The sequence below is a fragment of the Maribacter algarum (ex Zhang et al. 2020) genome, assembly GCF_005885635.1.
Lineage (GTDB): Bacteria > Bacteroidota > Bacteroidia > Flavobacteriales > Flavobacteriaceae > Maribacter_C > Maribacter_C algarum.
On record NZ_VATY01000002.1, the window covers coordinates 461371 to 519041 of the forward strand.

The 57671-nt window shown below is 37.2% G+C and carries 52 protein-coding genes (2 of these 52 only partly in view); 24 read left to right on the forward strand and 28 right to left on the reverse strand.

Annotated elements, in window-relative coordinates; translation table 11 throughout:
* The 4 genes from FEE95_RS10905 to FEE95_RS10920 all read left to right on the forward strand — a co-directional run.
* A protein-coding gene (locus FEE95_RS10905; RefSeq protein ID WP_138657976.1) for a SusC/RagA family TonB-linked outer membrane protein crosses the window boundary here: on the forward strand, positions 1–129 show its 3' end. The gene continues 1647 nt to the left of window position 1, outside the view; the window shows 129 of its 1776 coding nt (coding positions 1648–1776); its start codon lies beyond the left edge, outside the window; its stop codon occupies positions 127–129.
* A gap of 381 nt (positions 130–510) precedes the next feature.
* Positions 511–2253 (forward strand): TonB-dependent receptor plug domain-containing protein, encoded by a 1743-nt coding sequence (locus FEE95_RS10910; protein WP_138657977.1) that lies wholly within the window; start codon positions 511–513, stop codon positions 2251–2253.
* 5 nt (positions 2254–2258) lie between these two features.
* Complete coding sequence (locus FEE95_RS10915) at positions 2259–4001, forward strand: carboxypeptidase-like regulatory domain-containing protein (protein WP_138657978.1); 1743 nt, start codon at positions 2259–2261, stop codon at positions 3999–4001.
* Positions 4002–4116: 115 nt separating this feature from the next.
* A complete protein-coding gene (locus FEE95_RS10920; protein WP_138657979.1) occupies positions 4117–5883 on the forward strand; it encodes a carboxypeptidase-like regulatory domain-containing protein in 1767 nt (588 codons plus the stop codon).
* Between the two features lie 5 nt (positions 5884–5888).
* Here the strand turns inward: FEE95_RS10920 and FEE95_RS10925 are convergent, their stop codons facing one another.
* Complete coding sequence (locus tag FEE95_RS10925) at positions 5889–7517, reverse strand: acyl-CoA carboxylase subunit beta (protein WP_138657980.1); 1629 nt, start codon at positions 7515–7517, stop codon at positions 5889–5891.
* A gap of 74 nt (positions 7518–7591) precedes the next feature.
* Between FEE95_RS10925 and FEE95_RS10930 the strand changes: the two genes are divergently transcribed.
* From FEE95_RS10930 to ettA, 3 genes are all read left to right on the forward strand, one after another.
* Complete coding sequence (locus FEE95_RS10930; protein ID WP_138657981.1) at positions 7592–8572, forward strand: Gfo/Idh/MocA family protein; 981 nt, start codon at positions 7592–7594, stop codon at positions 8570–8572.
* An 85-nt stretch (positions 8573–8657) separates the two neighbouring features.
* Entirely contained in the window at positions 8658–8840 is a 183-nt protein-coding gene (locus FEE95_RS10935; protein ID WP_138657982.1) for a CAL67264 family membrane protein, read from the forward strand.
* Positions 8841–8894: 54 nt separating this feature from the next.
* Positions 8895–10586 (forward strand): energy-dependent translational throttle protein EttA, encoded by a 1692-nt coding sequence (gene ettA, locus FEE95_RS10940; RefSeq protein ID WP_138657983.1) that lies wholly within the window; start codon positions 8895–8897, stop codon positions 10584–10586.
* 83 nt (positions 10587–10669) lie between these two features.
* Here ettA and FEE95_RS10945 read toward each other — a convergent pair whose 3' ends face one another.
* Positions 10670–11467, reverse strand: a complete 798-nt coding sequence (locus FEE95_RS10945; protein ID WP_138658592.1) for an MBL fold metallo-hydrolase — start codon at positions 11465–11467, stop codon at positions 10670–10672.
* Positions 11468–11591: 124 nt separating this feature from the next.
* Positions 11592–12059 (reverse strand): GNAT family N-acetyltransferase, encoded by a 468-nt coding sequence (locus FEE95_RS10950; protein WP_138657984.1) that lies wholly within the window; start codon positions 12057–12059, stop codon positions 11592–11594.
* A 175-nt stretch (positions 12060–12234) separates the two neighbouring features.
* On the opposite strand from FEE95_RS10950, the gene FEE95_RS10955 reads away from it, so the two are divergent.
* Positions 12235–13122, forward strand: a complete 888-nt coding sequence (locus tag FEE95_RS10955) for a hypothetical protein (RefSeq protein ID WP_138657985.1) — start codon at positions 12235–12237, stop codon at positions 13120–13122.
* Between the two features lie 174 nt (positions 13123–13296).
* Here FEE95_RS10955 and fumC read toward each other — a convergent pair whose 3' ends face one another.
* The gene (gene fumC / locus FEE95_RS10960; protein ID WP_138657986.1) at positions 13297–14694 is read right to left on the reverse strand and encodes a class II fumarate hydratase; all 1398 of its coding nucleotides are present in this window, start codon (positions 14692–14694) and stop codon (positions 13297–13299) included.
* A gap of 145 nt (positions 14695–14839) precedes the next feature.
* Between fumC and FEE95_RS22130 the strand changes: the two genes are divergently transcribed.
* Positions 14840–15013 carry a hypothetical protein gene (locus FEE95_RS22130; RefSeq protein WP_171037030.1) on the forward strand — a complete coding sequence of 58 codons (174 nt, stop codon included), beginning with the start codon at positions 14840–14842 and terminating at the stop codon, positions 15011–15013.
* A gap of 76 nt (positions 15014–15089) precedes the next feature.
* On the opposite strand, the gene FEE95_RS10965 is transcribed toward FEE95_RS22130, so the two are convergent.
* The 4 genes from FEE95_RS10965 to prfB all read right to left on the reverse strand — a co-directional run bounded on the left by FEE95_RS10965 (position 15090) and on the right by prfB (position 19748).
* Positions 15090–17534, reverse strand: a complete 2445-nt coding sequence (locus tag FEE95_RS10965) for a TonB-dependent receptor (protein ID WP_138657987.1) — start codon at positions 17532–17534, stop codon at positions 15090–15092.
* Between the two features lies 1 nt (position 17535).
* Positions 17536–18063: a hypothetical protein gene (locus FEE95_RS10970; protein ID WP_138657988.1), complete on the reverse strand. Its 528-nt coding sequence runs from the start codon at positions 18061–18063 to the stop codon at positions 17536–17538.
* A 124-nt stretch (positions 18064–18187) separates the two neighbouring features.
* Positions 18188–18529 (reverse strand): arsenate reductase (glutaredoxin), encoded by a 342-nt coding sequence (arsC, locus tag FEE95_RS10975; protein WP_138657989.1) that lies wholly within the window; start codon positions 18527–18529, stop codon positions 18188–18190.
* 117 nt (positions 18530–18646) lie between these two features.
* Positions 18647–19748, reverse strand: a protein-coding gene (gene prfB / locus FEE95_RS10980; RefSeq protein WP_138657990.1) for a peptide chain release factor 2 whose coding sequence is annotated in 2 segments (ribosomal slippage) — positions 18647–19681 and positions 19683–19748 — 1101 coding nt in all. Because the reading frame shifts where the segments join, the coding sequence is not laid out codon by codon here.
* A 96-nt stretch (positions 19749–19844) separates the two neighbouring features.
* Here prfB and FEE95_RS10985 point away from each other — a divergent pair.
* Together FEE95_RS10985 and FEE95_RS10990 are read left to right on the forward strand one after the other, a co-directional pair.
* On the forward strand, positions 19845–22247 hold the full coding sequence (locus FEE95_RS10985) for a zinc-dependent metalloprotease (protein WP_138657991.1): 2403 nt from the start codon (positions 19845–19847) through the stop codon (positions 22245–22247).
* Positions 22248–22330: 83 nt separating this feature from the next.
* Entirely contained in the window at positions 22331–23353 is a 1023-nt protein-coding gene (locus tag FEE95_RS10990) for a threonine aldolase family protein (RefSeq protein WP_138657992.1), read from the forward strand.
* Here the strand turns inward: FEE95_RS10990 and FEE95_RS10995 are convergent, their stop codons facing one another.
* Complete coding sequence (locus tag FEE95_RS10995; protein ID WP_171037031.1) at positions 23354–23626, reverse strand: YegP family protein; 273 nt, start codon at positions 23624–23626, stop codon at positions 23354–23356.
* Between the two features lie 263 nt (positions 23627–23889).
* On the opposite strand from FEE95_RS10995, the gene FEE95_RS11000 reads away from it, so the two are divergent.
* Positions 23890–24990: an OmpA family protein gene (locus FEE95_RS11000; protein ID WP_138657994.1), complete on the forward strand. Its 1101-nt coding sequence runs from the start codon at positions 23890–23892 to the stop codon at positions 24988–24990.
* A gap of 82 nt (positions 24991–25072) precedes the next feature.
* Here FEE95_RS11000 and FEE95_RS11005 read toward each other — a convergent pair whose 3' ends face one another.
* Positions 25073–25525: a thioredoxin family protein gene (locus FEE95_RS11005; RefSeq protein ID WP_138657995.1), complete on the reverse strand. Its 453-nt coding sequence runs from the start codon at positions 25523–25525 to the stop codon at positions 25073–25075.
* Between the two features lie 116 nt (positions 25526–25641).
* A complete protein-coding gene (locus FEE95_RS11010; RefSeq protein WP_138657996.1) occupies positions 25642–25968 on the reverse strand; it encodes a YbaB/EbfC family nucleoid-associated protein in 327 nt (108 codons plus the stop codon).
* Between the two features lie 62 nt (positions 25969–26030).
* Here FEE95_RS11010 and FEE95_RS11015 point away from each other — a divergent pair, with 62 nt between their 5' ends.
* The 3 genes from FEE95_RS11015 (at position 26031) to FEE95_RS11025 (ending at position 30675) form a co-directional block, all read left to right on the forward strand.
* On the forward strand, positions 26031–28166 hold the full coding sequence (locus FEE95_RS11015; protein ID WP_138657997.1) for a S9 family peptidase: 2136 nt from the start codon (positions 26031–26033) through the stop codon (positions 28164–28166).
* 90 nt (positions 28167–28256) lie between these two features.
* On the forward strand, positions 28257–29297 hold the full coding sequence (locus tag FEE95_RS11020; protein ID WP_138657998.1) for a PLP-dependent cysteine synthase family protein: 1041 nt from the start codon (positions 28257–28259) through the stop codon (positions 29295–29297).
* Positions 29298–29415: 118 nt separating this feature from the next.
* Positions 29416–30675, forward strand: coding sequence for an aminotransferase class I/II-fold pyridoxal phosphate-dependent enzyme (locus FEE95_RS11025; RefSeq protein WP_138657999.1), 1260 nt, complete (start codon positions 29416–29418; stop codon positions 30673–30675).
* Positions 30676–30720: 45 nt separating this feature from the next.
* On the opposite strand, the gene FEE95_RS11030 is transcribed toward FEE95_RS11025, so the two are convergent.
* From FEE95_RS11030 to FEE95_RS11055, 6 genes are all read right to left on the reverse strand, one after another.
* Positions 30721–31842, reverse strand: coding sequence for a GTP cyclohydrolase (locus FEE95_RS11030; RefSeq protein WP_138658000.1), 1122 nt, complete (start codon positions 31840–31842; stop codon positions 30721–30723).
* Positions 31843–31918: 76 nt separating this feature from the next.
* Positions 31919–32317 carry a hypothetical protein gene (locus FEE95_RS11035; protein ID WP_138658001.1) on the reverse strand — a complete coding sequence of 133 codons (399 nt, stop codon included), beginning with the start codon at positions 32315–32317 and terminating at the stop codon, positions 31919–31921.
* Complete coding sequence (locus FEE95_RS11040; RefSeq protein ID WP_138658002.1) at positions 32310–33062, reverse strand: class I SAM-dependent methyltransferase; 753 nt, start codon at positions 33060–33062, stop codon at positions 32310–32312. Before FEE95_RS11040 ends, FEE95_RS11035 begins: the two co-directional genes overlap by 8 nt.
* Positions 33050–33790, reverse strand: a complete 741-nt coding sequence (locus FEE95_RS11045; protein ID WP_138658003.1) for a DUF2071 domain-containing protein — start codon at positions 33788–33790, stop codon at positions 33050–33052. The genes FEE95_RS11040 and FEE95_RS11045 overlap by 13 nt, the downstream gene beginning before the upstream one ends.
* Positions 33787–34170, reverse strand: a complete 384-nt coding sequence (locus FEE95_RS11050) for a DoxX-like family protein (protein WP_138658004.1) — start codon at positions 34168–34170, stop codon at positions 33787–33789. Before FEE95_RS11050 ends, FEE95_RS11045 begins: the two co-directional genes overlap by 4 nt.
* Positions 34171–34214: 44 nt before the next feature.
* Positions 34215–35315 carry a transporter gene (locus tag FEE95_RS11055; RefSeq protein ID WP_138658005.1) on the reverse strand — a complete coding sequence of 367 codons (1101 nt, stop codon included), beginning with the start codon at positions 35313–35315 and terminating at the stop codon, positions 34215–34217.
* 87 nt (positions 35316–35402) lie between these two features.
* On the opposite strand from FEE95_RS11055, the gene FEE95_RS11060 reads away from it, so the two are divergent.
* From FEE95_RS11060 to FEE95_RS11075, 4 genes are read left to right on the forward strand one after another with little or no spacing between them, the layout of a single operon-like run.
* Positions 35403–35666 (forward strand): DUF4834 family protein, encoded by a 264-nt coding sequence (locus FEE95_RS11060; RefSeq protein ID WP_138658006.1) that lies wholly within the window; start codon positions 35403–35405, stop codon positions 35664–35666.
* A 33-nt stretch (positions 35667–35699) separates the two neighbouring features.
* Positions 35700–38150 (forward strand): YfhO family protein, encoded by a 2451-nt coding sequence (locus tag FEE95_RS11065; RefSeq protein WP_138658007.1) that lies wholly within the window; start codon positions 35700–35702, stop codon positions 38148–38150.
* The gene (locus FEE95_RS11070) at positions 38150–39421 is read left to right on the forward strand and encodes a glycosyltransferase family 4 protein (RefSeq protein ID WP_138658008.1); all 1272 of its coding nucleotides are present in this window, start codon (positions 38150–38152) and stop codon (positions 39419–39421) included. The genes FEE95_RS11065 and FEE95_RS11070 overlap by 1 nt, the downstream gene beginning before the upstream one ends.
* On the forward strand, positions 39421–40878 hold the full coding sequence (locus tag FEE95_RS11075) for an oligosaccharide flippase family protein (RefSeq protein ID WP_138658009.1): 1458 nt from the start codon (positions 39421–39423) through the stop codon (positions 40876–40878). Before FEE95_RS11070 ends, FEE95_RS11075 begins: the two co-directional genes overlap by 1 nt.
* A gap of 76 nt (positions 40879–40954) precedes the next feature.
* On the opposite strand, the gene FEE95_RS11080 is transcribed toward FEE95_RS11075, so the two are convergent.
* The gene (locus FEE95_RS11080; protein WP_138658010.1) at positions 40955–42226 is read right to left on the reverse strand and encodes a hypothetical protein; all 1272 of its coding nucleotides are present in this window, start codon (positions 42224–42226) and stop codon (positions 40955–40957) included.
* Positions 42227–42507: 281 nt separating this feature from the next.
* Complete coding sequence (gene uvrA, locus FEE95_RS11085; RefSeq protein ID WP_138658011.1) at positions 42508–45288, reverse strand: excinuclease ABC subunit UvrA; 2781 nt, start codon at positions 45286–45288, stop codon at positions 42508–42510.
* A 356-nt stretch (positions 45289–45644) separates the two neighbouring features.
* Here uvrA and FEE95_RS11090 point away from each other — a divergent pair, with 356 nt between their 5' ends.
* A complete protein-coding gene (locus FEE95_RS11090; RefSeq protein ID WP_138658012.1) occupies positions 45645–46226 on the forward strand; it encodes a sigma-70 family RNA polymerase sigma factor in 582 nt (193 codons plus the stop codon).
* Positions 46227–46863: 637 nt separating this feature from the next.
* Complete coding sequence (locus tag FEE95_RS11095; protein ID WP_138658013.1) at positions 46864–47445, forward strand: RNA polymerase sigma factor; 582 nt, start codon at positions 46864–46866, stop codon at positions 47443–47445.
* A gap of 227 nt (positions 47446–47672) precedes the next feature.
* Here FEE95_RS11095 and FEE95_RS11100 read toward each other — a convergent pair whose 3' ends face one another.
* On the reverse strand, positions 47673–48338 hold the full coding sequence (locus tag FEE95_RS11100) for an endonuclease III domain-containing protein (protein WP_138658014.1): 666 nt from the start codon (positions 48336–48338) through the stop codon (positions 47673–47675).
* Positions 48339–48393: 55 nt separating this feature from the next.
* Here FEE95_RS11100 and bcp point away from each other — a divergent pair, with 55 nt between their 5' ends.
* A complete protein-coding gene (gene bcp, locus FEE95_RS11105) occupies positions 48394–48846 on the forward strand; it encodes a thioredoxin-dependent thiol peroxidase (RefSeq protein WP_138658015.1) in 453 nt (150 codons plus the stop codon).
* 78 nt (positions 48847–48924) lie between these two features.
* Here bcp and FEE95_RS11110 read toward each other — a convergent pair whose 3' ends face one another.
* Complete coding sequence (locus tag FEE95_RS11110; RefSeq protein ID WP_138658016.1) at positions 48925–50379, reverse strand: TonB-dependent receptor; 1455 nt, start codon at positions 50377–50379, stop codon at positions 48925–48927.
* 166 nt (positions 50380–50545) lie between these two features.
* Between FEE95_RS11110 and FEE95_RS11115 the strand changes: the two genes are divergently transcribed.
* Both FEE95_RS11115 and FEE95_RS11120 read left to right on the forward strand, forming a co-directional pair.
* Positions 50546–51322: an MBL fold metallo-hydrolase gene (locus FEE95_RS11115; RefSeq protein ID WP_138658017.1), complete on the forward strand. Its 777-nt coding sequence runs from the start codon at positions 50546–50548 to the stop codon at positions 51320–51322.
* A 70-nt stretch (positions 51323–51392) separates the two neighbouring features.
* Positions 51393–51887 carry a hydrolase gene (locus FEE95_RS11120; protein WP_138658018.1) on the forward strand — a complete coding sequence of 165 codons (495 nt, stop codon included), beginning with the start codon at positions 51393–51395 and terminating at the stop codon, positions 51885–51887.
* Here FEE95_RS11120 and FEE95_RS11125 read toward each other — a convergent pair.
* The 7 genes from FEE95_RS11125 to FEE95_RS11155 all read right to left on the reverse strand — a co-directional run.
* Positions 51884–52543, reverse strand: coding sequence for an alpha/beta hydrolase (locus tag FEE95_RS11125; RefSeq protein ID WP_138658019.1), 660 nt, complete (start codon positions 52541–52543; stop codon positions 51884–51886). The two genes, FEE95_RS11120 and FEE95_RS11125, sit on opposite strands and share 4 nt — an antisense overlap.
* Positions 52544–52549: 6 nt before the next feature.
* Positions 52550–52876 carry a hypothetical protein gene (locus FEE95_RS11130; protein WP_138658020.1) on the reverse strand — a complete coding sequence of 109 codons (327 nt, stop codon included), beginning with the start codon at positions 52874–52876 and terminating at the stop codon, positions 52550–52552.
* 81 nt (positions 52877–52957) lie between these two features.
* Complete coding sequence (locus FEE95_RS11135) at positions 52958–53272, reverse strand: magnetosome magnetite crystal formation protein family (RefSeq protein ID WP_138658021.1); 315 nt, start codon at positions 53270–53272, stop codon at positions 52958–52960.
* Positions 53273–53317: 45 nt separating this feature from the next.
* A complete protein-coding gene (locus FEE95_RS11140) occupies positions 53318–54571 on the reverse strand; it encodes a dihydroorotase (protein ID WP_138658593.1) in 1254 nt (417 codons plus the stop codon).
* A complete protein-coding gene (locus FEE95_RS11145; protein WP_238474560.1) occupies positions 54571–56532 on the reverse strand; it encodes a BatA domain-containing protein in 1962 nt (653 codons plus the stop codon). The genes FEE95_RS11140 and FEE95_RS11145 overlap by 1 nt, the downstream gene beginning before the upstream one ends.
* Before the next feature lie 76 nt (positions 56533–56608).
* Positions 56609–57616, reverse strand: a complete 1008-nt coding sequence (locus tag FEE95_RS11150) for a glycosyltransferase family 2 protein (protein ID WP_138658022.1) — start codon at positions 57614–57616, stop codon at positions 56609–56611.
* 41 nt (positions 57617–57657) lie between these two features.
* Positions 57658–57671, reverse strand: partial view of an SgcJ/EcaC family oxidoreductase gene (locus tag FEE95_RS11155; protein ID WP_138658023.1) — the final stretch only. The gene runs 469 nt beyond the window's last position; 14 of the gene's 483 nt are visible here — the last part of the coding sequence; its start codon lies beyond the right edge, outside the window; its stop codon occupies positions 57658–57660.

Consider the following 57671-nt stretch of genomic DNA (forward strand, 5'->3'; position numbering starts at 1 on the left):
GTTACAGCCTACTTCAATTATGGAGAGAAAAATGAAAGAAAGAAAGTAGAGGTGTTTCGTTTAGCACTTAAAGATGTAAATCAAAAACTATTTGAATTGAATGGCAGTAATTTAGCGGTGTACAAGTAAGTCAAAAAAGGTATTTATTACCTATTAAAGCGATAACAAAATGCCTGCAACTAAGAAAAATAGTTGCGGGCATTTTTATGGCCATAAGCTAACCTGGTCATGATACTTGAAACTGATGGATTATCACACTTGAGCACTTGTTTTTGTACGTATTTCCCTGTATTTTAAAAGGGAGCTATATTTTTTGTTTTGAGAGTTTGCTTCTTTCCGTGTTTAAGAAAATGGGGATATCCTAAGAAAATCAAATAAAAAACGATAATAATTCATCAAAAAACACAAAAAATAGAATAAATCGAATCAAATCAGTAAAATCGATAAATTTATGTTAATAATGGCATATTATTTGATGCTTTTTTTGAATTCACTTTAAACTATTCAACTATGAAAAATCTCGTCACATTCTTTTTGCTGATTTGTTCCTTAACAGTTGTTCAAGCACAATCAAAATACATCAAAGGGAAACTGACCCATTTTAATACTCCCTTAGCCAATGCAGAGATTCGTATTTTGGATTCCGAAACATTAGTCAAGACCAAAACAGATGGTTCCTATTCTATTTCTGCAGAAATAGGCGATGTAATAAGTTATAGTTATCCCAGTCTAGAAACTGTAGAAATCATAGTTGAGGATGTTACCACAATATTGAATGTTCAAATGACCCAAAAGATTGAGGAGCTAGATGAGGTTGTTGTCAAAGGGAGCAATAGAAAAAGCCAAGAAGAGTTAGCCTTGGAATATCCAACAAACCCCAATTTAATACGAACGGCTTGGGGAATCTTAAATAAAGAAACTTCTGGTGGCACAATTCGATTTTTACCCAAAGAGCAGATTACCGATGTTAGTTTATGTATTCTTGATTTATTACGGAATGAAATGCCAGGAGTACGTGTTTTTGGAGATTGTATACAAGGTGGTGGAGTGACAATTAGAGGAGTAATGAGCCTTACTCAATCGAATACGGCTATTTACGATGTGGATGGCCAAATATTCCAAGACACTCCGCTATGGATTTTACCTGCCGCTATTGAAAGAGTCGCTGTACTTAGTAGCCTTTCAAGTACCGCGCAATATGGTACTGCAGGTGGTGGAGGGGTAGTAGTGATTAATACGAAGGTAGGAACCGTTGGTATAGGCTCGAGCAAACTTAAAGATCAGGCTCGACTCAGAAATAACAAATATCAAAATGATGCTCTAAATGAAGCGTCTATCAATAAAAATCTACCAACTTATTTAGAAGAGTTGTACGCAAGTTCTAGCATAGAAATTGCGAAAGAAATATATTTAAAAAACAGAGCTCTATATAGAAATGCCCCGCATTATTTTTTAGACGCTTACAATTACTTTATGTCAAATAGAGAAACAGAATACGCGAATCAAATCATCGAAAATCAAATGTATCTTTTTGAGGACCATCCCGTATACTCAAAAGCTTTGGGCTATCATTTAGATGCACATGGTGAACATGAAAAAGCTAAAGATCTTTACGAACAAGTTTTCATTTTGAGGCCGAGTTATGCGCAGTCTTATCGTGATTTGGCAGAAAGTTATCGAGAGGTAGGAAATTATAAGAAATCAGCTAGTATGTATGCCAGACATAATTATCTTTTAAATGAAGGTTTTTTAAGTTCTGATAGTGTCGGAATACTTCCTGTGATTGAAAGGGAATCTGAAAATTTGTTAGCACTGGAAGGGGATAAGGTTATAGACGGTGGGAAAATAACAAGACGCCTTGCCAAGTATACAGAATTCGACGGAACTCGTTTGCTTTTTGAATGGAACGACAGTGAAGCCGAATTCGAGCTACAGTTTGTTAATCCGGAAAAGCACTTTCATACTTGGAAGCATACAATGTTAGCCAATTCAGAAAGGATTAAAGATGAAAAAGAGAAAGGCTACTCCTGTCAGGAGTTTTTGGTCGACGGCTCATTACCTGGTATATGGCGGGTTAACATGAATTATAAAGGGAACAAGAAGTTAGAACCATCCTATTTGAAGGTTACCAGGTATTATAATTATGGAAAACCTTCCCAACAAAAAAGGGTGAGTGTCTATCGTTTGGGACTCAAAAATGTAAATTATCAATTGTTTGATTTGGTTAACTCCAGCAGTACTTCTTCAAATTAGACCCCATGAGAAAATTTCTATGCACTTTGGCATGCCTTTTTGCGTTCTTAGGACTTTCTCAGGAAACCAAGAATACCATTAAAGGAACAATTACAGATGGGGTTAGTCCTTTACAAGGTGTCAGTATTGTTATAAAAGGCACTGAAATAGGAACCCTTTCAGACGAGAGGGGAATTTATATTATTGAAGCGCAGCCGATGGATTTCTTAGTCTTTTCTTTTGTCGGAATGAAAACCGTGGAAATACTAGTGCAAGATGTTACCACAAGGCTCAATATAGAAATGCAACCGGATGTCGAAGAATTAGACGAAGTCGTAGTTACTAAAAAGAAGAATAGATATTCCCAAAAGGACTTGGCTATTTCTTATGCAGTTGACTCTACAATTGTCAATACATCATTAGGGTACTTAAATCCTGATACTGCTTTTTTTGAGTTCTATACATTGGCAGGAGATGATCTAAAAGGTTCTCCAGACGTTTTTGAAGCGTTACGTCGAAAACTACATGGCATTCGTATTAAAACAGTAGAATTTGGTGATAAAGCCATTTTTTTGAATTCACGCACCAGTACGAGGGCTATTTTTGAAGTTGATGGAAGCTTAATGAATCAATTACCTCCTGGTATAAAAATTGAAGATATTACACGAGTAGGCGTTATGTATGGAGATCAAGCATTAATACGTTTCGGAAGAAAAGCAGCGGGTGGTGTTATTTTTATAAATACTAAAAATGGCTTACATGGAGCCCGTGAAGGAAACACAAAACGGCCTTATGATCGTGCTAAACTCCGTAATAACAAATACTATGATGATGCGATAACCCAAGCTGCCAATCAAAAAGGATACCCAGATTATTTACAAAAACTCTACAAAAGTGAAAATTCAGAAGCCGCTCTTAAACTGCATGAAAAGTTCAAAAACAGTTATAAGAATTCCCCATATTATTTTATTGACGTATATCAATATTTTATGACTAAAGCTTATCCAAGGGTAGCCGTAGAAATACGAAATGAAGCTATAAAAACAATTGATGATAACCCAGTATTGTTGAAAGCATGGGCATATCATATGGAGTCCAATAAAGAAGTGAAAGAAGCAAATGAGCTTTACGAAAGGATATTTGTCCTAAGGCCAAAATATTCGCAATCATATTTAGATATGGCAAGTAGCTACCGTGATATTGGGAATTATAAAAAATCTGCTGCTCTTTTTGCCAGATATAATTATTTGGTAGACCAAGGGTTTTTAAAATCTGATAGTTTAGGAATTTCCTCAATAATAGAGAGGGAGGCAGAAAACCTTCTTGCAATAGAGGGTGATAAAGTGATGGAAGGGGGAAAGACAACGAATCGTTCCGAAAAATACACCGAATTCGACGGAACGCGTCTACTTTTTGAATGGAATGATAATGAAGCTGAATTCGAACTTCAGTTCGTGAATCCCCAAAAACACTATTATACCTGGGAGCATACTATGGAAGTGAACCCGTCAAGAATTATTGACGAAAAGGAAAAAGGATATTCTTGTGAGGAATTTTTGATAGATGGTTCGCTGCCCGGCAAATGGCAGATAAATATCAATTATAAAGGAAACAAGAAGTTAGAACCTTCTTATTTAAAAGTTACGACCTACTACAATTACGGCGATACTTCTCAAAAAAAAGAAGTCAAAGTGTATCGATTGGCTCTAAGAAATGTGAACCAACAGCTGTTTGATTTAAATAATTCTGGGATTGTTTCGGCGAATTAGTTGAAGCAGGCTAACTTTCTTTTTTTGTTTTCTAGATCTTATAAACTTTGGGTCGTATAATTATGCGGTTGCTTAACAAGCATAAAATTCATAAATTAAGACAAAACCAACCATTATGAACAGGCTTATTATAATAGTAGTTTTAATTTTTCCCTTCCTTACTTTCTCGCAGCAAGAAATACAAATTTCCGGTTACGTTACTGATGGTGAGAGTCCGTTGGAAAAGGTGAATGTATATATTAAAAACTCGGCAGTTGGCACCTACACCGACAATAAAGGGTATTATGAACTAACAGTTTTTAACAATGATGTTCTTATTTATTCCTATCAAGGTAAAGTGAGTCAGATTCATAAAGTGAAAGATATTTCAAGGACCCATAATGTGGTATTGCTTCCAGAAATTAATGAATTAGATGGTGTTACTGTCCAGAAAAACAGCTATCGCGTGAGGTCCCAGAAGGCCTTGTTCGATGCTTACAATATCCAACAGGATATAGTAAAAAGTAAGTTTCTTTTAATGGATAAAAAGGTTTCTGGATATTCGATGGAGATAAGGGAGGGTGATGAAGTAAATAATGCTTCGGGAAATATATTGGCCGTATTGCAAAATTTGTTTGCTGGAGTAAGAATATCAAAAAGAGGCAGTCCCGAAGAAAGAACAAGTCCTGATGATCCTGATGGCGTAATCTATTTACGTGGTTCCGGATCCATTTTAAATCCTTCGCCAGCCGCTTATGAGGTCGATGGTGCAATTTATCAAGATCCTCCATTTTTTGTTGACCTTACTAATATCAAAAGAATTGCCAAGGTTCCAGGCCTTGCCGGTACTTCGATGTATGGTTCTGTCGCTCGAGGCGGCCTATTTATAATTAATACGAAATCAGCAAATTATTCTCCAAGCAAAGCCCAGTTGGCTTTTAGGGCGGAACAAAACTCTAAAAAGACCTATCAGGCCAAAACAATCAAACAAAGTCAAGAAGTTAAAAACTGGCCTCTTTATCTGAAGGAGTTGTATGGTTCGAAGAATTTTGAAAGTGCAGTTACTACCTATGCCAAATACAGGATGGTTTATCAAAATGAGTCGTACTTTGTTTTGGATGTAGTGAATTATTTTCTTGAAACGTACTTCGATAAAGGATTCCATAATCAAGTTATTGATGAATCAGGAATTCTAGATAAGAAAGATATTGAGTTATTACGTGGTTTGGGACTAATTCTTCAGCATTACGGTGATAATGAGGCCGCTACCAAAGTATATGTTGATGTTCTCAAACATTGGCCACATTCTCCGCAATCTTATTTGGATTTGTCGCAGATGTTCACGCAAACGGATAAAGCCCAAAAAGCCTTATCAATTATAGGGCGATATGAACGTCTTATTGAAAACAAAATACTTTCTCCTGAAATAGATGGTTCTCATGAAATCCTTGTAACCGAGTTTGCAAGTTTGGTTAAAAATTTAAGGGATGAGAAAATAGACCTTGAGTCAAATTCCAACGAAACAAAGGGAACCCGAATCACGTTTGAATGGAACGATGACCAAGCAGGTTTCCTTTTTCACTTTGTAGATCCCGCCAAGAATTTCTTTGTTTGGGATAACTCAATGGAAGAATCAGAGCTAAGACACACGAATTTTCCTCAAGTTGCTACATCAAAAGAGTATTATATTCCAGAAAATGCTCAAAATGGAGAATGGAAAATCAATGTAAATTATCTGGGGAATACTAGAATCAAACCGACCTATCTTCGAGCTACTATTCAATACGATTTTGGGTTGGCCACAGAAAGATTAGAAACTAAGCTTTACCGACTTTCAATTAAAGGTCAAGTACAAGAATTATTTACCTTACAAAAAAGTAATCTTCTCGTAGGTTCCTATTAGAAAGATTATACCTGCAAAACTCCAAGATTAAAAGGCTTTTCAATCGGTGCATGATTAGCGGCCTCAATCCCCATCGAAATCCACTTACGGGTGTCTGTCGGTTCGATGATAGCATCCGTCCACAAACGAGCGGCAGCATAATAAGGGGAAACCTGATTATCGTAACGGTCTTTGATTTTATTAAAAAGTTCTGCCTCCTTTTCTTTAGTAATGGTTTCACCTTTCTTTTTTAAAGAGGCTGTTTCGATTTGGAGTAATACCTTAGCGGCTGAATTTCCACTCATTACAGCAAGTTCAGCGCTTGGCCAAGCAACAATTAGTCTTGGGTCATATGCTTTTCCACACATGGCGTAATTTCCTGCACCATAACTGTTTCCGATAACTACGGTGAATTTTGGAACCACGGAATTACTAACCGCATTTACCATTTTTGCGCCGTCTTTGATGATTCCACCATGCTCGCTTTTGCTTCCCACCATAAATCCGGTTACATCTTGCAGAAAGACCAATGGAATTTTCTTTTGATTGCAATTGGCAATAAAACGAGTGGCTTTATCCGCAGAATCGGAATAGATAACCCCGCCAAATTGCATTTCTCCTTTGGCGTTCTTAACCACCTTACGTTGATTGGCAACAATGCCAACGGCCCATCCATCAATACGCGCGTAACCTGTTAAAATAGTTTTTCCGTAGTCTTCTTTGTATTGTTCGAATTCAGAATTATCAACCAAACGATTTATGACTTCGAGCATGTCATATTGGTCATGACGCATTTTGGGTAGAGTGCCATATAATTCTTTAGGGTCTAATTTGGGCTTCTGGGCTTTCTCACGATTATAACCAGTCTTGTCAAAATCGCCAATTTTTCCAACGATATTCTTAATCTTATCTAGGGCATCTTTATCATCCTTAGCCTTATAATCGGTAACACCGCTAATTTCGCAATGGGTGGATGCACCCCCAAGAGTTTCATTATCTATGGACTCCCCAATTGCCGCTTTTACCAAATAGCTTCCGGCTAAGAAAATACTTCCGGTTTTATCAACTATCAAAGCTTCATCACTCATGATGGGCAAGTAGGCCCCACCTGCGACGCAGCTTCCCATAACTGCTGAAATCTGGGTAATTCCCATACTACTCATTACGGCATTGTTTCTGAAAATACGTCCAAAGTGCTCCTTGTCTGGAAATATTTCATCCTGCATGGGTAAGTATACACCTGCACTATCCACCAAATAAATGATGGGAAGTCTATTTTCAATAGCGATTTCTTGAGCACGTAAATTTTTCTTTCCCGTAATAGGAAACCAAGCACCAGCCTTTACTGTCGCATCGTTTGCAACAACAATGCATTGCTTACCTTTAATATGACCTATTTTAATAACGACCCCACCTGATGGGCAACCTCCATGCTCTTCGTACATGCCTTCGCCTACCAAGGCCCCAATTTCAACTGCTTTAGAATCATCATCCAAAAGGTACGCTATACGCTCTCTCGCTGTCATTTTTCCTTTGGCATGTTGCTTTTCAATGCGACTCTTTCCACCACCTAACTTTACTTGGGCAAGGCGTTTTTTTAGTTCTGAGACTAGTAATTTATTATGGTCTTCGTTTTTATTGAACTTAAGGTCCATGTATGTTTTAGTTTCAATTATGGCATAAAGATAAGTACTTAAATTGACTACTTTTGAGGAAATAATCGTAGTGTATGAAGAGCTCAATAGGATGGGGCATACTAGGTCCAGGTAAAATTGCCCAAAAGTTTGTTGATGACCTGAAATTGGTGAAAGATGGTAAATTGATCGCTGTTGCTTCACGATCTTTGAAGCGTGCTGAATCTTTTGTTCAAAAGAATGATGCCGAGTATGCTTTCGGTAGTTATGAAGAACTTTTTAGCTGTGATACTGTTGATGTGATTTATATAGCAACGCCTCACACGGGTCACATGGAATGGACAATCAAAGCCATGCAAGCTGGAAAACATGTCTTGTGTGAAAAACCTTTAGGAATAAATCTAGCTGAGGTACAAGAAATGATTTCTACAGCCAGGGACAACAAGGTCTTTCTGATGGAGGCATTATGGAGTCGTTTCAATCCCGCAATTCAAAAGGTAAAACGGTTTATAGATAAGGGGAAACTTGGTCGAGTAAGCTATTTAAACGCTGATTTTGCTTTTTACGGATTGAATGCAGATGAAAAGGGGCGTATATTGAATCCGGATTTGGCAGGAGGTTCCATTCTAGACATCGGTATTTACCCGGTATTTTTGGCGTATTTAATTCTGGGGAAGCCGCTGCGAATTCATTCCACTTCGAATTTTCATAAAACGGGAGCCGAAATACAGACCTCAATGATTTTTGAATATGAAGAGGCACAAGCCATTTTGTATAGTGGATTGACTTCAGAATCATCAATGCGAGCAGAAATTCAGGGGACCAAGGGTTCTATTTATATCGATCCCAGATGGCATGAAACAGATGGATTTTCAATATATATTAAGAATTCTGAAAAAAGAGTCGATTTGCCCACTAAAGGCAAAGGATACTCGCATGAAATCGAGGAAGTTCATTATTGCTTAAAAAAGGGCAAATTGCAAAGTGACCTATGGAGTCATCAAAATAGCATCGACCTTATAAGCCTTCTAGATGAAGTGAGACGGCAGTCTGGTGTTGTTTTTCCATTTGAATAATAAAGTGTTAAATCATCGGGGTATTTCCTGTATTTTTCACGATATTTGACGCTACCACAAACCAAACCAACCAAAAATTTACACGATGGGAATGAACAAAAATACCGTGCTCGCTTGGGCGACTTTCATAATGATTTTAGTAGGTTGTGCGCTTATTGCACTTGGTGCCTTCAGATACGATGATGTCGCAGGATGGGGCTTTGCTTCGGTAGGAATCGGATTTTTTGCCATCGCATGGGTTTTTAATGCCCTTAAAGGAAGAGTTTAAGAAGCTCAATTTCAAACACAAATTTCAAATTCAAATTCAAAAATACATTTATAAATGTCTGACGATAAAAAGGTCATTTTTTCAATGTCTGGGGTGACCAAGACCTTTAAAACTGCTAATACACCGGTACTCAAAAATATATACCTAAGTTTTTTCTACGGAGCTAAAATTGGTATACTAGGACTTAACGGTTCTGGTAAGTCTACTTTGCTAAAGATTATTGCTGGAGTGGATAAAAACTACCAAGGTGATGTTGTTTTTTCCCCTGGTTATAATGTAGGATACTTGGAACAAGAGCCGCAATTGGATGAAGATAAGACCGTTCTGGAGATTGTAAAGGAAGGTGTGGCTGAAACTGTAGCCATACTTGACGAGTACAACAAAATCAATGATATGTTCGGCTTGCCGGAAGTTTATGAAGATGCGGATAAGATGCAGAAGTTGATGGATAAGCAAGCGACCCTGCAGGATCAGATTGATGCTTCCAATGCCTGGGAGTTAGATACCAAGCTAGAAATTGCGATGGATGCCTTAAGGACCCCGGATTCCGATAAGAAGATTGGTGTACTATCCGGAGGGGAAAGAAGGCGTGTTGCGCTATGCCGATTGTTGCTTCAAGAACCTGAAATTCTACTTTTAGATGAGCCTACCAACCATTTAGATGCTGAATCAGTACATTGGTTAGAACATCATTTGGCCCAATACAAGGGGACTGTTATCGCCGTAACACACGATAGGTATTTCTTGGATAATGTGGCGGGCTGGATTCTTGAATTGGATAGGGGAGAAGGAATTCCTTGGAAAGGCAACTATTCTAGTTGGTTAGATCAAAAATCAAAGCGTTTGGCTCAGGAAAGTAAATCCGCATCAAAACGTCAAAAAACCCTGGAGCGAGAGTTAGAATGGGTTCGTCAAGGTGCTAAGGGCAGACAGACAAAGCAAAAAGCACGTTTGAAAAACTACGATAAACTCATGAGTCAAGACCAAAAGCAACTTGATGAGAAGCTCGAAATCTATATTCCAAACGGACCACGATTAGGCACGAATGTAATTGAGGCCAAAGGAGTTAGTAAAGGCTATGATGATAAATTGCTTTATGAAGACTTGAACTTTACCTTGCCTCAAGCGGGAATTGTGGGTGTTATTGGTCCGAATGGTGCTGGTAAGACCACCATTTTCAGAATGATAATGGGTGAAGAGACCCCTGATAAGGGAGAATTCGTAGTTGGGGATACCGCAAAACTCGCTTATGTAGATCAGAAACATTCCAACATCGATCCTGAAAAAACGATTTGGCAGAACTTTTCTGATGAACAGGAGTTGGTTATGATGGGCGGACGCCAAGTAAATTCCAGAGCCTATTTAAGTCGTTTCAATTTTTCGGGGAGTGAGCAAAACAAAAAGGTAAGTATGCTTTCTGGTGGTGAACGTAACCGTCTTCATCTAGCCATGACGCTGAAAGAAGAAGGTAATGTTTTACTTTTAGATGAGCCTACTAATGATTTAGATGTCAATACTTTACGTGCATTAGAAGAAGGTCTTGAAAATTTCGCGGGATGTGCGGTGGTTATTTCGCACGACAGATGGTTTTTAGATAGAATCTGTACGCATATCTTGGCCTTTGAAGGAGATTCCCAAGTGTATTTCTTTGAAGGTTCATTCTCAGATTATGAAGAAAACAAGAAGAAACGTTTGGGTGGGGATTTGATTCCGAAACGTATTAAGTATAAGAAATTGATTCGATAATCGTTACTCCCTGTCAGTTCGAGCGGAATCGAGAACATGTAAGTTGAGAATACATCTCGACTCCGCTCGATGTGACGGAGACTTTAATAGGTATCATTAGGATACCAATCCAGCTGCACAACTTCTAAATCCGGATTTCCTGCATAGACCATTGCTTTAAATTTGGCTAAATCACTAACATCAGGTCTTCCTCTATAATGATATGGGTATACCTGCTTGGGTTTGAACTCTAAAACAGCACTTGCAGCACTTTCGGGAGTCATGGTATAGGGTAAGTTCATGCAGATAAAGGCTTTATCAATATGCTGCAAAGCCCTCATCTCGGGAATATCCTCTGTATCTCCCGAGAAATAAATACGTTCTCCTCCAATATTGAGTACATATCCGTTTCCTCTTCCTTTCGCATGAAATTTTAACGCTTCTTCTCGAAGATTATACATGGGTATGGCTTCAACGGTAATTCCATAGCGCTCTTTGGAATCTCCGTTGTCTAAAATATCAAGTTGAGGTGTAAAATCACTAGGAATTTTATCCGCTACGGCCTGCGATACCATAATTTTTGCTTTTGATGTGTTTAAAGCTTCCAAGGTTTCAACACTTAAATGATCTCCATGAACATCCGTGATGAGAATTAAATCGGGTTGTTTTTGGCCTTCAAAAGCTTCCGAGCCGCCAACGGGATCCATATATATGGTAATGTCATTCCATTCTAAAATGGCAGTCGCATGTTCTATTGGAATGATTTTTATTGTAGCTTCCTGTGTTTTCGCCCCTGCGGTAGAACCTTCTTTTTTGGCTATATCAATTGGCTTCGCGTACTGTTTTTCTTTGCATCCGGTAAGTAGGACACATCCTATTAGTAGTATGAGCGTTCTTTTCATCATTATATAAATCTATATTAAGTTTTTATCTACTTGAGATTTCTAAGGCCACTTATAAATCTTTTTAAAGAAAGATAATAATTCAAACGAACATCGTGCGGCAGACTCCGTGCATCCAAACTCTTCACCCTGCTAAATTCAGCTCCATCTTCACATCACTTCGGGCATAGGGCAAATCTTTTTCAAGTTCTACATCTTTAAATCCGTATTTGCGATAAATATGTAGTGCGGTGGGGAGTTTTGTACTGGAATACAGCGTGATAGCCTCCCATTTATTCTTTTTGGCAAAATCAATAGCAAAGGATAGCAGTTGTTGACCGATTCTTAGTCCCTGATAATTTGTATCCACCGCCATTTTTCCCAACTCAAAATGATTATTCTTATAAGGTATGAGAGAAAAGCATCCAACAATGGCATTTTCATATTCCGCCATAAAAATATAACCACCAACACCTAAGATAGAATTCTCACAATCACTTAGAAGGACTTCATCTTTAGGCTCTACATAGAAGTATTTTTCAAGCCAAGCGATGTTTAAATCCTTGAAATGACCAGCATATTTAGACTCAAAAGGAAATATTTTCAAAGACATACTTTTTTTTGAACTAATGTGTTTCATCGATAAAGTTAGGACTTTCAACGGATTGGGTTTCACTTCAATCTAATTTTTTTCATCCAAAAAATCTAAACTGAAAATCCAGCCGTATATAGACTGATACAAACAAATACTTATTCACAAATTAACGAGAGTAATTAATTTTTACATTATGACTGAAACAAAAAGTAACAACGGATTAAAGGTATTAGCTGGCTTGCTTGGCGTAGTACTATTAGGTGTTATCATCTATACAGTTAGTCTTTATCAAGAAAAGAAAAAGAACGAGGCTGTATTATCTTCAGAAAAAGAGTTGGTAGTTGAAGATTTAAATAGCTTAAAGTCTGAATATGACAAAGCGATCTTAGAGAGCAACGCTACAAACGAGGAGCTAGTTTCTGCTAGAGATAATATCGCAAAATATATCGATTCTGTTAAAACTATGAAAGCGGATATTTCTTCTTTATCTAGATACAGAAGACAGGTGAGCGTTTTAAAAGCTGAAAGAGCGCAGTTATTGAAGCAAGTTGATTCTTTAAAGACATCAAACACTTTAATAGCCATGCAACGTGATTCTACATACACTGAGTTAGAAAAGCAAACTGTCTTCAATGATTCTTTAGTAGTTCAGAATACGCAATTGGCTGATGTAGTTGAAAAAGGTTCAGCTTTGAATTTGAATACTTTTAACGTGGATGCTGTAAAGGAGCGAAAGAGCGGAAAATTAGTTTCTACTTCTAGAGCCAAGTCTACTGACAAATTTAAAATTTGTTTTACCATAGCGAAGAATTCGATTGCTGGAGCTGGTGACAGAGAGTTTTTCTTGGAAGTTCTTGATCCTCAAGGAAACGTATTAGGTGAGAGCTATTCTAAAACAAATGATGCAGGTGCCTCTGTAACATACAGTAAAGGAACCAACTTCTATTATGAAAATAAAGCTTTAGATGTATGTGATTATATCAGTAAGCCAGCTGGGGATTTCCAAAAAGGAAATTACATGGTGAACGTTTATGATGACGGACTAAAGTTATTGGGAACTTCTAAGTTCACATTGAAGTAATTATACACTATCCATTAATAAAAAGGGGTCAATCTTTAAAGATTGACCCTTTTTTTATGTTTTAGATTAAGGTTACCAGTTGTGATTTTCCAAACCCTAAAGGGATTTAAAACAGGTTGATTTGGGATTGAAAATAGAAAGAAGTCCACCCTTTCGGGTTGGGGTATGCTTTTTCTATTTCAAACTCCCAACCATGTTCTCAGGTTTTACCCATGCATCATATTCTTCAGCAGTAACATAGCCAAGGTTAACGGCTTCTGTTTTTAATGTGGTTCCGTTTTTATGCGCTGTATTTGCTATTTCTGCGGCTTTGTAATAGCCGATTTTAGTATTCAAAGCAGTAACTAACATTAAAGAATTGTTCAGTAGTTCTTTGATCACTTCACGATTTGGTTCGATTCCCGCTGCGCAGTTTACATCAAAACTTACGCAGGCATCCCCAATAAGTTCTGCGGATTGTAGAATGTTTGCCGCCATCATTGGCTTGAATACATTTAGTTCATAATGCCCCTGTGTACCACCAACACTTATAGCCACATCATTACCCATTACTTGTGCGCAAACCATAGTAAGCGCTTCACATTGGGTAGGGTTCACTTTTCCTGGCATAATAGAACTTCCAGGCTCATTTGCAGGAATTACAATTTCTCCAATCCCTGAGCGAGGCCCTGATGCCATCATGCGAATGTCATTCGCAATCTTGTTAAGAGATACTGCAAGTTGTTTTAATGAACCATGGGTTTCTACAACGGCATCATGCGCCGCCAAAGCTTCAAACTTGTTGTCTGCTGTTTTAAATGGTAAGCCTGTGAATTCAGCAATATATTTCGCCACAAGAACATCATATCCGGCCGGAGTGTTAAGTCCCGTGCCAACAGCTGTCCCACCAAGAGCTAGCTCACTAAGATGATCTAGAGTATTTCGTAAGGCTTTAAGTCCATGGTCTAGTTGAGATACGTAACCCGAGAATTCTTGACCCAAGGTTAGGGGAGTAGCATCCATTAAATGGGTGCGACCTATTTTGACGACATCTTTAAATATTTCGGATTTCTTAGCTAGTGTATCGCGTAATTGGGTCACTCCAGGAATGGTGGTTTCAACAATTTTCTTATAGGCGGCAATATGCATTCCTGTAGGGAATGTATCATTAGATGATTGGGATTTATTGACATCATCATTGGGTTGAATCGTCTTTTCGCCTTCTCCTATTACTTTACCGGCCATTTCATGTGCACGATTGGCAATTACTTCATTCACATTCATATTGCTTTGTGTGCCAGAACCAGTTTGCCAAATGACCAAAGGAAACTGATTATCGTGTTTTCCTTCTAAAATCTCATCACAAACGGCAGCTATCATATCACGTTTTTCCTCAGATAAAGCCCCTAATTCACAATTGGTATATGCCGCTGCCTTTTTTAAATAAGCAAATCCGTAAACCACATCTAGAGGCATTGAGCCAGCAGAACCTATTTTAAAGTTATTCCGCGAACGTTCGGTTTGTGCACCCCAATATTTATCAGATGGGACTTCAACCTTACCCATCGTGTCTTTTTCTATTCTAAAACTCATGTTTTGGTGATTTTTCAATTCTTACAAAGTTAGCGGTTTGCAATTTTATTTCCTGTTGGGAATAAAATAAATCGCTAATTTTTTCGATTTTGATTTGCAGTATGTATTCTTTTCAAAGTATCTTTGTATTATAAAATTGATATTCATGTTCGAATTCGACCAGTATTTAGGATTTTTAGCATTCTTAACCATACTTACCATAGGATTTTGGTTAATGATTTTTTTGTTGACCTTTGTGGTGCCTTACTGGCTAGTCGGAAACATTAGAGAACTTTTAAAAGAAAAGCGTGATAAGAAAAGAGCCGCGCGAAATGCATAGAAATTAAAAAGCCGTCTGAATTTTCAAACGGCTTTTTAATTATCGGTAATCAGTATTTTGTGACTGCGAACCAAATTTATCCTTGTTCCTCAAATTCTCCTTCATCACCACCTCCACGACGATCTCCACCACGCTTCTTCTTTTGATTGAAACGATACGTGAAGGATAAATTGACACTACGAACCCGTCTTTGAGACTCGCTTTCGTTTTGGAAAAAAGGAGTAAAGGTTTCACTGATAAACTTTCGGCTATTAAAAAGGTCCGAAACATTTAGCGCAATAGAAGCTTTTTCCTTTAATAAATCTTTGCTGAATGCTAGACTCACAGATGCTATTCCTTTACTTCTTGACTGAGCAGTTTCCCTTGGTCCGCGATAAAAGAAACGGGTTTGCCAATCAATACTGTTAAACAAAGTTATTTTATTATTTAAACGAATAAACCAACTCACATTTTCTGCATCAAAATTTTGTCCATTAAAATCACCTCTAGTAATGAGATTAAACATATTGAAATTGGCATTTACGTTCCAATTTTTATTGGGTCGATAGCTCGTTGTAAACTCAAATCCATATCTATCATTCTTAGACAGGTTTACAGGGGTTCTTCTCAAAATGCTAACTTGTTGACCATCAAAAAATGTGTCTTCACCAGTATCCTCGGTGATAAAAGTAATTACGTCCGTTGCCCTCTGAAAATAAATAGAAGTGTTTAGGGTAACCTTTTCAAATCGGTTAAGGTATCCGAAATCAACTTGATTGCTAAAAGAAGGGGTCAACTTTGGGTTTCCTTGAAAGAGATTTGTGGGGCTCGATCTTGATGGAAATGGGTTTAAAAAAAACGATCTCGGTCTTCGCAGTCTTCTATTATAACCGAATGATATGCTTTGCTTTTCTGTAAATTCATAGTTCAGATTCAAGGTAGGAAAGAATCCATCAAAATTATTTCTGGCGAAATCATTGCTTTCGATTTGATTTATTATCAACCTTGTAGCCTCATATCGCAATCCTGCAAGGTAATTGAACTTTTTGATTTTGCTGCCAAATTGGGCATAAACCGCATTGATGGTTTCTTTGAAATCTAAGACATTACTTGGATTAGTGATGCCTAGTTCATCAATAGTTGGTTGAATAAAAGCAACATCATAATCAGTTTCTAATCTATTGAAGTCACCTCTGTATCCCATTTCAAATTGATGGTTCTCACCAATAGGCAGAACATAATCTGTTTGCATGAATACCCGCCTTTGGTCTTCAGCGGTTCTTACTGTTTCGCTATCAAAACCATTTTGCTGAATAAGTGATGCTTCCACCTCTTCACTGGTTTCATACTGAAAAGCATAGGTGAGCTTATGGCCTGAATCGTTGAATTTCTTGTCGTAATTGAAAGAATATTGAAAGGTGTTATCATCTTCGGTTTCAGCATCGAACCGAAAGCCACTGGTGCGATTTAAATCAATATCTTGTTGCGAAAAATCATTGGTCGTTTCGCTAGAGTTATCAGAACTTCTGATAAAAATACTTTGCGTTATGGATGAAGTTTCATTTACATACCATTCGATACCGAAATTGGCATTAATTCCTTTTCTCAATCTTTCACTTTCGCCAACTTCTGTTATACTATTGGTGAAATCACCATTTTGATCAAAGAAGTTGGTATTATTAAACCGATTCCCAGGTCCTAGTCTATAGTTATAGCCCGTGTTGGTAAAAATGTTTACATCGCCGGTACGATAATTCAGGTTACCATTCAAACCGTACCGGGTTGGATTTCCAAGATTTGCGGTTAGCGCTCCGTTAATACCACTAAGCTTGCTTCTACGTAATATGATATTGATGATTCCACCTGAACCTTCAGCATCATAACGAGCAGATGGCGAAGTGATTACTTCTACCTTTTCAATAGATTCAGCTGGTAGTTGTTGAAGTGCCTCAGTCGAATTCAACCCAGTAATTGCCGAGGGTTTGCCATCAATCAAAATTCTGACGTCATCATTTCCCCTAAGCTGAACGTTACCCTCAACGTCAACTGAGACGGAAGGAACGTTATCAAGCACATCACTTACGGTTCCACCACTTACGGTGAGGTCTTTTCCGACATTGTATATTTTTTTATCTAAACGGATTTCTACTGTCGTTTTTTCGGCAATTACTTCGACGCCTTCTAACTGGGCCACATCTGGGGCAAGTTTTATAATTCCTAAATCTGTAGAGGTACGAAAAATTTGTGCTTTCAACTTATATGAAGTAAAGGAAATATATTCAACGCGTACATTGTAACGCCCCGGCATAGTTTCAACGGAAAATTTTCCCTCTGCGTTAGTAATACCCCCTGTTATTTTTGTGGTATCGCGAAGACTTTGTAATACCAAAGTAGCATATTCTAAGGGTTCGTTGGTTTCCTGGTCTAGAACGGTCCCGGAAATTACGATCGGATTTGGTCTTTGTCCTCCTCTGCCTTGTGGTCTTTGTGCGTAAGTTGTAAATACAAAAATAAAAATGCTAAAGGCTAGGAGTTTCTTCATATTATTCTTTGGATTTCTTCTTTTTCTTCTTCTTATTTCTGCGCTTTTCTTCCTTTTTCATCTCCTTCTGCATCTTAGCAACACCATCTTTCTGCATTTGAACAAAAGCTTCATACTTTTCGAGAGGAAGCCCAGCTTTTAGTTCTTCATCCTGCCGCACAGTTATTTTTTCATAGGCTTCACGCATTTTGTCCGCAGGAAGCTTTAAAATCTGTAACTCAATACGCTCTTGAACATATTTTTTCAAAGTTGTGCTTAAAACGGCTTTTTCAAATTCGTCTAGTCCTAGAGTTTCTGCAATTGCGGGCATTTCACCATCTACTATTTCCGCTGCTGTCTTAGGTTCTGGTGCTTTGGGTGTTGAAGGCCCTGCCTGAGGAATTGCGGTTCTACCTCGACCATACATTCCTCGTCCACCATAACCGCCGTAGCCGTAACCACCTCCGCCATAGCCATATTGTGCTTGTATTTCTGATACTCCTAACAAAAGGATAAATAGTACGATTAAATGTTTGATATGGCTTTTCATAGGATTGAACTTTATGTTGATTTCAAAATTAGACGAAGGTTTAACCGAGATTGGTTAAATATTTGTTAAAACAAAGAAGCAACAAATGTACCAAATCTCTGAAAATGAATAGATAATTATGAATTTATAGAATGGATTTAATTTTTTCTGGAGGACGACCAATAATTGCTTTGCTACCATTTACGACTATTGGTCGTTCTATTAATTTTGGATGTGCTAGCATTGCATCTAAAATCTCATCATTTGAAAGTGACTTCCCACGATAGTTTTCTTTCCAAATTGCTTCATTTTTTCTAAGCAAATCTTCCGAATTTATTCCTAATAGGTTGATTATTGATCCTAGTTCTTCTTTTGTGGGTAGGTTTTCCAAATATTTGATTATTTCAAAATCCTTTTTAGATTCTTCTACAATTTTCAATCCCTCACGCGACTTTCCGCATCTAGGGTTGTGATATATTTTAATCATGATTTTCTGTTTGTGTTTTTGTTTGGATTTATATATTGGTAAATAAAGCTTTAATAAATCGGAATGATGAGATTAGATTACCTACATAGGAACTACCATCTAACTTAGAGCGCTTTGTTAATCCTCATCCTTCTGTCCCATTGCCATCAAATAAGCTTTCAAAAATCGGTCTATATCCCCATCCATAACTGCGTCAACATTTCCGGTTTCTTCTGAGGTACGCACATCTTTCACCAATTTATACGGATGCATGACATAATTTCGAATCTGTGAACCCCATTCAATTTTCATTTTTGAGGACTCAATCTCCTGACGGGCCTCCATCTTCTTTCGTAGTTCGATTTCATACAGTTGAGATTTTAGCATTTTCATCGCGGTAGCTCTGTTGTCATGTTGACTTCGGGAGTCCGAGCAAGAGATCTGGATACCAGTAGGGTGGTGTACCAATTGTACCTTGGTTTCTACCTTATTTACATTCTGCCCCCCTGCACCACTAGAACGTGCTGTGGTTATAGTGATATCCGCTGGATTCACATCTACCTCGATACTATCATCGACCAAGGGATACACATACACCGAAACAAAAGAAGTATGCCTTTTAGCATTACTATCAAAAGGAGATATTCGAACTAAACGATGTACGCCGTTTTCACCTTTAAGCCATCCAAAGGCAAAATCACCATCGATTTCTAAGGTTACTGTTTTAATTCCCGCAACATCGCCCTCTTGGTAATTGAGTTCTTTTACTTTGTATTTATTTTTTTCCGCCCACATCATATACATACGCATGAGCATGGCAGCCCAATCACAACTTTCTGTACCACCGGCACCAGCAGTAATTTGAAGAACAGCCGGGAGCTCATCACCCTCTTCAGAAAGCATGTTTTTAAATTCCAATTTTTCAAGATGGTCCACGGTTTTCTCGTACTGAACCTGAACTTCTTCTTCAGAAACTTCACCCTCATGTTGAAATACTATTAGTACCTCAAGGTCTCCAACTAGGGATTTTGCAGCATTGTAGTCATCAACCCATTGTTTTTTGGATTGAATGAACTTCATATGTGCTTGTGCTTCTTGGGGGTTGTCCCAGAAATTAGGAGCCAAGGTTTTTTCCTGCTCGTTTTCTATTTCAATAAGTTTCGCATCAATGTCAAAGATACCTCCTTAACGCGCCAAGGCGATCTAAAAGACCTTTGTAGTGGTCCGTAGTAATTGTCATTCTAATTCCTTTTCGGCAAAAATAGGCTTTAACTCTTGTTGTGCAATCAAATTTATCTAAATTTAGTGCTGACTAATTCTAGAAGATACTACCGTTATGAAAAACTATCTACGCCTAACATTTCTATTTGTTTTCGCCACAACGCTAATAAGTGCTCAGTTTGCAGAAAAGAGCAAGGATTTTCAAAAATTTAATGGACTTTTCAATTTCCAATATGATGAAAAAACGGATAAGATTTATTTGGAAGTGGCTGATTTGGAAAAGGAGTTTCTATATGTTTCTTCTTTGAGCAGTGGTATCGGTAGTAACGATATTGGTTTGGACAGGGGACAATTAGGAAGCACGCAAGTGGTCTTTTTCAAGAAAGCGGGAAACAAGTTGTTGCTTGTACAACCAAATATGACTTTTAGGGCTTTGACGGATAATGCTTTGGAGAAGAAATCAGTTGAGCAAGCCTTTGCAAAATCTATTTTAGGCGGATTTAAAATAGAGGAGGAAAAGGGAGGGAAGTATATTATTGACATCACCGATTTCTTAATGCAAGATACCCATGGTGTTGTTGGCCGGCTAAAACGGAATAAACAAGGTTCGTATAAGCTAGATAAAACGAAAAGTGCTATGGCTTTGGGACGCACAAAGGCCTTTCCAAAGAATATTGAGTTCGATATCACTTTAACTTTTGCTGGTAATCCTGAAGGAAGAAATATTCGCTCGGTAACGCCAAACGCCAAGTTGGTAACGGTGGCACAACATAATTCGTTTATCGAATTACCTGATAATGGATATAAACAACGTGAGTTCGATCCGCGGTCAGGAGCATCTCCTTTTATGTATTACGACTATGCTACTCCAGTTGAATCCCCAATTTTAAAACGTTTTATCCGAAGACATCGTTTGGAGAAAAAAGACCCGACTGCCGCGGTTAGTGAAGCCGTGGAGCCTATTATTTATTATTTGGATAACGGAACACCTGAACCCGTCCGTTCTGCTTTATTGGAAGGTGGAAGATGGTGGAACCAAGCTTTCGAAGCAATCGGGTACAAAGATGCCTTTCAAGTAAAGATTCTGCCCGATGATGCCGATCCGTTAGATGTGCGCTACAATGTAATTCAATGGGTACACCGTTCCACACGTGGATGGAGCTATGGCGCAAGTGTAACTGATCCAAGAACAGGTGAGATTATGAAAGGTCATGTGAGTCTGGGAAGTCTACGTATTCGGCAAGACTTCTTAATTGCTCAGGCATTAATGAATAAACCCTATGCTGAACGCGACGACAATCATCAACCGATGCTAGAAATGGCGATAGCACGTATTCGTCAACTTTCGGCACACGAAATCGGACATACCTTGGGCTTTGCCCATAACTATGCCGCTAGCACGACCAATAAGGCTTCCGTGATGGATTATCCTCATCCGCAATTCTCGGTAAAAGATGGTGCAATTGATTTTTCAAATGCATATGCCGTCGGAATCGGAGATTGGGATAAGGTTTCTGTTGCCTATTCCTATGAAACATTTCCTGCTGGAGCAAACGAAAAGGAAGGTCTAAATAAGATTTTAGAAAAGTCAGCTGCGGATGGATTACGATTTATTACGGACCAAGATGCACGTCCGCAAGGAAGCGCACACGTTTTGGCACATTTATGGGATAACGGAAAAAGTGTTAGTGAAGAATTAGATGCGATGCTGAATGTTCGTAAAACTGCAATCGACAACTTTTCAATTGATAATATTCCTACAGGTCAACCCAATACAGTTTTAGAGGATGTATTTGTTCCTCTTTACTTTTTTCATAGATATCAAACTGAAGCTGTTGCTAAAGTTATTGGAGGTTTAGAATATAATTATGCAATAAAAGACGATGGACAAGAAACGGTTCGAATAGCAGACAAAGCGATGCAGGAAAAAGCGTTGAAGAGTATACTTAAGACTTTGGATGCTTCGGTAGTTGCTATTCCTAAAGAAAAACTAAGTCTATTCCCGCCAAGAGCTTTTGGGTATGGAAGAACAAGAGAATCCATTAATAGTAAGACAGGAGTTTCTTTTGATGCACTTTCCGCAGCTGAAACGGCAGCAGAAATGACGCTAGGATTGTTGTTGCATCCTGAAAGAGCAAGCAGGTTGATTCAGCAAAAATCTATTGATTCCAAAAATTTGGGACTTGAAGAAGTTTTGAATAGTGTTGTAAAAAGCACAATTCAAAGAGCAAATAAAGATTCCTATTTAAATGAGGTACAGCAAAATATCAATTTTCGAGTTTTGTTTCATTTAATGAATTTGGCGGCTCATAAGAGTGTTCATCCTCAGGTTAATGCTATTGCAAATGCTGCTCTTAGAAAGCTATCTCTAGATAATCTTGGAGACTTGGGTAATGCCAACAAGATGGAAATGTTGAGACGGATAAATGCATTTACGAAAGCTCCTGAAAAGTTTGAAGTGATTCCGACCCCTAAGCTTCCAGATGGTTCACCCATTGGAATGAGCTGTTTTCACTAATGAAAAAAAACACAAACTCAAAAATGAAATTCAGGACTATGACAAATTGTATTTGAATTTGATTTTTGTATTTGAATTTTGATATGGAAATAAACCTAATTAGCGACACCGTAACCAAACCCACAGCTGGAATGCTTGATGCGATGATGTCGGCAGAAGTGGGTGATGATGTTTTTAAAGCAGATCCTTCTGTAAATGCTTTGGAAGAAAAGGTCGCGAAGTTATTTCATAAAGAAGCAGCTTTGTTTTTTCCATCAGGAACGATGACGAATCAAGCCGCAATCAAGCTTCATACTAATCCTGGAGATCAATTGATTTGTGATAAATATGCTCATGTGTATAATTATGAAGGGGGAGGAGTAAGCTTTAATAGCGGAGTGTCGTGCAAGTTGGTAGATGGCCATCGCGGCATGATGACTGCAGAACAGATTGAAGCAGCAATCAACCCACCTGATTTTTACCATAGCCCTTTAACTACGTTGGTTTGTATTGAAAACACAGCGAACAAAGGTGGTGGAGCGTGCTGGGATTTTGAGGAACTAAAACGCATAAAATCCGTTTGCGATAAACATAATCTAGCCTATCATTTGGATGGTGCAAGACTTTGGAATGCCTTAGTCGCTAAGAATGAGACTGCCGGACAGTATGGTGATTTATTTGATACGATTAGTATTTGTTTGAGTAAAGGCCTGGGTTGTCCTGTAGGTTCAGTGCTGGTAGGAAGCGAATCGGATATTAAAAAAGCGCTGCGTATTCGAAAAGTATTTGGTGGTGGCATGCGACAAGCGGGATTTTTAGCGGCTGCTGCTACTTATGCTTTAGATTATCAAGTAGAGCGCTTGGCCGAGGACCATAGGAAAGCAAAAGAAATAGGCCTTGTACTTGAGAGTTTGACTTTTATAAAAAAAGTGGAACCGATAGAAACGAATATCATCATTTTTGAAATCGATGAGAATAAAATGGGTAGCGAAGCTTTTGTGGAAACGCTAAAAGAGAAAAATATTCATATCATAGGAATGGGACAAGGTAAACTTCGAATAGTTACGCATTTGGATTATACGAGTGAAATGCATGAAAATTTATTGGGAATTCTAAGAAAGCTGTAATTAATTTTCTTCAGACAAAGAGTTGATACGCCGAATAAGATTTTTGATTCCGTTTTCCATACCCGCTTCAGATTGATAGAGCTCACTGTTTCCGATAAGTCCACCCTTCCTATATTTTAAGCTAAAAAGAAAATTCCCGCTGTGATTAGTCTTTCTTTCAAAAGAAATCTTCCGGACCTTACTATTTTTCAAATCTTGAACGACTTCCTCAACTTTTGCTTTATCCGCATAATTAACACTACTAAGTAAGGTGTTGCCTGTTATTGTTTTCAAATAAAATATGTAGGTTTTTTCTTTATTTTTTTGTATTTCTATCATTTTGTCAATTAAAGTATTACAATGATAATTAGAATATTAAATTATTGTCATAATGGTAAGTTAAAAGTATATTTTTTAACAATAATGCAGTCAGGGTTTATAAAATAAATGCCTTATTCGATGAACTACATATATTACCATCAGTAAATTCTTAATAATTCGTTAAAAAAACATACATTAGCGATAACTTTTTTAATAATTTAAACACTGACAAAACCATGAAAAAAGTTTTATTTTTATTTGCAGTAATGACTGCATCGATTACAATGGCGCAGGATTTACCAACGAACCCTGAGCCTGGTAAGTGCTATGTGCGCTGTACTACTCCTGACGTTTACGTCAATGAAACTATGACATTGACTGTTAAACCGGCATACAAGGTATTGAAGACGGTACCTGCAACTTTCAAAACTGTTACTGAACAGGTAGAGGTTAAAGCTGCTGGAAAAAAATTAACGGTTATACCTGAAAAGTGGGGAACTGAAACTGTTTCCTATGTTTCTAAAGAAGGTGGCAACACCTTGCGTATTACACCTGCAAAATTTGGGACTGGATCTGAAACTATCGAGACAAAGCCCGCTTATGCCCAATGGGAATTAGGTGCTTCGGCTCCGGACTGTGCATCGGGAAATCCCGATGATTGTAGATACTGGTGTTACAAAGGGTATCCAGCTGAATTTACCACTATCGAGACTACAACACTTGCTAGCGATGCTTCTGTAAGCAAGACCGCAATAGGTTCGAAAAACGCCTCATATACAAAGCGTGTTCTTTTGGAGCCGGCTAGAGTTGTTGAAGAGATTATTCCTGCAGAATACAAGACAATCACGAAGACCGTACTGGACAAAGATGCTTACACCACTGAAGAAACCGTGCCAGCGGTAACAAAAACTGTTACCAAGGAAGTATTAAAGGAGAAAGGTGGTTTGACAACTTGGAAAGAAGTGGAGTGTTCATTGGTGGAGTACCAAGCTTTACCCATCAGTTGGAATTTGGGCAGTGCTACCTTAACCAGTGCGGCGAAAAACATTATCGATACCCGATTGATGCCAGTATTGGATCAGAATCCTGGCGTGAAAGTTGAATTGGCTTCCCATACCGATGTAAGGGGTTCCGCAGCGAACAATAAGGACCTTTCGGAAAGAAGAGCTAAGGCTGTTGCCGATTACTTGATTTCGAAGGGTGTTAACTCCAGTTTACTGGTTGCGAACGGCTATGGAGAAACTAAGACTAAAAACAGATGTAAAGAGGGTGTTTCTTGTACCGAAAGAGAACATGCCGTTAATAGAAGAACTGAGTTTAGATTAATAAATAACTAATTTATTACCCGTAAACAACCAACCTAAAAAAAAGGGCTTTCCAATTGGAAAGCCCTTTTTTATTTTCAGTAGAAATTTACAACTATTGGTACTTTTTGATAAGATTTAAATGATAGCTCGTTTCGCCATTCATACTATATCCGGAGTACATATCTAATTCTTTTCCTTTTTTATCCAAAATTTTCACTAGGGGAACGGAACCTTTTTTATTTAGTTTTGAAGAAAGATCTTTATTATGCTGTAATTGCTCTGGAGTAAGAATATCTCTATTCATCGGTATGTCTATATACAAAAGGACATACTTATCTGCCAGTGATAAAAACTCTGCTGATTCAAACAAATCTTTTTTCAGCATTTTACAAGGTGGACACCAATCACTACCCGTAAAGTATACCAGAACGTTTTTATCATTTTTTATGGCAGTTTCAATTGCGGTGTCGTAATTGGTTAGCCATTGACTATCAGCTACATTAACTTTATCCGCTTGCGCAGAAACAAAAAAAGGTAAAATCAAAAATAAGAGTAGGTGTTTCATCTTTGGTTTTTTATAAAGATAGCAATTAGCTTGCCAAATTCATGTGAAAGTTATTCTTCGTATGCTATGCTAACGAAAGCTTTTTATTCTTTAGTATAACATTTAACAATATCAATCTATTTGAATAAGTTATCCATGCCTGGTATATTAGGCATACCTTCTTTGGCAACGGCAGAGAGTTCAGTTTCGTTGACTTGAGTTGCTTTCTCAATTGCCTTATTGATAGTAAGTATCAAATAGTCCTCTAGTTGCTCTTTATCATTCAACAGAATTTCATCAATCTGAATTTCTTTAACAGCACGGTTGGCGGTTATAACTACCTTGACAAGTCCTTCAGGTGAAGTTTCTTCCAAGCTTACCGTGTTAAGGCGTTTTTTGGTTGCTTCCACTTTCTGTTGGGTTTCCTTCAATTTCCCCATCATACCCATCATATCTCCGAACATAATATTCTTTTAACTGTTAGTATTAGGTAAAATTAACAAATTGTACGAATAAACGCTTATTAATGTTACAGACAGATAAATTCAGTAGTGTTCTTTTAGGATGTCTTACTTTTGCGGTTTCTTGTCAAAACCAGAATAAAGATATGAGTAAAGCTGAAGCTCCAGTTGCAAAGAAAATACCTACGGAGTTGGTCAAACATGATGATTTAAGGGTAGATGACTATTACTGGATGAATGATAGGGAAGACCAAGCGGTTATCTCTCACCTAGAAAAGGAGAATGCGTATTGTGCTGAGATGACAGAGCATACCAAGAAGTTTCAAACTTCTTTGTTTGAAGAAATGAAGTCTCGGATTAAGGAAGACGATTCATCAGTGCCTTACAAGCAAAATGGATATTGGTATATCACGCGTTATGAATTAGGAAAAGAATATCCCATATATTCCAGAAAAAAAGAAAGTCTTGAAGCCAAGGAAGAGATTCTTTTTGATTGTAACTTGTTAGCTAAGGGGCATGATTACTTCAACTTGTCTAGTTTTTCGATAAGTCCTGATAATTCATTGGCCGCTTTTTCAGTGGATACGGTATCTAGAAGGAAATACACGCTGCAAATCAAAAATTTAAAGACAGGTGAAATTTTAGTCGATAGGGTAGAGAATACTGCTGGAAACTCTGTTTGGGCGGATGATAATAAAAGCATTTTTTATAGCAAACAAGATGATGTAACGCTTCGTTCAGATAAAATATTCAAACATAAACTTGGAGCTTCTGAAGACACATTGGTTTATAATGAGGAGGATGAAACGTTTGGTGCTTATGTATATAAATCGAAATCTAAAAAATACATCATTATTGCTTCCTATAGTACCTTAACTACTGAATTCAGGACCTTAAAAGCAAGTGACCCAGATGGGGAATTCAAAGTTTTCTCAGCAAGAACGCGTGGTCTTGAATATGGGATTTCACACTACGATAAGGACTTTTATATTCTGACGAATAAAGACGGGGCGACCAATTTCAAACTGATGAAAGTTGCCGAGGGCGGTGATACTTCTGCCGAAAATTGGCAAGAATTTATTCACCATAGAACAAATGTGCTGCTTGAAGGCATGGATATCTTCAAAGGGTATTACGTGCTATCAGAGCGTAAAAATGGACTCAACGAGATTAAAATCGTAAGATGGGACGGCTCGGACAGTTATTATTTACCCTTTGATAATGAAACTTATACGGCAAATGTCAGTACCAATCCTGATTTTGATACAGAAATACTTCGTTATCGTTATAATTCGATGGGAACGCCAAGTTCGATTATTGATTTCAACATGTCAACCAAAGTCAAGGAGATAAAGAAAGAGCAGGAGGTCTTAGGAGGAAAGTTCGACAAGCAAAACTATATAGAAAAGCGCATATGGGCTATCGCGAGAGATGGTGTGAAAGTACCTATGTCAATGGTCTTTCATAAGGACACGTTATTAGATAGAAATACCCCGATTCTACAATACGCCTATGGTTCGTATGGCGCAACAATTGACCCGTATTTCTCTACTGTTCGGTTGAGTTTACTAGACCGAGGATTTGTATTTGCCTTGGCTCATATTCGAGGAGGACAGTATCTGGGGAGACCCTGGTATGAGGATGGTAAACTCCTGAAAAAGAAAAATACCTTCAATGATTTTGTGGATTGTTCTAAATTTTTAATTTCTGAAGGATATACAAGTCCTGAACATTTATATGCAATGGGAGGTTCTGCTGGCGGACTTCTAATGGGAGCAATTATAAATATGGCTCCTGAATTGTATAATGGGATTGTAGCTTCTGTACCCTTTGTAGATGTGGTTACCACGATGTTAGATGATTCTATTCCACTTACAACAGGGGAGTATGACGAATGGGGCAATCCAAACGAAAAGGAATATTACGATTACATGAAATCGTATTCGCCCTATGATCAAGTTGAGGCTAAGGCGTATCCTAATATGTTAGTCACGACGGGCTTACATGATTCTCAGGTTCAGTATTTTGAGCCGGCAAAATGGGTGGCAAAGCTTCGGGAACTAAAAACAGATGATAACATACTATTGTTTGATATCAATATGGATGCTGGACACGGGGGTGCTTCCGGTCGTTACGAGTCGCTTAAAGAGGTGGCAAAGGAATATGCTTTTATCCTTGATTTAGAAGGTAAAGTAGAGTGAAAAGGTAGCATTTGAAAAAAAATGCTAATTTTGTACCCGAATTTCATATAAACCAAATCATTTGTGAGATTCCAACCTAGATGCCATTATATGGGAGATAAAATTAATGCTTGCAACAATGTCCTAGAACTTATAGGTAACACACCGCTTGTAAAGCTGAACAAAATATCAGAGAATTTAACGGGCAATTTTTATGCTAAGGTCGAAGCCTTCAATCCAGGCCATTCTGCTAAGGATAGAATCGCTCTTCACATTATTGAAGAAGCCGAGCGAAAAGGGATATTAACCGAAGGTAGTACTATAGTTGAGACCACTTCCGGTAATACCGGTTTTAGTATAGCAATGGTTAGTATGATAAAAGGGTATGATTGTATCCTAGCGGTTAGTTCCAAGTCATCTCCTGATAAGATTGACATGTTAAGATCCATGGGAGCAAAGGTTTATGTATGCCCAGCTCATGTTAGTGCGGATGACCCACGTTCGTATTATCAGGTAGCAAAACGTTTACACGAAGAAACTAAAGGTTCTATCTATATCAACCAATATTTCAATGAGTTGAATATGGAAGCTCATTATAAAACAACAGGACCTGAAATCTGGGAGCAAACGAATGGTAATATTACCCATCTAGTTGCTTGTAGTGGTACTGGAGGCACTATTTCAGGAACTTCTCGCTTTTTGAAAGAGCAAAATCCAGATATTGAAGTGATAGGTGTTGATGCTTTTGGCTCAGTATTGAAGAAATACCATGAAACAGGAGAATTAGATACTGATGAAATATATCCATACCGTATCGAAGGATTGGGTAAAAACTTGATTCCAGGAGCTACTGATTTTGGTGCTATCGATGGGTTTATCAAAGTAACCGATGAGGAAAGTGCCCATACGGCTCGGGAGATATCAAAAACTGAAGGAATTTTTGCAGGATACACTTGTGGAGCGGTAATGCAGGCGACAAAACAGCTTGATGCGGAAGGCAAATTCGGAAAAGATAGCAACGTAGTATTAATCTTTCCAGATCATGGATCAAGGTATATGAGTAAAATCTATAGTGATCAATGGATGGAAGATCAAGGATTTTTGAACAATAGTAGTGTTGAGGAAACCCAACAAATACAGGTGATTCGATAAGAATAGTTAATAATAACATTAAAAAAGGCGATGACTAACAAGTTCATTGCCTTTTTTTCTGCCGTAAAATCTATATTTTTGCAGTGCCGTAAGGTTTTCAAAAACTTAACCAGACTCCATGAGAGACATATTTGATAGAATTATAGAGAATAAGGGGCCACTAGGTAAGTGGGCTTCGCAAGCAGAGGGATATTTTGTTTTTCCAAAATTAGAAGGTCCGATTTCGAACCGAATGAAATTCCAAGGTAAAGAAGTTATTACCTGGAGCATTAACGACTACCTGGGATTAGCTAATTTACCCGAGATAAAAAAGATTGACGGTGATACAGCTGCTGAATACGGGGCGGCCTATCCAATGGGTGCTCGTATGATGAGTGGTCATACGGAATTTCATGAGCAACTAGAGCAGGAATGTGCTGCTTTTGTGGATAAAGAAGCTGCCTATTTATTGAATTTCGGTTATCAAGGTATAATGTCCGCAATTGATGCCTTGGTGCACAAGGACGATATCATCGTTTATGATGTTGATTGTCATGCCTGTATTATCGATGGTGTTCGTTTGCACATGGGCAAGCGTTTTACCTTCAAACACAATGATATTGAAAGTTTGGAAGTTAACCTTGAGCGTGCTACAAAAATGGCAGAGCAAACTGGAGGTGGTATTTTGGTGATATCTGAAGGGGTTTTTGGAATGCGCGGACAACAAGGCAAACTGAAAGAGATAGTTGCCTTAAAGAAAAAATATAGTTTTAGACTACTTGTTGATGATGCTCACGGATTTGGTACCCTAGGAAAGACTGGAGCCGGAGCGGGGCAGGAGCAAGGTGTTCAAGATGACATTGATGTGTATTTTGCCACTTTCGCTAAATCAATGGCTAGCATCGGAGCTTTCTTAGCTGCAGACAAAGAAATTATAGATTACTTAAAGTACAATTTACGTTCGCAAATGTTCGCGAAGTCTCTACCCATGACGTATGTCAAGGGAGCTTTAAAACGTTTGGATATGCTTAGAACTATGCCTGAACTAAAAGAAAAGCTGTGGGAGAATGTAAATGCACTTCAAAATGGATTAAAGGAAAGAGGTTTTGATATTGGAACTACAACCAGTTGTGTTACTCCAGTTTATTTAAACGGTAGTATTCCAGAAGCAATGGCTCTTGTGAAGGACCTTCGTGAGAATTACGGAATCTTCTGTTCTATAGTGGTTTATCCGGTAATACCTAAAGGATTAATTTTACTTAGAATGATTCCTACGGCGACACATACCTTAGAGGATATAGCCATTACTTTAGATGCTTTCTCTGGGATTAGAGAGCGTCTTGAAAATGGAACTTATAAGAGATTATCTGCTGCAGTTGCAGCTGCCATGGGTGAATAGTTAAGACTCATACCAAAAATAAAATCCCGATTATTCGGGATTTTTTTATGCCAATTCTTTTCGATAAGTCCGCCTTCTTTTATACACCACCGGCTCAAAATGTTTCCACATTTGTTTGATGGCAATATTCTCTTCCAATTCAGGTGTACGATAACACATATCTATTCCTTTCTCAGTAAAGGTTTTATAGTATTCGTTAAATACGATAGCTGTAACCCCCTTGTTTTGATACTCTGGATGAATTCCTATCAAATAGAAATACACATCTTTACTCTGTTTTTTCGCTTTCAATAAATGGTAGACCCCAAAAGGGAAAAGTTTGCCATTCGCTTTTTGCAATGCTTTGGAAAATGAAGGCATTACGATAGCAAATGCAATAAGTTTATCTTCCTTGTCAACAATAAACTTAATGTATTCAGGATTGATAAAGCCTATGTACTTTTTCTTAAAATAGGCCTTCTGAACTTCTGTAATGGGGACAAAAGAAGAAAGCTTTGAATAGGTTTCATTAAACAAATCAAACATCTTATCTGCCATAGGCATCACGTCTTTGGTATTTATGAAATTTACTTCACGTAGACCGTAACGGCGTTTGATTAAATCGTTCAGTTTAGTAAAGAGTGCAGGGTCGGCATTGCTAGCGGGAAATTTATTTTCCATGTATTCCTTTTCCTTGACAAAACCCAGGCGTTCATAATGGTTTTGATAGTAGCTGTAATTATACCAGGTTACCATACTTCCGATATGTTCAAAACCCTCAGTAAGCACACCCACTTTATCTAGATTAGAAAAACCTACTGGACCTTCCATATATTCAAGTCGTTGCTGATTCCCTATTTCGGCAACTTTTTGAAGCAAAGTTTCAGATACCTCGGGGTCATCAATGAAATCGAACCAGCCAAATCGCATTTTCTTTAACTTTTGATGGTTGATTTCCAGCGTATTAACAATAGCAGCTACTCGGCCAACTAATTCTCCCTCTTTGTAGGCTAAAAAAAACCAAGCATCAGCATTTTTAAAAGCAGGGTTTTTGGTCTTGTCAAAGGTTTCAAGTTCATCCTTGATAATTGGAGGAACCCAATATGGTGAGTCTTTGTAAAGCGAAAAAGGAAACTTTACAAACTGTTTTAACTCTGATTTTGTAACCGCCTCTTTGAGGGTGACCATGTCTAGTTATTTCTAAGACCAATATTAGGGATATTAATCCTTAGAATAAAATTACATAAGACTTAATGATGGATTATTAAGAGGAATATGCTAAGAAGAATACCGTGGCTAGATATATCCAAAGTAGCGAAAAAACTATATGAACTATGGTCTCGAAAACCTTTCCCTTCCATAGTTTAGGAGAATAACCAAAAAATTGAATACCCATTCGAATTCCCCAGAAAAACGATAGACCTAGAGAAATTCGTTTTCCTAAAGGCGTGTGAACTAAATCTGTATTTGAGCTAGTGCAAAGCAATCCTACTAAAAAAACAATTAGTGCAATGAAAAAGGTATGTACCTGCATCATTTGTCTGTTTATAAGACTCAGGTTTTTGAGTTCACTTTTCCATGAAAAATATTTTGGAAATATAATGTGCACAAGGGCTAGAGCCATTAATGAAAAACCGGCTATTTTAATATGGGTTTCAAGCATTTTGAAGAACAAAGGTGGTTAAAAACGGCGTGATTTTAATTTCTTTGGAAACCTTTAAGTTAGAATTCTTGAAAGTCATTAACCATGTGCTTTTTGAATGAAAATGAAAAAAACCAATGGTATAGGCTAAAAAGTTGGGTGCATCCCGCAGATGCTCCGTAACGACGATTTTACCATTTGGTTTAAGAGCCCTTTTGAGCTCTTTGAAAAAGACTATGCGCTCCGCATTATTGCGTATTTCATGGGCAGATAAAATAGCGAAAATGATATCTACGGAGTTGTCTTCCAAAGGAACCCCGTCCGTAGTAATTGACAGCGTATTTGGATAGGGTGGATATGCCTTTCTAGCTCTTTTAATGGAGATTTCAGTATGCTTTTTTGCGTCATAAAAATCTAAAACGGAAAACTTAGCATCTGAATATCTCTTAACTAATAACTCACTCGTCTCATCAAAACCTGCATTTATATTCACGATTGAATTCTTCTCGCTCAAGCCCAGTCTATCCATCCATTTTAGAGAGTATAATCCGGATAAATCATAAATATAAAGCGAGGCTAAGAGTGAAATTAGGATTATGGATACAATTGCTAAAGACGCGAATACCATGTATTCTTGGGGAATTACAGTTTGAATGCTAGATAGATACAATAATACCATCGCCAAGCCTATCGACAAAATATAGAAATGCCAATTGAATCGAACGATGTTCCAAACACCTTGAAGTGGTTTTCTTAGGGTGTCCATAGGTCGATTTTACCGCGTTTCCAACTATACGGAATTTGTTCTACTTTAAATGCATTGGCCAAAACCACACCATCGAGATTTAAACTATCTATAAATGAAATGGAATGATTTAAGACTTTAATTGGAGTTGGCTTCCAGTTTGAACGGACTCCCTCAATAATCAAAATCTCTTTTTTTGACTCATTGCATGTAAAGGTAAAAGGCAATGGACCAGCAAAACGGCGGGCTTCTTTCCAGTTTGAAAATAGAGAATTTATGGGAAGTTCCACTTCTTCTTGCGTATGCTCTATTTGAATATTAAAATTAGATTTTTTGGAGGATATTTCTGTTATGTTGCCAATTACTTTTTGTTGGATATCGGTAGTGGTATACTTGTAATGCGTAAATATATTTCCGAAGAACTCCATCTTCTTTTTATTGGTTTCCGACTTTATGATATACAAGCCTCTAAGTCGTTTTCCCCAGCTGGTTTGGTATCTAACAAAAATCCGAAATCCAGTTAAGAAAAAATCATTCCCCAAAAATTTAGGAAAACCTTTAGGGCGTAAGTGCTTTGTTTGGACTATAGCACAGGCTAAAAATCCCCATTTGTCATCAAAGGTATCTAACTCCAAACATTCGGGAATAATTCGTTCTAATTGCTCTTTCGGAACCGCATAAGCAAGTACGGTTGAGCTTTCAAAAAACGCATCGACTGCAAATGGATGATTTTTCAGGAATGAACTCATACGGTAAGTTTTCTTTTTAAAACAAATTCATTGTAGTAAATAATGAAAATCAAACAAGTTGCAAATAGAATATTAAACCTTCCCCAAAGTAATAATTCGGGTACAAGTGCAAATTCTAAAACATTCATTGTAGCAATTATTGCAATTTGAAGGATAACATTCAAGCGGGATTTTATTCCTGAGAAAATCCAAATGGCCATTGCAATCTCTGAAGCACCAATGGCAAGTGTCAAAATCCGAGCATATTCAGCTCCTAAGATTTCACCAACAATCTCATCATGTCTTGGCACATAATTCAACACCTTACATATGAGCCCATTAATAAACCAAACAGTAGCTATTAGGTAAGTAAGAAGTTTGTAAAAGATATTTTTGGTCAACGTTTATAAATTTTTTAACCCCGTGTATGGGGCATCAAACATCCCTAAAACTCGATAACTCCATCATCTTTCTTTTTCTTCTTTTTGTTCTTTTTCTTTTCAGCTTTCTTCTTTTTTCGAAGTTCCTTTTTGGAAGGACCTAAATCAATATCCTCAGCGCCAGAACCTTTCTCGCCTTTACCCTTCTTTTTCATGGCATTTTTCTTAATAGGCCCTCCACCATTTTCTCCAGCTTTTTGATCTTCAATGGCTTTTACAGGTGGATCTGTATGTAAATCAAAACGATATGACATACCAGCGGCAACAAAGATTCTTGAAGGTGTGTTTTTAAAACTTGCGCCCATACTTAGATCAACTTGCAAATCCTCACTAAGCAAATGAACGGCACCGGCTCTAAGCAACACATCAGAATAGCGATCGCTTTTGATTCCCTGATTTTCAAAAAACGTACTCCACTTCGGATTTCTAAAGGCATAGGATATGGAAACCAAATAACTTAATTCAGGAAAGTCTGTGGAAATCCGGTCATAGGCTATATTTGAAATAAGTACAAAACGAGGGGTAAGTCTACTCTGGGTAGCAACCATGGCGCGATAAGAAACTGTGGGGTCTCCCACATAAAAAGGATTCTCACCAAGGTTGAATGTTGCCCCTCCATAAACGGATACCGAGGGAATCAGGTTTTTTAATTGAAAAACATTATTGGCTCTCCAACTTCGAATATTCGGTTTGTTGCGTTCAGGGTCTTTGTAACGATCATAGACCAAATATTTGAGTCCTAATCTATTTCGTGAGAAGTTCCAGAAAGATTCTTCTAGTCCTGAATTTGTAAAAGTGGTATTCTTGTTTTGAAAGGTGCCCTCATAATTGATTTCCAATTCTTCGAAAAGTAATCCATAGCGCAAAGAGATATCAGCACCCCAAAGGTTTGCTTGTGTGTTTAAAAGTGAATGGTCACTCTGTTCAAAACGAAGACCGGTCTCAACTTGAATCACATTTTTACCTACCGCATAGGCGCTTACTGAAAGTCCGGGCCTATTTGAATTGATGACATCTGTGTATTGCGAAAACCCGAAAAATGGCAGGATAAGAACTAAAGTAAATAACAATTTCTGTAGTTTGCTTGCTTCGGAAAGGCTATCCATAAATACTATTTTATTATTATTTTAAGACTTTGGTCTATTTAATACAACGCGATAATCGTATTTTTGATATAATCGATTAGAAATATTATGGCTTTTTTAAAGACGATTCTAATAATCATTTTGTGCTATTATCTTTTTAAGATATTGGCAAAACTTTTCGCACCAAAGATTCTAAACTACGCAGCAAAGAAGACCGAAGCACATTTTAAAGAAAAATTTGGCGATTTTGCCAACCAAAATATTACAGAAGAAGAGCAGGTAGGTGATGTAATCATAGACAAAAGGCCTGCCAAGAAAAGTGGTACTTCAGAAAAAGTTGGTGATTATATTGACTTTGAGGAAATTGATTGATTATTTTAGCGTAGTCAACCACTAAAACAATTCATGAAAACAGGTTTAAAAGCATTTTTCACCCACTTCTTTGTGGCCGTATTTTTCGTTATTGTTGCTCTTGCATATTTTAGTCCTGTTTTACAAGGTAAAGTCATAAGTCAAAATGATATAAAATTGTTTGTTGGTATGGCCAAGGAACAAAATGATTTTCGAAAGCAGAACGACGGACAAGAACCCTACTGGACGAATAGTGCTTTTGGCGGAATGCCGACGTATCAACTAGGCGCTTATTATCCGCACGATTATGTTAAGAAGCTCGACACTTTGATTCGGTTTTTACCAAGACCTGCTGATTATCTTTTTCTTTATTTCATAGGCTTTTACATTCTCCTTTGCTGTATGAAGGTCGATTTTCGATTGGCTATTTTAGGAGCACTCGCTTTTGGATTTTCAACCTATCTCATTATTATTTTTGGCGCTGGTCATAATGCGAAGGCCCATGCTATGGGGTATTTACCGATGCTCTTAGGGGGAATTATTTTAGTTTTTCGAAAAAAGTATTTATGGGGTTTTGTATTGACTGCAATCGCCATGGGTCTTGAAATACGAGCAAACCACTACCAGATGACCTATTATTTTATGTTGCTGGTACTGATTTTGGGCATTGTTTATTTGGTGGATGCCATTCGAAATAAATATTTGAAACACTTTTTTACTTCCGTAGGAATTTTACTCGTGGCTGTAACACTGGGTATTGCCGCAAATGCAACGGGATTAATGGCAACCAAAGAATATGCCGATTGGAGTACAAGAGGACCTTCAAAGTTAACCGTCTCTCCTAATGGGAGCCCTAAAGAGAAGTCCTCGGGCTTGGACAAAGAATACATTACCCATTGGAGCTATGGAGTTACTGAATCCTTAAATCTTTTTGTACCACGATTATTCGGTGGAGCGAGCATTGAAGATTTAGGTGACGATTCAAAAACATATGATTTTTTAATAGACCAGGGTTTGCCACGTTCAAAAGCACTTCAATTTTCTAGTCAGGTACAATCATATTGGGGAGATCAACCTGGCACGGCGGGTCCAGCATATATTGGAGCAATTATTTTCTTTCTATTCATTTTAGGATTGTTCCTAGTACAGAAAAAAGCCAAGTGGTGGCTTCTTGGAGGTGTGTTAATGTCATTGTTCTTGTCTTGGGGAAAGAACTTTAGTTTGCTCACCGATTTTATGATTGATTATTTTCCGTTGTATAATAAGTTTCGAGCGGTTTCTTCCATTCAAGTAATACTGGAATTATGCGCTCCGGTATTGGCAATATTAGCTTTGGTGGCATTAATGAACCCATCCATTGATAAAGCCAAAAAGCTGAAGTCGTTTAAAATCGCATTCTTTTCGGTAATTGGTATATGTATATTACTCTTCGTTTTTAAAGGAAGTTTTTCATTTGAAGGTCCTATGGATAGGATGTTAAAAGAGAATTATGGCGATGAATTATATGCTCTGATAAAACTGGACCGAAAGGCAGTTTACAATAGCGATTTATTCCGCTCTTTTTTATTGGTATTATTGACAGCAACTCTTTTGTGGTTCTATATGAAGGAAAAGCTAAAGCAGAATATTGTAATTATCGCTTTGGGAGCATTAATTGTTTTTGACCTGGTAGGTGTTGATTTGCGTTATGTGAATAAAAAGAATTTTGTTTCGAAGAGAGCAATGAATCAACCATTTAAAGAGATGGCTCTTGATAAGGAAATCAAGAAAGATAAAAGTATTTACCGTGTTTGGGACCAGTCAGAAGGATTAGCCGGTGGTGGTCGGACTTCTTATTTTCATCAATCCATTAGTGGGTACCATGCCGCTAAACCAGCAGGTATTCAAGATTTGTTCGACTACCAAATTGAAAAGGGTAATATGGAGATTCTGAATATGCTCAATGTGAAGTATGTTGTACAACAAGATGAAGAAGGAAGGAGCTATCCTGCAATCAATCCGGAAGCTAATGGAAATGCATGGTTCGTTTCTGAACTAAAGAAAGCGAATAGCGCAGACGAAGAAATCCAATTACTTCAAGGGTTATCGTCAAAGCAGGAGGCTATCGTAAACACAAAAGACTTTCCAAATATCAATCGTTTTGCTTTTAGAATGGATTCGACCACTGCTATTAATTTGGTAACCTACAAGTCTAATCATCTGACCTATAAGTCTTTCAATAAATATGCAGGGGTTGCCGTTTTTTCAGAAATGTATTATGCTAATGGATGGAATGCATATATAGATGGAATGCCGCAAGACCACTTTAGAGTAAATTATGTACTTCGTGCTTTACGCATTCCCGAAGGCGAGCATACCATTGAATTCAAGTTTGAACCCGAAGTAGTAAAGACAGGAAGTAAAATTACCCTGGCAAGTTCTTTGTTATTAGGATTGATTGTTTTTGTGGGAATAGGATTTTCCTTTTGGAAATCAAGACGTGAAGAAGAAAATCCAGAAGCCTAATGCGAAAAGTGCTGGTCATCACCTATTATTGGCCACCAGCGGGTGGGCCTGGTGTACAACGCTGGTTGAAATTCGTTAAATATCTTCGGGATTTTGGTGTGGAACCTGTGGTTTATATTCCTGAAAACCCGAACTATCCTATCATCGACGACACTTTTGAAGATGAGATTCCTGAGGATATCACAATTTACAAACATCGCATATTTGAACCTTATCGCATTGCAAGTATTTTTTCCAAAAAGAAAACGAAACGGATAAGCTCGGGAATCATCCAGACCAAAAATCAATCTATTTTAGAAAAAATAATGCTCTGGGTGCGTGGCAATTTTTTCATTCCTGATGCCCGAAAATATTGGGTTCGTCCATCCGTAAAATTTTTATATGATGTTCTTGAGAAAGACCAAATAGATACCGTAATAACTACAGGTCCGCCACATAGTGTGCATCTCATTGGATATCATTTGAAAGAATTCAAAAAAATAAAGTGGATAGCCGATTTTCGAGACCCGTGGACATCTATAGGGTATCATAAAAAATTGAAGCTAACTAGTATGGCTCAAAACCGTCATAAAGAATTAGAGCAGTTAGTATTGACCAAGGCTAATAAAATTGTTGTAACCAGCGAAACCACAAGAAAAGAATTTCAAGCCATTACAAGGCAACCCATTGAGGTTATTACCAACGGTTTTGATAGTATAGTTACACGTAAAGTTGTTTTAGATGAGAAATTTACCATATCACATATAGGTTCCATGCTTACGGGCCGGAACCCTAAAAATCTTTGGAAGGTTATTGCTGAGTTGATTGCTGAAAATTCAGCTTTTAAAGAATCCGTGCGATTGCAATTTTTGGGTGTGCTAAGTGATGATGTATTGCAAACGCTCAAAAAGTCTGGCTTGGAAAATTACGTGGATGTGCTTGGCTATGTTTCTCATGAAGAGGCCATTCAGCACCAACAAAAATCACAAGTACTATTGTTAGTGGAAATTGATTCAGAGGAGACCAAAGGAATAATCCCAGGAAAATTATTTGAATACATGGCCGCCGAGCGACCTGTTTTGGGAGTAGGCCCAATAGGGTGGGAGGTTGCCCATATGGTGGCTTTCACAAAAACCGGGGCTATTTTCGAATATTCCGCTCATTTCCAATTGAAAAATGTACTTTTAAATTGGTTCGAACAATACCAAACCAAACAACTTAGGGTTTCGTCCGTAAGTACAAACCAATATAGTCGAAGGGAACTCACTCGAAAACTAGCGGAATATATCTAATGGGAATCGTCTTCAAACAATCTCTAAACAATACCTTAATTACCTACATCGGTTTTGGTATTGGGGCGATAAACCAACTCTTTCTTTACACGCGATTTTTAGAGGCTGAATATTTCGGCTTAGTGACAGTAATTCTCTCCGCGTCATTGATACTAATGCCCATAATGACATTTGGTGTGCAAAATACTTTGGTCAAGTATTTCAGTAGTTTTAAAGAGGAGGGGAGCTTAAATGCCTTCTTAACTCTTATGCTTTTACTTCCACTTGTTATCATAATACCTCTTTTTGGTGTTTCATATTTTGCATATGACACTATCGGAAGTTTGTTGTCGGATAAAAATCCTATAGTTGAAGATTATGTTTGGTATATCTTTTTAATTGGATTTGGCTTGGCCTATTTCGAAATATTTTATGCTTGGGCGAGGGTTCACTTAAAATCCGTTTTTGGAAATTTCATGAAGGAGATCTTCACTAGAGCAGGAACGATGCTGCTTTTAGTGCTGATTTATCTTGATGTGATCACAGTTGATTTCTTTTTGAAAGCTATGGTGGGGCTTCAATTGCTGCGCGTTTTGATAATGAAGTTTTATGCCTATTCTATTCGAATGCCTAAGCTTAATTTTCAATGGCCTGAAAATACAAGGGAAATTCTCAACTACAGTGCTTTAATAGTACTAGGGGGTTCTGCAGCGGTGGTTTTGCTAGAAATTGATAAAGTGATGCTGAATCAATTTATTGCCATTGAAAATGTAGCGTATTATGCTATTGCGACCTATATTGCCATGGTAATTATCGTGCCATCACGAAGCATGCACCAAATTACCTATCCCTTAACCGCAGAATTGATAAACAAAGGCGATAATACGGGATTAAAAACCCTGTATCAAAAGAGCTCTTTGACCCTTTTTATTGCTTCGGGAATTTTGTTCCTGCTGATTATTTTGAACTTGAATGAACTTTATCTTTTGCTTCCGGGGGAATATCGAGGTGGCTTTATTGTCGTTTTTATAATAGGATTGATAAAAGTCTATGATTCCCTTTTAGGGAATAACAATGCAATTTTATACAATTCAAAGTACTATAGAGCGGTTTTGGTGCTAGGTGTTTTATTGGCCGTTATGACCATACTTTTTAATTTGTGGTTGATTCCAGAGTATGGACTCGAAGGTGCAGCCATAGCTAGCTTTATGGCGTTCTTTATTTACAATACCATCAAGTTGATTTATGTAAAAGCTAAATTTGGAATGCTTCCGTTTACGATTGATACTTTAAAGGTTCTTATGCTTTTGCTTTGCATTGGAATCCCATTCTATTTTGTGGATTTCTCCTTCCATCCTATTGTGAATATCATTTTGAAGAGTATACCAATGCTTTTGATTTTTGTTTTTGTGGTTTACCGCTTTAAGATTTCCGAAGATGTGAATGGAGTTATTGACTCCTTTTTAAAAGCGAAGTAATATTTTCAAAATAAAAACCTCCGCAGTAGACGAATCCACTACGGAGGTAAACAACTAACCAACCTAAAAACTATCTTTATTGCCTTCCTCTACTTCGTGAAGAGGTTGAACGACTATTGTTACTTCTTGAACTTCTTGCCGGTGCTTTACGAACCGATCTAGAAGATGTACTTCTGCTAACTGTGCTTCTTGAGGTTCTAGCCGGGGCCTTTTTATAGGACCTTTGGCTTGAATTTCTATTAGCTGTACTTCTTGTAGTTCTTTGGGTAGGTCTTGCAACCGACCTTTGTGTTCTACTTGTTGTACTTCTAACATTTCTGTTTGTTCCCCTATTTACAGGTTTTCTAACAGTGGTACTTCTCTTTACTGTAGTCGTACGAGGTGTTCTTTTTACAACTTCTCTTTTGGTAACTGTTCTTTGATTAGATGCAGTTCCTTTACGGTAACCGCTATTTCTGATCGTAGTACTTCTACCATCCGATCTAGTGTTCGAACGTTTCGTTGTATTTCTTGCTACAGTTCTATTGCCTCTGTTTGAATTGCTACGTGTGGCAGTACGATTGTTTCGACTTGAATTATTGTTTCGAGCCAAGTTTCTATCACCTCTTTTAGCATTACTCCTTGTAACAGTTCTATTACTTCTAACACCTCTGCGTGCATTTTCACGAACCGCAACTCGCTTATCATTTCTATATACATTCGCTCTTTCTCTACGAACTCTATTGTATCTATGTTCCCGACCTATTCTAGCATAGGTGTTTCTTCTGTTGAATCGATACGGATTGTAAAAAGTATATCGAATCGGACTATAGAACCTTCTGTAAGGTCTGGTGTTCACAAAACAGAAACCTAAAGCAGGTCTAGCGAAGAACCCGTGAAATGGTCTATACACATAGAATCTGTTCCATCTGTTGATGTATCCTGTATGATAATCGTAGAATCCTCTATTGTTATAGTATACGAACATATTACCTACGCTATATACTCGCCCACGACGGTATCTTAAGTCAACATCACCAATTTGTGCAACGCGTCCGTAATCATCATAATAAATAGGAACATTCTCAACTTGAATTACCGCTCCGTAGTCATCATACTGTGCATAAGCACTATAGTCATAACCCGAATTAAAGGTTACATTTCTTCTGCGATTTCCGATTCGGTTATCGATGTAAAAATCGAATTCACCATCGGGGTATACTGAAAACGTAACGCCATTTTCAACAAATATGAAAGATTTGTTGTATCGATAAGCATTGCGTTCTGCAACCTTATCATCTGTTGTGCTAGCCATAATGCTAGTAGTACCTAAAATAAGTGCTGTAAAAAGTAGTACTAATTTTTTCATGATATAAGGTTTTAAATTCTGAGTGGAAATATTTACACTCGATTAGTATATACCAAACAGCGTGCCAGAAAATAAATTAAACTATAAAATATTGATTATCAGTTATATAAAATAAAGTAATTGGATAAAAACATTCTTTGTTCTTAAAAGTATTCGGTTCGAAGAAGTATTTTCTTAGCTTCCTTTGCACTTAGATATTCATGGCTAGTCTATTAAACGCAAAGAGTGCAAAGAGTGCAAAGAGTGCAAAGAGTTTTTAGATTATAAAAGAAATCAGAATTTTAAAGAAGCTTCTCTCTTAAATACCGTGCTGTGTGCGAAGTTTTACTCGTTATAATTTCTTCGGGAGTGCCAGACACAAGCAGTTGCCCGCCATTTTCTCCTCCCTCAAGACCTAAATCTATTATGTAATCTGCACATTTTATCAATTCGATATTGTGCTCAATAACGATAATTGAATGTCCCCTGGTTATTAAAGCATCAAAAGACTTAAGTAATTTCTTGATATCGTGAAAGTGCAGTCCGGTTGTAGGTTCGTCAAAAATAAAGAGCGCTTTGTCCTTCGAGTTCCCTTTTACAAGGAAAGAAGCCAATTTGATACGTTGTGCCTCACCACCAGAGAGAGTAGATGAAGATTGTCCTAAAGTAACATAACCTAAACCAACATCTTGTAAGGGCTTTAGCTTGGTTACCAGTTTGGTTTGTGAATGGGTTTCAAAAAACGAAATGGCATTATCAATGGTCATGTTCAAAACATCATCGATACTAGCATCTTCAAATTTAACTTCTAGAACTTCTTTTTTGAAGCGTTTTCCTCCACAGGTATCACATTCGAGATGAACATCGGCCATAAACTGCATTTCTACAGTTATTTGTCCTTCGCCTTTACATTTTTCGCAACGACCTCCGTCCACATTAAATGAGAAGTGTTTGGGTTGATAGGCCCGTATCTTGCTCAATTTCTGTGATGAAAACAAACTTCGAATGTCATCGTAGGCCTTGATATAAGTAACAGGATTTGAGCGAGAAGATCTCCCAATGGGATTTTGGTCAACAAATTCAACATGTTTGATATCCTTGTACTTTCCTTCAAAAGAAGTGTATTGTCCTGCTTTTTCACCATATCCACCGACTTCTTTCAAGATAATAGGATATACTATTTTTTTAACCAGGGTACTTTTTCCACTACCGGAAACTCCCGTGACCACAGTGAGCATATTTAAAGGGAAGGTAACATCGATATTTTTCAAATTATTCTCACGCGCCCCTTTGATGGCGATGAAATTTTTGGATTCCCTTCTTTTTTCAGGAATAGTAATTTCTTCAGTTCCATTAAGATAACTTGCGGTTAAAGAAGTTGATAATAAAACTTCATCTAGAGTTCCATGGGCTACGACTTCACCACCGTGAGTGCCAGCCTCTGGACCAATATCAATGACTTCATCTGCTGCTTTCATGATATCTTCATCATGCTCCACTACGATAACAGTATTTCCCAAATCACGTAGGGATTGTAAAACCTCTATTAGATTTTCTGTATCCTTTGGATGCAATCCAATACTTGGCTCATCTAAGATATACATGGAACCGACCAGGCTACTTCCTAAAGATGTAGCGAGGTTAATACGCTGACTTTCACCACCAGAAAGGCTATTTGACTTTCTATTCAAGGTCAAATAGCTCAAACCTACCTTATAAAGGAAGCCCAAACGTGTATTGATTTCCTTTAGTAAGCGGGATGCAATTTTTCCGTCGTGTTCGTTTAGATTGATTCCCTCAAAAAACTGAATTAGTTTTTCAATAGGTAGCTCGACTAAATCGGAAATGGATTTTCCATCAACTTTTACATAATCCGTTTCCGGACGCAGTCGTTTCCCTTTACAAACACCACAACGTGTTTTACCACGGTAACGTGAAAGCATTACCCGATTCTGAATTTTATAACTCTTCTCTTCCAATTGAGAGAAGAATTTATGAATTCCAATAAAATGGTCGTTACCATCCCAAACCAATTGTTTTTGTTCTTCAGATAATTCAAACCAAGGCTTATGGATAGGAAAATCAAATTTATAAGCTGAATTCACCAACTGATCACGATACCAACCCATACTTTCTCCACGCCAGGCAAAAACTGCGTTTTCGAAAATGGAGAGAGCTGTATTCGGTACCACTAAGTCTTCATCGATTCCGATAACATCGCCATAACCTTCGCATTTTGGACATGCCCCATATGGATTGTTAAAACTAAATAGATGTACATTGGGTTCTAAGAATGACATTCCATCTAACTCAAACTTATTGCTAAATAGAGATTGGTTTCCCGTACCAAGTTCTTCGATAATGCATTCTCCTTTTCCTTCGAAATAAGTCGTGTCAATTGCATTTGCCAAGCGATTATAGAAATCTTCATCATCTTTTACGATTATTCTATCTACCACTAAATGGAATTCTTTTCCAATATCTTTGGGAGCGGCGTCAATTCTTAGAACCTCTCCTTTATATTTTATTCTAGCATAGCCTTGTTTGGAAAATAATTCAAGTGATTTAAGTGAATCTCTATCTTCTTGAATTTTTATTGGAGCTAACAAAAGCATTTTTGTTCCTTCTTCGAAGCCTTTGATATGATTTACAACGTCGGTAACCGTATTTTTCTTCACTTCCTTCCCGGAAATGGGAGAGATTGTTCGTCCAATTCTGGCAAACAAAAGTTTTAAATAATCATAGATTTCTGTAGTAGTACCTACCGTTGAACGCGGGTTAGTGGAATTTACCTTCTGTTCGATAGCAATGGCTGGCGCTATTCCCTTTATATAATCAACTTTGGGTTTATCCAATTTCCCCAAGAACTGTCTAGCATATGATGAGAGACTCTCCACATAACGTCGTTGTCCTTCGGCATATAGTGTATCAAAGGCCAAACTTGATTTGCCCGAACCAGACAATCCCGTTATCACAACCAATTTATTCCTCGGAATAACAACATCGATATTTTTCAAATTATGCAATTTTGCACCTTTGATAATGATGTTTTCTTTCGGATTTATGTCGAGGATAGGGTCCATATAAAAATTATAAGATTGCAAAGATAACAATAGGGTAGTACAATAACCAGCATGACTACATCTTAAAATAGGGTATGTGGTGATTGAGTTGTTGTAAGTGTAGATATCCCATTCCAGTAGATTTATAAGTTATTTAGTCAAAGAAAACTGACTACCTGATTCTGGGTATTTTTAAGAAAAAACAGTAGTTATTTTTAGATTTTCTTTTGAAGTTTATAATTTTATCTATATTTGAGGTCTACATTAAAAATCAATTGCCTATAACGAAAGATTACTTTTTCAAAATTGGAAGAATAACCCACAAGACCTCTTTGTTCAAAAAGAGGACCCTAAGTTTAACCAAAAAAGTAATCGTTATGGAAGTACAAATTGAAGATCCCATATTAATAACGCGTTATATTGCTGGAGACGAAAGAGCTCTAGAAGCCTTGATTGATCGTCACAACCAACGTATCAGTAGTTTTATTTATTCTAAGGTAAATGACCGAGGAATAACTGAAGACATTTTTCAAGACACTTTTATTAAAGTCATTCGAACCTTAAAGCGAGGGGCTTATAATGAGGAGGGAAAGTTTTTACCATGGGTAATGCGTATCGCGCACAATCTTATTATCGACCACTTTAGAAAGAACCGAAGAATGCCCATGTATCAAGGATCAGATAGTTTTAATATATTTTCTGTTATGGGTGACGATAAATTAAATATCGAAAGTCAAATCATTAAAGATCAAATTGATACTGATTTAACCTTTCTTATAGATGAACTGCCAGCAGATCAACGTGAGGTTCTTATTATGCGTATCTATAAAGACATGAGTTTCAAAGAAATTTCTGAAAATACTGGAGTGAGTATTAATACAGCTTTGGGTAGAATGCGCTACGCTCTTATTAACCTTAGAAAGGTCATTTCTGAAAATGATATTATTTTAACGAATTAATAGACCATAGGTCGAGTGATTTAATTACATTCTTGTTTAGTTGCGTTATCTTAGGAAACAATACCAAACTAGATATGGAAAAAATTTACTCTAAAGAACAAAAACAGTGTGACTTAGTTCAAGCAAAGCCAGAAACAGTTCAATTTCTTTTGAACTTTTCAAAATCGTTAGAAATAACTGAGGTAAATGGAATTCAATTTGAATCGAATTTGAACTAAAGAGTAGAACGCTAATAGAAAAGCCCCAACAAATTTATTTGTTGGGGCTTTTCTTTTTGTATAGAATCTTAGAATACTTTTTTCCGAAAAGAAAGAACTTGCTTTTTTGGAAAATTTTCAACTTCACAAACGATGAAGCAATAAAAAGAACGATAAAAGTGAATAGTACACGTAGTCGGAGGCAACGCGTCATGTTGCTTTTTATTTTGTTGGAAAATAGAAAAGCAGCGTTTCACATCAAAAACTGAGGGTTTGACAACAATGTTTTTTTCTCTCGCCCTGATATATATAGTTTTAGGTCATAATTGAAAATCGAAGCAACTTGCTAAGATTTAAGATTAAACTCAAAAAATAACTAGATGACCCAAAAAAACCTTTCTAACAAAAAGTCCCAAACTTTTTTAAAAAAACCTGCTTTCATGAAAAACCAAATTGAAGATTCAGTTTTAGTACGAGACTACATTAGTGGAGATGAAAAATCTTTGGAAATTCTAATCAACCGACACAACCAACGAGTAACAAGTTTTATTTACTCTAAAGTTTTGGACCGTGACATTACTGAAGATATCTTTCAAGACACTTTTATTAAGGTTATTAAGACCTTAAAAAAGGGTTCTTATAGTGAAGAGGGTAAGTTTTTACCGTGGGTAATGCGAATTGCGCATAACTTAATTATCGACCACTTTAGAAAAAACAAGAGAATGCCGAAGTTTGAAGGCAATGATGACTTCAATATTTTCTCTGTTATAGGTGACGATAAGTTAAATGCTGAAAAACAAATCATAAAAAATCAAATAGATTCTGATTTAAGAGATTTAATCGAAGAGTTACCAGATGATCAGAAAGAAGTACTTTTAATGCGTATCTACAAGGATATGAGTTTTAAGGAAATATCTGAAAATACGGGAGTTAGCATTAATACAGCTTTAGGAAGAATGCGTTATGCTTTGATTAATCTTAGAAAAATCATTGAGAAGCATAACATCGTTTTAACGAATTAACATTCCGCTAAGAGAGTAAAAAACAATATTTCCATTTTAGTTGCGTTATTCTTACATAACAAGACTATACCAATATGGAAAAAATTTACTCTGAACACCAAAAGGAATGTACACTTGTTAGATCTGGGGCCGATACCGTAAGATTTCTGCTCAATTTTTCACGATCACTTCATGTGATAGAATATAAAGATCTCAAGTTTGAAAACATTTTAAACTAAAAAAGGCCGCTATAAGCGGCCTTTTTTAGTTTTATAATATTCTTCAATTACTCCTTTTCGACCAATTGTCCTTGTAATAAGGTCTTTTTCCAAATCCCACCCTCTGGCAGGAGAATATTCCCGGCCGTACCAAATGATTTGTAAGTGTAAATCATTCCATAATTCTTTTGGAAACAATCTTTTCGCATCTTTTTCTGTTTGAACCACATTTTTCCCATTTGTGAACCCCCATCGGTACATCAATCTATGAATATGGGTATCTACCGGAAAAGCAGGAATTCCAAAGGCTTGAGATACAACAACACTTGCGGTTTTGTGGCCCACAGCGGGGAATTCTTCCAATAATTCCAACTCTCGAGGAACAACACCATCGTATTTTTCAATTAGGATTTTTGAAAGCCCATGGATTCCTTTTGACTTCATAGGGGATAATCCGACGGGTTTTATAATTTCTCTTATTTCTTCAACGGAAAGTTTTACCATATCATAGGGATTGTCTGCCCTTTCAAATAGCAACGGTGTAATCTTATTTACCCGAACATCAGTGCTTTGTGCCGACATTAAGACGGCAACCAATAGAGTATAGGGGTCCTTATGATCTAATGGAACCGGAATAGTAGGATACAATTCTTGTAGTGTCTTTATTGTAAAATTGACCTTTTCTGCTTTTGTCATTTTTTGTTTAACTTTATCAGATAATAATAAAACATTAATTTAATTAGAATTGCATATGAACACATTAAAAGTAGGGGATACTGTTCCTACATTTTCTGCCACAGACCAAGATGGCAATACTATAAATTTATCTGATTATTCAGGGAAAAAATTGATTGTTTTTTTCTATCCGAAAGCAAATACACCTGGTTGTACGGTTGAGGCTTGTAATTTGAGAGATAATTACGCAGAACTACAGGCACAAGGTTACGAGTTATTAGGAGTAAGCGCAGATTCTGAAAAGAGACAGGCGAATTTTAGAAACAAATTCGAGTTCCCTTTTCCTTTGTTAGCAGATGAAGACCATACGGTTATCAATACTTTTGGTGTTTGGGGACCGAAGAAATTTATGGGTAGGGAGTATGATGGCATTCACAGAATGACATTCGTGATTAATGAAAAAGGAATCGTTTCTAAGGTAATAGAAAAAGTCAAGACTAAAGATCATGCTGCTCAGCTGCTGGATTAATCAGATTCTAAATTACATCTATCAAAAAAGCCTCAAATTTCGAGGCTTTTTCTATTAAATCATTGAATATGAGCTGTTTTACTCTTTTTCTGCTTTCTCCAATTTTTTGGCAAAAAGTTCTTTTTTCTTGATGATTTCGGCAATACCTTCTGGTAGTTGCTCTTCCCATCCCTTTTCATCATTCATAATTTTCTTAAGAACATCCCTTGAGAAAATATGCATGATTTCAGGATCGTAATCTATAATGTCCATTACTTTGCCGTTGTACTTAAAGAACTTATATAGTTCCTTCATCCTCGGATGTACCTTCACGTTATTACTGGTCATTATTTGACCGGTCTCCGCATTCTTCATAGGATATAAATAGACCTGAAGGTCTTTAAAGAAAAGCTTTCCAAAGGCTTCTAAAATGCCCCCACTTAAATGTCTGTAGTACTTTTCATCAAAGACATCTACCAAGTTATTAACGCCCATGGTAAGGCCAATACGTTGTTTAGTATAATTATTGAAATATTCAACAAGTTTATAATATTCTTGAAACTTTGATATCATCACATGCTGACCGAGTGAGCATAGAAGTTCTGCCCGATCCATGAAATCTTGTTCGTCAATCTCCCCAGAAGCTTTTAAATTGGAAAGTGTTATTTCAAAAATCACAATGGTTTTATTCATGTCCACAGTTTGATCTCGAACAAAAATATCATATGACTTTTGATACATGTCAAGATTCACCTTGGTAACAGGTCTAAAACTTCCTCGAAGCGCCAAAATATTTTTCTTATAAAGAACTGCAGCAGGTAACAGGTTATTCCCATCAGGGCCGAACATTACGGCGTCCGTCATATCATTCTTAATCAACTGAAGGCTCATCAATCGGTTGTCAACATCTTTGAAATTTGGTCCAGAGAAGTTGATCATATCTATTTCAATGGTATCCTTGTCGATATGATCATAAAGATACTTCAACATTTTCTTTGGTTTATGATACTTGTAAAAAGCACCATAAATCAGGTTAACTCCTAATATCCCTAGGGTTTCTTGTTGTAATCGAGCCTCATTTTGTTTGAAACGAACGTGAAGAATAATCTCATCAAGTTCTTTCTGTGTTGGATCCAACTGAAAACGGATTCCAATCCAGCCATGTCCTTTGTAGCGTTTTGAAAAGTCAATTGTCGCTACTGTATTGGCATAGGAGAAAAACAAGCGTTCAGGATGGCTCTCTCTACTAATACGTTCTTCCATCAAACGCATTTCATGGGAAAGCATGGTTTTTAGACGCGGTTGCGTGACATATCTACCATCTTTTTCAATGCCGTAAATCGCGTCGCTGAACTGCTTGTCGTAGGCACTCATTGCCTTGGCAATGGTTCCTGAAGCTCCACCTGACCTAAAGAAATGACGTGCGGTTTCCTGTCCGGCGCCAATTTCAGCAAAGGTCCCGTAGATATCAGGATTCAAATTTATTCGGAGTGTTTTCGCCTTAATCGAAGGAATATTTTCAAAAGCGGTATCCCTTTTTAAAACAGAAGCCATGGAGTGTGTTTTAGTTATAACAAAAATAAGAAGTTCACATAGTTTCTAAGTCATAAACGATTCAATTTTTTATAAATTATTTTCAAATCTTCTAATGTTGTGAAAACACTACTAATGTTGATAAAAACAGCATTGATGTCAGGAAATAGTTATAATTTTGAAATAGATGGGAGGCAAATTAAAAGTTACTTTTTTGGGTACGGGAACCTCACAGGGAATTCCTGTGATTGGCAGTAAACATCCTGTTTGTTTAAGTGCTAACCCAAAAGATAAGAGACTTCGTGTTTCTGTACTTCTTTCTTGGGATGATTTCAATTACGCAATTGATTGTGGCCCTGATTTTAGACAACAGATGCTTACCAATAATGTCAACAAACTTGATGGAATTCTTTTCACGCATGAGCATGCGGACCATACGGCAGGCATAGATGACATTCGACCTTACTTCTTTCGCCAGGGCGATATCCCTATTTATGCGCATGAACGTGTTGCAGCTTCTTTAAAGAAGCGGTTTGATTATATTTTTGCAGATGAGAATAGGTATCCTGGAGCTCCTGCCGTTGATCTTAATATTATTGAAAATAATCAACACTTCACCATTGGAAATACTCGAGTAGTCCCAATAGACATAGACCATAACAGATTGCAGGTCTTTGGGTTCCGCTTAAAAGATTTCACCTATTTAACTGATGTAAAACGAATGGATTCTGAAGAAATCGAAAAGGTAAGAGGAACGAAAGTTTTGGTGGTTAACGCACTTCGAGAGGAACCCCATCATTCCCATTTTAACCTAGAAGAAGCCTTGGCTTTTGTGGAAGAAGTTAAACCTGATGTAACCTATTTTACGCATATTAGTCATTTGTTGGGCTTCCATGACGAGGTGGAAAAGAAATTGCCAGAGAATGTTCATTTGGCGTACGATAATTTGGTGATTAACGTTTAGTTAGTAGCACATAGATTTCTGCCTTTGCAGAAGAGAGTCAAGCTAGGGAATGACAACAAATTAATTATTGATGAAAAAAAATATATTTCTTTACCTATTTGTTTTTACAGGTTTAATTGCATTGTATCTTTTTGTGAGCAGTGGAACACTTGCCGACACAATGAATGATAAAATCAATAAGTTGGAAGCTGAAAAAGTAATTCTACAAGATTCGGTACAACAATCACAGCTGAACTTATTGGACATGCAGTATTTCTCTTTGGAAAATAATGATGATGCTTTGGCATATTACGAGCATTTGAATATAAAGGACCCAGCAAGATATATTGCAGATAAGCTTTTAGAAACCAATGAGCAAAAAGGAAACAACCCCTTAATCCCGTATGAGGGAATGGAGAATGATTTCAAGCTGAATAAAATCAAAATCCTTAATCACAAATGGATTGTAGTTGATTTTTCCGATGGAAAATATTGGGGAGAACTACTTATTAAATATGAGTTGAAAGATGATATGGGTGTAGATTTTACAATGATGGACCATTTACTATATACTCGAAGCAATTAAATCTTATCATCCAACCACTTTTTGAAGGAATAAAAATTCTGTGGGGCTACACCATGGCCAACGGGAAACTCTTCGTAGACATGTTCAATACCCAAATTAGCTAGTAAATCAGGAGCACGTTGTGCCCATTCTGGAGGAATAACCTGATCTACTTGTCCGTGAGAAGCATAGATTTTTAATTCTTTATGCGACTTATCTCGATACCCATCCACAAGAATACCTTCATTGATATATCCACTGAGAGCAACGACGTTCTTAATTTTTTCAGGATAGGAAAGTGCAACTGCGTAACTTAAAATCGTTCCTTGACTAAAGCCTAATAAGGTGATTTTCTGCGTATCCAAGACATAGGTTTTACACGCTTCATCAATAAAAGCAACTATTTTTTCCCGCGAACTTTTTGCTTGCTCATCATCGCTCCATTTGCCATTTTGCGCATCAAAGTTGATGGCGTACCAAGCATTTCCAAAGGGCTCCATAGGGTAGGGGGCACGGACGGAAATCACACAAAATTCTTCTTGTATTTCTGGGGCAAATGAAAATAAGTCTTCTTCATTACTTCCATAACCATGAAACATGAAAAGCACAGGTGGTTTTCCTGTGGTAATACTAGAAGGACGAATTAAATGTTCTAAGGATAAAGGGGCGGTAGTCATAAAGTCTTATTGAATAAAAGTAAACCATTTCTGAAAGTAAGGGCCAAGTATCGGAACAGATTGTTTTTTGTTGCTTAGCGCACCAATAAATCCATATCCCCATAAAACAAGATAAAATGCATATAGTCCATACCAAGCGTAGGGACTGAAAGCATAACTTAAAAACAAAGCACAGCCAATAAAAATAGTATGCAAACCAAATGCCTGTCTCGTATGAAAACGTGCGAATTCGTTTTTAGGCTCCAAATTCATGGTTATTGCGATTAACGCACCTAGTAATGTGAAGTAAGCCACTATTGCTGTTGTTTTACCCTCTTTTACTGAATTGATCATCTTTCAAATTTAGGTGAACTTAGGATTATGGACAAAAAAAGAGACCCCGATAGAGCCTCCTTTATATTTTCTAGAATAGTATTATCCGATATCCCCGACAAGAGGAACCTTTTCCATTTTCCCATTTGCGGCATTGATAAGACCCAAAATTGCAAGAACCCAACCGGCATACGATAGATAACTTAAAGCACCTATTCCCGTCACCATTACGAGAACACCTGAAACTATTGAGATTATTATCCCAGCAATCCAAGCTCTTAAAGCCTGTCCAATATGAAATTTTGCGAACTCGTTATTCTTATCTTTGTTCATAAACCAGGCAATTAATGTGCCTAGTAATGTTACGTAGGCAATAATGGCCATGGTCTTACCTTCGTCGATTGTACTTTGTTCCATAATTTTGATTTAAGGTTGGTTAATATTAATAATACTGAAAGTTACTCAAATAAGTATTTGGTTGTTGCAAATAACGCCGAAAACTCTACCTTTTATTAGCTTTCCTAGATACATGCTGTTGTTTGAGGTTGAAACTATTTCTTCTTTAGTGAAGGTAAATTCTTCTTCTGGATTAAAGAGTGTTAGACAAGCAATTTCACCTTCTTTGAAAACCGGAGTCTGTAACTGGTAACGTTCTCGTCCTCTTGTCAGTAATTCAATAGATTTTTCTAGGTCAAAGATTTGGTTTAAAATTCCAAAGGTGGTTTCCAACCCTAATGAGCCGTCGGTAGCATTATCAAATTCCACTCGTTTTTCTTCAATGTTCATGGGAATATGGTCTGAGCAGACAAAATCTATTACTCCTTCCTTCACTCCTTTAATTAGGGCTTTTATATCTTTTTTGGTTCGAAGCGGTGGCATTACTTTACAGTTGGTGTCATACTCCTCTAAGGAAGCGTCAATCATAAAGAGATTGTGAATCGCTACACTGCAACTTACATCCAATCCTTTTTTCTTGGCATCCGCAATTAGTTTTACTGAATTAGTAGTGGATATGGTGGGTATATGAAGTTTTCCACCTGTGTATTCCAAAATGAATATATCGCGTGCAATCTGAAGTTCTTCAGCTAAAACAGGAATTCCTTTCAATCCCATCTTTGTGGAAACTTCTCCTTCGTTTACCACTCCTTTTCCAGCAATTTTGGTATCCATGGGAAAAGAATGTACAAGTCCGTCAAAATTTTGGGCGTATTGCAATGCAATCTTTAAGAGATTTGAATTTTCAATAGAACGTTTAAAATCATAAAAACCAACGGCACCTGCATTTTTCATATCGAACATTTCTGCAAGATGTTTTCCTTCACCTTTGGCTGTCAAGGTTCCTAAAGGATGGAGGTTGTTTACTGAGTATTTTGCAGTATTTTTTAAAAACACGATGTCCGAACTACTATCCGGAACTGGATTTGTATTCGGATTCAAAACAATATCAGTAAATCCGCTTCTAGCAGCAGTTTTTAAACCGTTTTCTATGGTTTCACGTTCCTCATAACCTGGTTCACCAAAACTGACACTGCTATCAAACCATCCCAAGGAGACATGGAGGTTTTTATAGTCAATAATTTTTGTTTTATTAGGAGGCGTTATTTTAGAAGCTATCTTATCAATGACTCCATTTTTAACAAGAATATCTCGTTTTTTGAGATGAAGATTTTTGTTCGTTGAATCTACAATTGTAGCATTCTTTAAAAGTACATTCATCATAAGTATTTTTGTATCAGCACTTCAATCAACATAAATAGCACCGCTAAAATAACAAACCATTTCCAAAGGGCATTGATAGAACTGTCATTTTGCATTTGCTCAAAAAGAGCCTTTATCGACTCATTCTTACTACTTGCATTTATAGTTGAGACATCCATATAGTTCAACTTACTCTCCTCTCTAGGATAATTAAAACTAAGGTTTCGATAAACATTTTCTTTATTGAAAACACTGTAGATTCCATCTTTTTGAGGGTTTTCATTGAAGTACAAGGACACTTTATTTGCAAAGGATTTCTGTCTTGGAATAAACTCGTATTCGTTCTGTGTAACTTTAAGAATATTGTCCTTTGGAAGCTGGGCTGCAATATCTACCTTTTGGTTGTTTCCTAGAGAATGATACAATTCCGGAAGTTTTAAACTATTAATTCCCATATTATAGAGAGTAGGTACAATTAGGGGAGAGTTTTTAAAGTTTGAATTTTCGCTCGAAAGGGACGCTGTAAAAATATAAGCGCCTCCAGAACCAACTAAGAATGGGGTTTTGTCTTGATAGGAAAGAATACTTGGGGCATTGGTTTTCAATCCATAATATTGCGAAACTTTTGGGTATTGAAAATTCAAAACATTCTTTTCAAAAACATTCCGATACAATGGATGCGAGAAAGAAATTCCAGTTATGTCCCTTTCGTAATTTACCCGTTGCGTATAACTTGTCGCGTAAAAGTTTGACAAAAGTTGACCATAACTACCCAAATCAATCAGAGTTGCGGGAATAACGGCCAGATGCCCATCATCCTCCGTAAAGGACTTTAAACTTGTGGTCAAAGCATTGGGTATACGTTCCAACTCATTAAGAATAATGAAATTTTGTTCATTTAAATCACTGTAGTTCAAATTGCCCAAAGTCACTGATTTAAAATCAAATTCATCCGCTCTGAAGATGCGCTTTAAGTAATCGCTGCTTCCACTTCCAACGACTAAGACTTTGATTTTTTCCTTGGCATCAATATTGAAAAAGAGTTGGTTGTCATAGGACAATCCTGTATCCGAGATTTCAATTTTACCTTTGATGACTTCATTTTTTGGAAGCGTAAAGCTCACTTCTGCTTTTTTATTATTGTTGAAAGTGGCTGCGGTCTTGGCAATTAGCTTTTCGCGATTAAATAGAGATACTGCTGTACTCTCCGTTTCTAAATTACTTGACAACAAGGTGGTTAGCTCCAAATTATCGGAATCCATGGTATTTAGATATACAGAGTCCAAAGAAATATTTTCCAAATCATTGGCGGCCAAATGGACTACATGTTTTTCAATAGTCAGGGTGGAATCTTCCTTTGCCAATGCCATCGATTGTTGAAAATCGGAAACAAGCACCAAATTCTTAATCGAATTTCTTTCCAAGTCAAAAAAGGTATTTGCCTTTAGGTATACTTCATTCAATTTCAACTGCTTTGAGGTTGGTGAGAGTTGCAATAGGTCATTCTGAATGTTTTTCAGTGTTACATTCTTAAATGCCTTTTCATTGGTGAAAAGACTGAAAGCCTGTTCCGGCGGAATAGATTTTAGCAGATTCTGAACGGCGTCCTCAAACAGTGTAGTATTGTTCGTTTTTGCCTGCATACTAAAAGAATCATCCAAATAAATGACGGTTTCTTTTTCTAGTAGAGCGGTTTTTTCAGCAAAGAAAGGTTGTGCAAAAGCAGCTATTAATGCAGCAAGTAAAAGCATTCTTGTAAAAAGCAGCAACCACTTTTTTAGTGTATTACTTCGTCTGGACTCTGAAACGACTTTCTTTAAAAACTTAACGTTTGTGAACGGCGTTTTTTGAAATCTACGGAGTTGAAAGAGATGAATGAAAATAGGAATCAGGAGAAGAAATAAGGCCCAAAGAAGTTCTGGATGTTTAAACTGCATTCCTGATTTTGATTTGGCAAATATAGCTAATTCAAGGTTCACAGTAGAAAGTTCAAGTTCAAAAAGTTTTCACAAAACAGACAACTTTGGACTTTGAACATGAATCATTGAAGGATAATCAACAGAAGAAAAAGAAATCTCTCATTGACCTTTGTCCTAGCTTGTCTAAATACAAGCGGATGGCTTTTTGAGCTTCTTCATTGGCTACTGTAACTATGCTCTGCGGATTTTGCAACTTTTCTAAAAACCGATAATGGAACATTTCTTTCCCATAAATTTCCTTCCCTATTTTATTGGAATTATCGCATAGCCAATTAAAATCGATTTGTTTGTCAAGCAAACCTTTGGCAATGGTCTTCCCTTTGTTTCCGGCTCCCCAAACGACTAAAGGCCTGCTATTATCGTAATCCAGTTTTAGGAAATAATGTAGTTTGATATCTAAAAAATAGTTTTGGTCATAGTGCTCGCTGGTACGGGAAGTTCTACTGTCATAGTCGCGCCAATAATGCAATAACTCTTTGCAAGGAACACATCGTACCCCCTTTTCATAAAAACGGAAAGTCAAGTCATAATCTTCAGGATATCTGTTTGGTTCGAATGCATCACATTTATCTAAATCTTCTCGATGAACCATCCAGCAGGGGGAAGGAATTACGCATTCTTTATAGATTTCTGAATAGTTGCTTCCCGATTGCGTTAATTGATTTAGCCAAGCTTCGTAGCGTTCATAGCCATTGCTGATGCCTCGGTCTGAAAAGTACCTTACTTGCCCGACGGCTAAATGACCTTTTCCTGATTGCATTAGGGAATTCGCCATAATCTCCATTTTAGTGGGAGCCATAATGTCATCAGAATCCATTCGAGTGATGAAATTTCCTTGGCTTTTTGAATATGCGGTGCGCAAGGCTTCAATGATTCCGGAACCTTGATTTTGAAATACTTTGATTCGGGAATCTTTTTCAGTAAATCCTTGAACAACTTTTAAACTTTCATCAGTGGAGTGGTCATTGATTACTAAGACTTCCCAATTTGCATAGGTTTGCTTGAGAATAGATTCCAAACATTCCGACAGGAATTGAGCAGTGTTTTTAAAGGGAATTAGTATGCTGATAAGCGGCTGTTGCATGGTTGCAAGTTACCAAACAAACCAGAATCTCTTAGTCCTTTTTATTTTTTGGTCC

Coding starts and splice junctions, on each gene's coding strand:
- FEE95_RS10910 (WP_138657977.1), top strand. CDS start 511: ATGAAAAATCTCGTCACATTCTTTTTGCTGATTTGTTCCTTAACAGTT.
- FEE95_RS10915 (WP_138657978.1), top strand. CDS start 2,259: ATGAGAAAATTTCTATGCACTTTGGCATGCCTTTTTGCGTTCTTAGGA.
- FEE95_RS10920 (WP_138657979.1), top strand. CDS start 4,117: ATGAACAGGCTTATTATAATAGTAGTTTTAATTTTTCCCTTCCTTACT.
- FEE95_RS10925 (WP_138657980.1), bottom strand. CDS start 7,517: ATGGACCTTAAGTTCAATAAAAACGAAGACCATAATAAATTACTAGTC.
- FEE95_RS10930 (WP_138657981.1), top strand. CDS start 7,592: ATGAAGAGCTCAATAGGATGGGGCATACTAGGTCCAGGTAAAATTGCC.
- FEE95_RS10935 (WP_138657982.1), top strand. CDS start 8,658: ATGGGAATGAACAAAAATACCGTGCTCGCTTGGGCGACTTTCATAATG.
- ettA (WP_138657983.1), top strand. CDS start 8,895: ATGTCTGACGATAAAAAGGTCATTTTTTCAATGTCTGGGGTGACCAAG.
- FEE95_RS10945 (WP_138658592.1), bottom strand. CDS start 11,467: ATGAAAAGAACGCTCATACTACTAATAGGATGTGTCCTACTTACCGGA.
- FEE95_RS10950 (WP_138657984.1), bottom strand. CDS start 12,059: ATGTCTTTGAAAATATTTCCTTTTGAGTCTAAATATGCTGGTCATTTC.
- FEE95_RS10955 (WP_138657985.1), top strand. CDS start 12,235: ATGACTGAAACAAAAAGTAACAACGGATTAAAGGTATTAGCTGGCTTG.
- fumC (WP_138657986.1), bottom strand. CDS start 14,694: ATGAGTTTTAGAATAGAAAAAGACACGATGGGTAAGGTTGAAGTCCCA.
- FEE95_RS22130 (WP_171037030.1), top strand. CDS start 14,840: ATGTTCGAATTCGACCAGTATTTAGGATTTTTAGCATTCTTAACCATA.
- FEE95_RS10965 (WP_138657987.1), bottom strand. CDS start 17,534: ATGAAGAAACTCCTAGCCTTTAGCATTTTTATTTTTGTATTTACAACT.
- FEE95_RS10970 (WP_138657988.1), bottom strand. CDS start 18,063: ATGAAAAGCCATATCAAACATTTAATCGTACTATTTATCCTTTTGTTA.
- arsC (WP_138657989.1), bottom strand. CDS start 18,529: ATGATTAAAATATATCACAACCCTAGATGCGGAAAGTCGCGTGAGGGA.
- FEE95_RS10985 (WP_138657991.1), top strand. CDS start 19,845: ATGAAAAACTATCTACGCCTAACATTTCTATTTGTTTTCGCCACAACG.
- FEE95_RS10990 (WP_138657992.1), top strand. CDS start 22,331: ATGGAAATAAACCTAATTAGCGACACCGTAACCAAACCCACAGCTGGA.
- FEE95_RS11000 (WP_138657994.1), top strand. CDS start 23,890: ATGAAAAAAGTTTTATTTTTATTTGCAGTAATGACTGCATCGATTACA.
- FEE95_RS11005 (WP_138657995.1), bottom strand. CDS start 25,525: ATGAAACACCTACTCTTATTTTTGATTTTACCTTTTTTTGTTTCTGCG.
- FEE95_RS11010 (WP_138657996.1), bottom strand. CDS start 25,968: ATGTTCGGAGATATGATGGGTATGATGGGGAAATTGAAGGAAACCCAA.
- FEE95_RS11015 (WP_138657997.1), top strand. CDS start 26,031: ATGTTACAGACAGATAAATTCAGTAGTGTTCTTTTAGGATGTCTTACT.
- FEE95_RS11020 (WP_138657998.1), top strand. CDS start 28,257: ATGGGAGATAAAATTAATGCTTGCAACAATGTCCTAGAACTTATAGGT.
- FEE95_RS11025 (WP_138657999.1), top strand. CDS start 29,416: ATGAGAGACATATTTGATAGAATTATAGAGAATAAGGGGCCACTAGGT.
- FEE95_RS11030 (WP_138658000.1), bottom strand. CDS start 31,842: ATGGTCACCCTCAAAGAGGCGGTTACAAAATCAGAGTTAAAACAGTTT.
- FEE95_RS11035 (WP_138658001.1), bottom strand. CDS start 32,317: ATGCTTGAAACCCATATTAAAATAGCCGGTTTTTCATTAATGGCTCTA.
- FEE95_RS11040 (WP_138658002.1), bottom strand. CDS start 33,062: ATGGACACCCTAAGAAAACCACTTCAAGGTGTTTGGAACATCGTTCGA.
- FEE95_RS11045 (WP_138658003.1), bottom strand. CDS start 33,790: ATGAGTTCATTCCTGAAAAATCATCCATTTGCAGTCGATGCGTTTTTT.
- FEE95_RS11055 (WP_138658005.1), bottom strand. CDS start 35,315: ATGGATAGCCTTTCCGAAGCAAGCAAACTACAGAAATTGTTATTTACT.
- FEE95_RS11060 (WP_138658006.1), top strand. CDS start 35,403: ATGGCTTTTTTAAAGACGATTCTAATAATCATTTTGTGCTATTATCTT.
- FEE95_RS11065 (WP_138658007.1), top strand. CDS start 35,700: ATGAAAACAGGTTTAAAAGCATTTTTCACCCACTTCTTTGTGGCCGTA.
- FEE95_RS11070 (WP_138658008.1), top strand. CDS start 38,150: ATGCGAAAAGTGCTGGTCATCACCTATTATTGGCCACCAGCGGGTGGG.
- FEE95_RS11075 (WP_138658009.1), top strand. CDS start 39,421: ATGGGAATCGTCTTCAAACAATCTCTAAACAATACCTTAATTACCTAC.
- FEE95_RS11080 (WP_138658010.1), bottom strand. CDS start 42,226: ATGAAAAAATTAGTACTACTTTTTACAGCACTTATTTTAGGTACTACT.
- uvrA (WP_138658011.1), bottom strand. CDS start 45,288: ATGGACCCTATCCTCGACATAAATCCGAAAGAAAACATCATTATCAAA.
- FEE95_RS11090 (WP_138658012.1), top strand. CDS start 45,645: ATGGAAGTACAAATTGAAGATCCCATATTAATAACGCGTTATATTGCT.
- FEE95_RS11095 (WP_138658013.1), top strand. CDS start 46,864: ATGAAAAACCAAATTGAAGATTCAGTTTTAGTACGAGACTACATTAGT.
- FEE95_RS11100 (WP_138658014.1), bottom strand. CDS start 48,338: ATGACAAAAGCAGAAAAGGTCAATTTTACAATAAAGACACTACAAGAA.
- bcp (WP_138658015.1), top strand. CDS start 48,394: ATGAACACATTAAAAGTAGGGGATACTGTTCCTACATTTTCTGCCACA.
- FEE95_RS11110 (WP_138658016.1), bottom strand. CDS start 50,379: ATGGCTTCTGTTTTAAAAAGGGATACCGCTTTTGAAAATATTCCTTCG.
- FEE95_RS11115 (WP_138658017.1), top strand. CDS start 50,546: ATGGGAGGCAAATTAAAAGTTACTTTTTTGGGTACGGGAACCTCACAG.
- FEE95_RS11120 (WP_138658018.1), top strand. CDS start 51,393: ATGAAAAAAAATATATTTCTTTACCTATTTGTTTTTACAGGTTTAATT.
- FEE95_RS11125 (WP_138658019.1), bottom strand. CDS start 52,543: ATGACTACCGCCCCTTTATCCTTAGAACATTTAATTCGTCCTTCTAGT.
- FEE95_RS11130 (WP_138658020.1), bottom strand. CDS start 52,876: ATGATCAATTCAGTAAAAGAGGGTAAAACAACAGCAATAGTGGCTTAC.
- FEE95_RS11135 (WP_138658021.1), bottom strand. CDS start 53,272: ATGGAACAAAGTACAATCGACGAAGGTAAGACCATGGCCATTATTGCC.
- FEE95_RS11140 (WP_138658593.1), bottom strand. CDS start 54,571: ATGAATGTACTTTTAAAGAATGCTACAATTGTAGATTCAACGAACAAA.
- FEE95_RS11150 (WP_138658022.1), bottom strand. CDS start 57,616: ATGCAACAGCCGCTTATCAGCATACTAATTCCCTTTAAAAACACTGCT.